Consider the following 55,817-nt stretch of genomic DNA (forward strand, 5'->3'; position numbering starts at 1 on the left):
ATGAAGGCAAAGGGGAGCCGCTTGTACTGCTGCATGGATTTTGCGGCAGCAAAGATTACTGGGCAAGGGTCATTCCATTATTGGCAGAGGACTTTCGCGTGATTGCGGCCGATCTTCCGGGGCATGGAGAGTCAGGACTGCCGGATGGCGAACCCTCTATTGAGAGGATGGCTGAAGCAATCAAAGGGGCTATAGATGAGCTGGAACTTGAACAAGTATCTCTTTTCGGCCATTCATTGGGCGGCTATGTAACCCTTGCATTTGCTGAAGTGTATGAGGACAAGCTGAAGTCCTTTTCCCTTATCCATTCAACAGCCAGCCCGGATTCTGAAGAAGGGAAGAAGGGAAGGGATGTCGCTGCCGGTAAAATTGATAAAGAGGGAATGGAATCCTTTATAGATGGACTGGTGCCGAAGCTGTTTGCACCAGGGGAGAAACTTCCCGAAGAAATTCAACTGGCAAAAGAAATTGGCTATCGTACAAGTGCTGAAGGGGCAAAGGCTGCCCTAAAAGCAATGAAACAGCGCGGTGATCGCAGTCATGTTTTAAAAAAGACAGAGCTGCCGGTATTAATTGTTGCTGGAGAACAGGACGAGATTGTCCCTCCTGAGAAATCATTTGCAGTCAAAGAATCTAACATCAAGCAGGTGACCATTGATGATGCGGGGCACATGAGCATGTACGAAGCACCGGAAGAACTTGCTGAGGTTATCCGCGGGTTTTTGAAAGAGTAAGCAGTCTTTGTTTTGGAGCGCACATAAGATTTTTTTTCTGCACATGAAAAATCTTATGTGCACATAAATTGGCGTTATGCGCACAGAAAGGTTCCTGTGCGGCCAAATTAATCATTTTGCGATTGAAATATAAAAAAAAGCTCCTTTTCAAGCCGAAAAGGAGCTTTTGCTTATTTAAAAATTACCGAAATGATTTCGTCCGTCGTCATTCCGCTTTCAATTTCAAACGTGCCGGGGCGCAGATCATTCTCAAGACCGCGTTTTTCTACATCTTTATAGAATTGGATGCCGCTTTCAATTATGTGGGCTTTTTCAAGCGCGTTCCCCACATCAATGCTGGTCATGCCCATGGATACGGTTAAAATAGTCCGGTAAACAACTTTTTCGCCGGTTTTGTCATCGGTCTTCTTGTCTGCTTTATCCTCTTTTTTCTCGCTGGACTTTGCGGCAGCAGCAAGCTGCTTGCTCCATTCATCTTCCGTGTTGATGACGTAGCCTTTGGATGCCAGCAGGTCAATCATTTCTTCATCTGACAGCTTTTCCGCTTTCACTGTTTTATCCGCTGGTTTTTCAGTACTCTTGGCTTCAGAAGGTCCAAATAGGTAAACGCTTCCTGTCAAAATGGCAGCCGCTAAAAGGCCCGCTGCAAAACTGCGCAAGGAATTTGGTGTCATTGGGCAACCATGCTCCTTTCACCCTTGTTCGCTGAATAAGGCAAGAGCATCAGATCAACCTCGTTAGGCGTAAGCTGTTTTTTTAATGCAATGCTTTCATTGGAATATCCGCGTTTATGCATATCCAGTACTTCGCGAAGCAGCAATCTTTCATCTGATGGCCCGCTCATAGCTCCTGATTGCTTAGCCGTAATCTCCGCGTCCAATTCAATATTTCTAATTTGCTGCTGAAGCTCATGAATTTCATTTTTTAGTGTAAAAGTAACCTGATCAATTTGCTGCTCAATATTTGATTTCGACTGCGCCGTTTTAAAAAACGATAAAATGAGCAGCACGACTGCTGAACCAAATAATATGGCAATTACCCATCCCATCCTAAAATCCTCCCTTATGTAAACACTTTTTTTCTCGGTATCTATTTTTTTACCAAACTAAATTATACCTTTATTGCGGGGGGATTTCGAATGATAACCTCAAAATAACACGATAGTCCTGTTTTTATCGCAGTTTAACGGGCAGTAAGACCCCTTTTTCAAGACTCAGAGGAATCAAAGGAGGATAAGTGGGGGTCTAACTGCCCGTAAAAGCCCGATTAGTTCAACTAACAATCAGTGGGGGATAAAGAACCCCCCACTGATTGAAGTTTCACTTTATGTCAGAAAAAGGTGCGGATGGTAAATCTTATTTCTTATAAAAACCCGGACCATTCAGGACCGGGCTTTCATTTGTTTAGTTTTCCTTCTGCAGCTGTGCGCGTTTGGCGGCATGCAGAATATCCTCGATAGGAGAGACTCTCCCGAATTTATCTTTATGGACAATATGTTTTCTTTCAAACTGGGTGGGGTTATCAATTCCTGCCGCTGCCGCCAGATTGTAAAGCCCTTCTCTGAGCGAAATGACATAGTTGCAGACACGGTAATGCTTTTCCTCAACAATTAATCCATCCTGAAGCTTTTTGTCGGTTGTCGCCACCCCTGCCGGGCAGTGATTGGTATGGCAGACACCGGCCATAATGCAGCCGACGCTGATCATAAAACCGCGGGCGATATTGACCAGATCCGCTCCCATCGCAAGCGCAATGGCAATTTTATCAGGAGTGATTAATTTACCGGAAGCGATGATTTTCACACGATCCCGTACCCCATACTCCCTCAGCATTTCATCGACAACTGTCAAGGCGGATTGGATAGGGAGCCCCACACTGTCTGCAAGCTCCTGATAAGTCGCCCCTGTTCCGCCTTCGCCGCCATCCACTGTGATGAAATCAGGGCCTTTGCCGCTCTCCTTCATATAGGAAATCATGTTTTCGAGAGCATCCAGGTCACCTACTACAATTTTCATACCGACAGGCTTTCCGCCAACACTTCTGAGCTCCTCTATAAAATCGAACATGGAAGGGACATTATCAAATTCATAGAAACGGTTTGGACTATTAATGGTTTTGCCGACTTCGACAAGCCGGATACTGGCGATTTCTTCGGTTACTTTTTGGCCTTCCACATGGCCGCCGCGGGTTTTTGCACCCTGTGCAAGCTTGAGTTCAAAGGCCTTGACCTCAGGTATTTCACTTTTCTTTTTAAATTCTTCCCATGAGAATTCCCCATTGGCCTTTCGGACACCGAACATATCAGGACCGATTTGCATAATGATGTCGGGACTGCCGGCTAAATGATATTGAGAAAGGCCGCCTTCACCGGTATTCATCCAGGTTCCTCCTGCAAGGCCAAGCCCTTTGGAAAGGGCCGTGATGGCTTTTTCACCGAGAGATCCATAGCTCATGGCCGATTGTCCCACAAGTCCCTTGACCCTGAATGGCTGCCGGCAGCTGTTTTCTCCCAGTACGACCGCATCCTCATCCCGAAGATAGTAAGGATCAGCCAATTTTTCTTCGCTGTGCTCCTTTCTTGAAAAAAGATTATCCCCATCGACCTTATAAACACGTGTGTTTATTTTCCTTGTATTATCCACCTTCATTTCATCAACCAGTTTTGGAAACAGGGTGTTTCGTATATAAAAGCCTTCTTCGTCAAAATTCCTTATCGATCCGAAGCCTATTAATCTTTCTTTGTATTTGCCGGCTTTCACAACATCCTGGTATTCCTTTCTGGAAAAAGGCTTGCCTTCTGTATCATTATTGAACAGGTACTGTCTTAGCTCAGGCCCCACATTTTCTGCGAAATAGCGCACCTTTCCGATTACCGGGAAGTTCCTCAGTATGGAGTGCTGCTTCTGCCTGTCATCTTTTATATACCAATATATAAATAGAATGACAGGGACGAAAATAACCAATGAGATAAATACGAATAATGCAATGACAAGGTAATCTGTTAAACTCATTTTATCCTCCTTCTATTAAAACTGGCTTAGGGCTTCACTGATAGGGGTGTCTCCCGAGGCTGCTTCAATGGTTGAATGAAAGATCGCTTCCTGGTCAAGGGACTCGACCAGAACTTCAGCAGCATCCTCTCGCGGTATCTCAGCCTTTCGGTCATGGATTTTCTTCGACAGGGTAATGGTTCCATTCCCGGGATTGTCCGTCAATTGGCCAATCCGAATCACTGTGTATACTAGATTGGCAGCTTTAAGCATATCCTCCGGTAGATCCTTCGCCGCAATTTTGCGTGAAGGGTCTGTTTCGCTTTCCTCCGCTTTAACTGCACTCAGCATCACAAATCGCCTGACATTTGATTTTTGTGCCAATTGGATGATGTCGGATATAGATTGGTGATCGACCATAACGGTTTTGCCCGTATGTTTTTTAGGATTGACGCCTGTTAAATAAATCACGGCATCTGATGCCTGAAGATAGGGGATCAGCTTCTCCTCGTCATAAACAATTGCCTGTGCTGCTCCCAGCTTGATCAGATCTTCCAATTGGTTTTCATTTGCCGCAACGGCAAGAGCTTCATGCTTCCTGTCAGCGAGCTTCCTGATTACATGCTCACCGACATCTCCATTGGCACCGATTACAATCACCTTCATGCTAACGCCTCCTTTTTTACCTTTTTTCCACAAGGGGTTTATTTAAAACCAAAATCAGGCAAACAAAAAAGCGGCCCATTAGGAGGACCGCGCTGATTTCACTATAAATCGATACATGACTGAGGAGTTTCACTGTATATAAAATAAAGCTCCATCCTTTGCGGATGGAGCTTTGCCGTTTAGGCCAGCCGTTTAAAATTCTGTCCGAGTATTTCATTCATCGTGTGTACTGTGATAAATGCTTTATTGTCAACCTGGGTAATATAGCCTTTCAGCTTAGTAAAATCTTTTCTGCCCAGGATGGTTGTAATGACTTCTTTCTTATCTGAAGTGAAGGCACCGGTTGCCGTGTGAATGGTTGCACCTTTCCCCAGTCCATGAACAATATAGGTTTTAATTTCATCACTGTGGTGGCTGATAATTACAATTTCCTTGTTTGAATTGAATTGCTGAAGTGCATAATCAATCACAAATCCATTAATAATGACTCCAAAAAAGGCATACATGCCGACTTGCGGCCCAAATAGAACGGCGGAAGACAGGGCAATGGCTAAATCAGCCAGAAGCACGCCTCTGCCAACTTCAATATTTAAATATTTATTAAAAATCATAGCGATGATATCTGTACCGCCAGTGGAGGCCTGCTGGTTAAACACAATCGCCATGCCGGTTGCGGCGATGCATTGCCCAATGATCAGCTGAATAAGCAAGTCATCACTAAGCGGCTGAGCCATCGGGGCGAACTTCTCAAGCGCCCACACATAAAAGGACAAAGCAAAGCTTGCATAAATGGTTTTTGCCCCAAAACCAGATCCAAGAAAAACAAACCCAACTGCAAACAATATCAAATTGACAAGAATCATGAAGGTACCGATTGAGAAATCTGGAAATAAATCATTCATGATAATCGACAATCCGCTGACCCCTCCAGTTGCTAAATTATTGGGGGACAAGAAAAAATGGACATTTATAGAAACCAGGAGAGCTCCCAGGTTGATCATCATAAAAGAAAACAGTTTTTGCCGCATCGCCGCAACCTCCTTTTTTATAGTATTTTTTCGGGTTCCGTAAAAAGTGGAACAACGGGATTATAAAGCCCATCAAGACCCTTTGTAAAGGGAATGAGAGGAAAAAAATAAGGTTTAATAATTATGAATATTGGAAGGGATTTCACCAGGGGGGTGCTAATATCTATTTTTGTATAATTCTTATATAATAGATATGACTAGCACGAGCACGAAAGGATGTAAGAAATCTTGAAAAATAGAAAGCTTATTGTCATTCCCATTATGATACTTGTAGCCGGGGCTGCCATGTGGATGCTGAATAAGGATTATCAGCAGATAGACCTGATGATCCGCTTGATGATAGCAGCCGGTGCAGCACTATTATCAGGTGTTATCTCCTATTTTTTATTCAAGCCGGAAAAAGAAGAACAATAAAGTGAAACTTCAATCAGTGGGGGTTTTCCTTATCCCCCACTGATTGTTAGTTGAACCAATCGGGCCTTTACGGGCAGTTTGACCCCCGCTTATCCTCCTTTGATTCCTTTGAGTCTTGAAGTGGGGGTCTTACTGCTCGTTAGACTGCGATAAAATGCCTGCTCCCTGGAAAGGGGACAGGCATTTCATTTTTGGGGAACTTTTACAATTCTGATGCGTATATAAGCTGAAGGGAGCTGATAAAGGTGAACCATGTTAAAGAATGCCCGAGATGCAATGGGACAGAATTTGCAGAAGGCACTGACTATGTGGCAGTCAGGCCATTGAATAAAAAACTCTCAGTCGGATCTCAAAAAATCTATCGCTTTTGTTTAAGCTGCGGGGAGATTGTTTCTATCAGAGTTGAAAATCCAGGCAAGTTTAGAAGCAAGTGACGGAAAAAGAGGCGGGATGAAGCGGAAAGGCAGGGAGCAGCTAGGAAACCGGTCGCCAAGAGCGCTCCATGAATCATCCTATGTGCATTTCATCCTCCACCACAGCCTCTCCTATTTCCTCCGCTTAAGCAGCTGTAAATCAATGTACAGCTGGCATCTGGTGTTAAAGTCGTCAAAGTCAATTGAGGTCAGGTCAGTAATTTGCTTCATCCGGTATTTTAATGTATTGGTATGGATGAAAAGCTGTTCCGCTGTCGGCTTGAGGCGGCAGTTGTTCAGTAAATAGACTTCAAGCGTCTTCAGCAGGCTGGTTTGGCTCTCCAGGTCTTTTTTCTGCAGCTTCATAAGATCTTCATTTACATAGTTAGTCTTGTTGTTATGCTGGGCGATCGGTTCCAGGTAACGGAACACCCACAGTTTTTTATACTCATAAGGCAGCTCTTCAGGAGAGCCGATGAATTTGGCGGCTTTGATGACCTCCAGGGCCTCTCTATAGCTTTTGCGAAGTTTGAGGATGGAGGAGTATTCTCCTCCGATTCCCGCATACACAGTCTGCTGCCTGAATTGGCTTAGAACGGTATTGGTTAATTCGTGTGCGTCTTCTGAAAGGCTGCCGGGTGCAGGAGAGCTGCTGCCGATCATAACGATGATCTCATGCTGATTCGTAAAGATGTGAGCGGGGTGGCTGAGAGCATTAGCAAACAGACGAACGGTTTCATTTAATTCCGCCAATATCTCTTCATCTCCCTGTACGACCGTAAATACATTGATGATAAAGGCCTCGGGGAGAATGATTTTTACATTGGCTGCTTCCCACTTAATCTGATCTTCCGTCTGATACGTACGATCAATAATTTTTTGATAAAATTGATGTTTTTCTTCTTCTTTGCGGAGCTTCTTCAGGTTTTTCTGATATAAAAGCTTTCCAATATGGAAGGAAACGTCATGAAGAAACTTCATTTCGCTTTCTGACAGAATGCCGTCCAATTCCTGAACCCAGATAAATCCAAGTATCTGCTCTTTATATTTAGCGCTTACAACTACACGCTGGTTAAGGCCGATTTCTTCCATCTTCTTAATTCTGAAAGGCTCGGGGATTGTCTTTAACTGATCAACAATGCCTTCATCCATAAATTTCTCCAAAATGGGTATCGGCCATCTCTTCGAAAATATGGTCTGCTGGTTCGCCAAATCAAAATGCTCTATATAATAGGAGCTATAAGCCAGCAGCGAGAATTGCTCATCCTCGATAACAACAGGCTTCTTCAAAAAAGTGCTGACCATTTCTGTAATCTCATCAATTTCAGTCAAAGTAAGGATTTTCTCCAGCGGCTGGCTCATTAAGCTCCCTCCTCATTATTGCTGTTCTTATTATAGTGAAAAAAGGGGACAGGCACCACCCGGATTTTGCCGAAAGAAAAAGGACCGGGCATTTTCTTAGCCCAGTCCTGATAAGTCTAGTTTATTTTAAGGATTTTTCAAAGTCTGCAAACTGTTTTTCAACTTCAATAGATGGCTTCTCAGTCAGAAGACTCACCACGATGACGGCAATTAAGCTGGCAGCAAAGCCTGGAATCATTTCATAAAGGAAGTCGGATAAGCCGGCTTGAGACCAAATGATGACAGTGCTTGCTCCAATAATCATCCCTGCTAATGCTCCCCATCTTGTCATGCGCTTCCAGTATAAGCTGAGAATGATAAGCGGACCGAAAGCGGATCCGAAACCAGCCCATGCATAACCCACAAGGTCGAGAATCGTTTCATTTTTCTCCCATGAGATAAATAATGCAATGACAGAAACCAGCAATACAGAAAATCTTCCTATTGTAACCAATTCTTTATCTGTAGCAGAGCGGCGGAAGAATGTCTTATATAAATCTTCCGTTAATGAGCTTGATGTTACTAGCAGCTGTGATGAGATGGTACTCATGATAGCCGCAAGGATTGCCGAGATTAAAAAACCGGTAATGATCGGGTGGAATAAGACCTCGCCAAGGAGGATGAAGATCGTTTCGGGATCTTCGATGCTAATCCCTGTATCCGCCACATAAGCAATTCCCACAAAACCAGTCAGCATAGCGCCAATACTCGAGAAAATCATCCAGCCCATCCCAATGCGGGTGGCTTTCTTGATTTCTTTAACAGAACTGATAGCCATAAAGCGGACGATAATATGAGGCTGCCCAAAATAGCCAAGGCCCCATGCAAAAAGGGATACGATGCCTAATAGACTTGTCCCTTTAAAGATATCAAGGAAAGCCGGATTGATTGTTCTGGCAGTATCAATTGCCGGCCCAAATCCTCCTACATGAAAAAGGGTTACGATTGGTACAAGAATGAGGGCAAGAAACATAATCAAACCCTGAACAAAGTCTGTCCAGCTAACCGCAAGAAATCCTCCAAAAAGTGTATACGCAACCACAACACCTGTAATGATCCATAAACCTGTGTGGTAGTCCAGCCCGAAAGTGCTCTGGAATAAAACTCCCCCGGAAACCATGCCTGATGATACATAAAAGGTAAAGAAAATTAAGATAACTAATCCCGAAATCAGGCGAAGGATTTTGGAAGTATCCCCGAATCGGTTTTCTAAATAACCGGGAATCGTAATAGAATCATTGGCTACCTCAGTATACGTGCGGAGCCTTGGTGCCACATAGATCCAGTTTGCCCATGCTCCAAGAGTCAAGCCGATGACAATCCAGGAAGCGCTTAGGCCAGTGGCATACATGGCTCCAGGAAGACCCATCAAAAGCCATCCGCTCATATCGGAAGCTCCCGCACTTAAAGCGGTTACCGCAGGACCCAATGTTCGTCCTCCGAGCATGTAATCTGATAGATTGGAAGTCCGTTTATACGCATAATAGCCAATCCAAAGCATTCCAATCATATACACAGTAATGGATATAATTAATGCATAATCCATTTTGTCAGCCTCCTTTTTGTTGGTTTAACAAAATATTTAGATAAAATAAGCGATGAGAAAGCAGTGGTTTGCTTTCTCATTACCTAGAAATCAAGAATGGTTTCTTTTATTATAGTTATTATTTAATATTTTGGAAGAAAAATATTATTTTTTGAAAATGCCCTTAAAAGCAAATGCAATATTAGCCGGCCGTTCAGCAAGCCTTCTCATGAAATAGCCATACCAGTCCATGCCGTATGGTACATAGACACGCATCTTATAGCCTTGCTTTGCCAGTTCCAGCTGTGTTTTATTCCTCATGCCATATAGCATTTGGAATTCAAAGCGATTGTTTGGAATGTTATGCTTCTTTGCTAATTTTTTTGTGTACTCGATGATCTGATCATCGTGGGAAGCTATCGCTGTATAGTTTCCGTTTAAGAGACTCTGTTCTATTAATTTCTTATAGTTTTCATCAACATCTGTCTTCTCAGGAAATGCATGCTCCGGTGCTTCTTTATAAGCGCCTTTTACCAGTCTTAAGAAGGGCTGATATTTCCCCAGATCCTCCAGGTCGTTTTCAGTCCGGTACAGGTACGCCTGCAGAACGGTACTCACACAGCTGTACTTTTCTTTAAACTGTTTAAACAAATCGATCGTTGCCTGGCAGCGAGGCACATCCTCCATATCAATTGTCACCATAATCTTATGCTTCTCGGCAGTATCAAGAATTCTTGTCATGTTTTTCACAACGAGGTCATGATCAATATCCAGGCCAAGAGAGGTCATCTTCAGAGATACTTGTGAATCCAGTCCTTCTTTGCTGATCATTTCAATGGTTGAAATGCATTCCTCTGTCCGTTCATTTGCCACTTCTACGGAGTCAACAAATTCGCCCAAATGGTCCACTGTTACAGAAAGGCCCTGGTTATTCAGGTCTCTGATAAAACGGACGCTGCTTTTGAAATCAACTCCGCCTATTAATTTACCTGCGGCAAAACTTCCGCCTCTGTTTTGGGCAATTTTATTCAGTAAGCTATTTTTTGATAAATATAGAAAAAAGTCTCTTGTAATCGCTTCCATTTTAACAAGCACCTCCAATGGTTTTATCTTTAGATTAATCTTACAATTCTGTGACAAGTTACGACAATGTTCATAAAAAACAAAGATTCTATAATTCTATTGTTGACAGCAGACAATGAAAGGCTGCATTTTCCATATTCCCATGCCCATTAATATGTAAGAAAAGTTTCCATATTATTGTTTACAATGACAAGCATTTGTATTTAAATAGTAATATAGTTTTGAATATTAACTTATTTCTGAAAACGGGGGTTAGAGAAAATGAGAAAGCAGTTAAAGAAATTTGCTCAATTTACAGCATTGTCCAGTTTGCTTGTCCTCTCTGCATGCGGCGGCAATCAGGCTGCAGGGGATGAGGAAGGGGAGAGCAGCGGAGGAGCTGTGAAAGCGGATATTGGAGTTATTTCTTATATCAGCGGACCTGGTGCAGCTTATGGTGAAGCTATCACAAATGGCTTAAAGCTCGCACAGGAAGAAATCAATGGCAAGGGAGAAGTCAAGATTAACCTTGTTATAGAGGATTCCGCCGGGAAGCAGGATCAGGCATTGACAGCAGCGCAAAAGCTTATGAATTCAGAGAATGTGACTGCCATTATCGGACCTACATTAAGTACAGAAATGAATGTAGTTGGTCCGGAAGCCGACCTCAACGGAGTGCCGATCATGGGGACTTCCACAACGGCAGAAGGGATTCCGCAAATTGGGGACTATGTCTTCCGCAACTCACTGCCTGAAGCATTGGCGATTCCGGCTGCAATAGATAAAGCCATTGAAAAATATGATGCTAAAAAAGTAGCAATTCTATATGGAAATGATGATGTTTTTACAAAATCAGGCTTTGACACAATGAAAAAAGCAGCGGAAGAGAAGGGCCTGGAAATCTTAACGATTGAAACGTTCCAAAAAGGCCAATCAGATTATAATGCTCAGCTGACAAAAATTAAAGGTTTAAAGCCGGACCTGATTCTGGCTTCGGCTCTATACAATGAAGGTGCGGTCATCATGGATCAGGCCAGGAAAATGGGCATTGATGTTCCGTTTGTCGGAGGAAACGGCTTCAATTCTCCTGAGGTCATCAATATTGCAGGGGATGCAGCGGATGGCCTGATTGTGGCAACTCCATGGTACGGTGAAAAAGAAGATGATAAGGTCAAGGAATTTGTAAGTAAATATGAAAAAGAATACGGCAAAAAACCGGATCAGTTTGCAGCACAGGCATACGATGCACTTTACATAATGGCAGAGGCATTGAAGAATGCAGGCGAAGCTGATCGTGATGCCCTACGGGATGCTCTGGCAGAGGTCAAGGGCTTTAATGGAATCCTTGGAGAGTTCTCTTTCGATGAAGAAGGAGATGTTGTGATGGATCCGACCGTTTTAGTTATTGAAGAAGGAGCATTTAAGGAATTTAATTAAAAAGCTGCGAAAGTGAAGCTCTGGCGCCTTCAGTGCCAGAGCTTACTTTTAAGAAAATTACGAGTAAGCAGGTGAATGCCGTGTTAATCGAACAATTAATAAACGGAATTACCCTAGGCAGCATTTATGCCATCGTTGCACTTGGGTTTACATTGGTTTTCGGGGTGCTTGGGATTATCAATATGGCACACGGAGAAATTTTTATGTTCGGAGCCTTCATTGGGGTTGTTGTTACTTCCACTTTTAAAGGGCCGCTTTGGCTGGCTTTTCTGGCAGCGATTGCGTTAACTGCTGCAATGGGATATCTGCTTGAGCGATTTGCCCTGAGGCCGCTCCGGAATAAACAGGGTGTATCCCATCTGGCGCCATTGATCAGCACCATTGGTGTATCGATACTGCTGGAAAACCTTTCCCACCATATTTTTGGACCGGGCAACCATCCTTTCCGTGCTTCTTTTGCGGAAATCAGCTTCCAGATCGGTTCGATAACTGTATATCTTGTGCAGATTGTTATCTTTGTCATTTCTGTTCTTCTCATGTACGCCCTTTCTTTTTGGCTGGGAAAAACAAAGGCAGGAAAAGCCTTAAGAGCAACTGCTGAAAATCTGGAAACGGCAAGCCTTCTTGGTGTTGATGTCAAAAGAACAATTACAATGACGGTTATTATCGCATCGGCAATGGGCGGGATTGCCGGTATCCTTGTCGGAATGGCCTTTAACTCTGTAACGCCGCAGATGGGTTTATCCATTGGGCTAAAAGGACTTGCCATCATCATTCTTGGCGGCATGGGGAATGTCAAGGGAGCGATGGCCGGGGGGCTTATCCTTGGTCTGGCCGAAACCTTTGTCGTTGTCTACGGCGATTCAGGATACAAGGATGCCATCGCTTTTGCGGCCATCATCATCATACTTCTCATCAGGCCGCAGGGATTGTTTGGCCAAAAAATTTCAGCGTAAGAAGGTGAACTCATGCTTGCAGAATTAATAAATCCATATTATTTACAGGTAGCTTCTTTTATATTAATCAACATTATATTAGGGGTTAGTATTTATATTACTCTATCAACTGGACAGCTTTCACTCGCCAACGCAGGATTTATGGGGATCGGTGCCTACACATCTGCACTATTGACGCTGAATTTTGACCTTCCGATTATTGTGGGCATACTGGCAGGTACTTTATTGGCAGGTGTTTTCGGAATCCTGATCGGGATACCGACATTAAGGCTTCAGGGTGTTTATCTCGCCATTGTTACCCTCGGGTTTGGAGAGGTTATCCGCGTTATTTTTGTAAACTGGGAGTCAATGACAAAGGGAGCTGTCGGTCTATCAGGCATACCGCATATGGGCCGTGAGCTGCTGAATACATTAAAAGACTTAGGCTTTGATCCGAAAATACTTGGACTTCAAAATAACCAGTTTGTATTTCTGGCTATCTTCCTCATTTTATTAGGGGTGACAATCAGCATCATCGCATTTTTCAGAAGGCAGAACCGCTCAAGAGTAGGACGGGCTTTCGCAGCGATTAAGCTGGATGAAAAAGCTGCAGAATCAATGGGCATCAATATCACGTATTATAAGGTCCTGGCATTTGCACAGGGTGCACTGGTAGCGGGATTTGCAGGTGCACTATTTGCACATGTTCTTGCATACATAAGTCCTGCCGATTTTGCCTATCACCGTGCAGTTGAGATTCTGATTTTCGCCGTTTTCGGGGGAAGTGAAGTAATCTGGGGACCGGTGTTTGGGGCGCTCTTTTTAACTGTAATGCCGGAAGTGCTACGATTTATCAGCGAATACCGCTACATGATTTACGGTCTGATCATTATTATTATGATGGCAGTCAGGCCGCAGGGATTAATTGATGTAAATATTTTAAACTGGGTCAAGCTTAAAACATCAAAGAGGAGGCAAAAGCATGGTACTTCAAGTCAAAAAAGCATGTAAAAACTTTGGCGGGCTGAGTGCCCTGTCTGATGTCTCGTTCTCTATAAATCAAGGTGAGATCTTTGGGCTGATTGGTCCAAATGGAGCCGGGAAGACAACGATGTTCAATCTGATAACATCGATGTTTACTCCTACCTCAGGCGAGATCATTTTTAATGAAGATAATATCAATGGCTTAAAGCCGCACCTGATCACGAAAAAAGGCATCTGCAGGACATTCCAGAATATTCGCCTGTTTCCGCAGATGACAGCAGAAGAAAACGTGATGGTTGGGGAGCATTGCCGAAGCAAATCAGGGGTTTTCAGCAGTGTATTCAGGACAAAATCACAGCGGCAGGAAGAAGAGAGAATCCGCAGCAAAGCGAATGAACTATTAGAGTTTGTGGGGCTGGGCGGGTTCGCGGAAACGGTATCAGACAGCCTCGCATACGGCCAGCAAAGAAGGCTAGAGATTGCCCGTGCGCTGGCCAGCTCTCCTAAGCTTCTGCTGCTCGATGAACCGGCAGCCGGAATGAATGAAACTGAAACAAGCGAATTATTTCAGCTCATCAAAAAAATTCAGGAACAGGGCGTCACGGTCCTGCTGATTGAGCATGATATGCCGCTTGTCATGAAATTATGCGACCGTATTGCCGTCCTTAATTTCGGCAAGAAGATTGCTGAAGGCACACCTGCTGAAATCCAGAATAATCCTGATGTCATCGAAGCCTATCTCGGCAGTGAGGAGGAGGATATGTATGCTTAAAGTAAATGGGATTAACGCTTTTTACGGGAAAATCCAGGTTCTTAAAAACATCAGCCTCGAAGTGGAAGAAGGCAGTATTGTTACGATCCTTGGCGCAAATGGTGCAGGGAAGACAACGACCATGAAGTCTATTTCAGGAATGCTTAAGCCTCAAGCCGGCAGCATTCAATTTCAGGGGCAGGATGTAACGGGACTCAGGCCGGACCAGCTGCTGCGCAAAGGGATTGCCCTTGTTCCGGAGGGCCGCCAGATTCTTGCCGGAATGACAGTGCTTGAAAACTTGGAAATGGGGGCATACCACCGGAAGGATAATGAAATTGACCGGGATATTAAGAACGTTATGGAGCGTTTTCCCATCCTCGAAGAAAGGCAGAAACAGCTTGGCGGAACATTATCCGGCGGACAGCAGCAGATGCTGGCCATTGCGCGGGCCATCCTCAGCAAACCAAAGCTGCTTCTTCTGGATGAACCGTCAATGGGGCTGGCCCCGCTGATCGTGGCTGACATCTTTAAAATTATAAAAGAAATTAATGAAGCGGGCACGACTGTTTTATTGGTAGAACAGAATGCAAGGCAGGCCCTGAAAATATCACATTATGGGTACGTCCTGGAAACAGGCAAAATGGTTGCTGAGGGAAGTTCAGAGAAGCTGCTGAATGATCCGCGTATCATGGAAGCCTATCTGGGGCGTAAATCAAGTTAAAGATAAAAGGCCGAATCTTTTGATTTGGCCTTTTATCTTTTTTTCTATTGCATTATGATAATAACAGAAATCAACAAGCGAAAACCGGAGGACAAATGAACAAGAGAAAGAAAATCTTTAAAAGGATAATGATAACTTTATTAATTCTCGGCGTATTTCTATTTTTAAACAACAGCTCCATGCTTACAAAAGAAAGAAACGATAAGCCGCTGCTTCTCGCTCATAGAGGAATGGCACAGACCTTTCATATGGAAGGGATCACAGGGGAGACGTGTACGGCTGAAAGAATTTACGAGCCTGAGCATAACTTTCTTGAGAATACGATTCCTTCCATGGAAGCAGCTTTTGAGGCCGGGGCAGACGTAGTCGAACTGGATATTCAGCTTACAAAGGATGGACAATTTGCGGTGTTCCATGATTGGATGCTGGAATGCAGGACAAATGCAAAGGGAAATACGAGAGATTATACAATGGGGGAATTAAAAAAACTGGACATTGGATACGGCTATACAGCCGATCACGGAAAAACCCATCCGTTTCGCGGTAAGGGAATCGGAATGATGCCAAGCCTGGATGAAGTCTTGAAAGAGTTCACGGAAGGAGAGCTCTTAATCCATATTAAAAGCAATGACTCCCAGGAAGGAGTAAAGCTTGCTGAATACCTTTCCTTGTTTCCAGCGGAGAGATTGGAGAAGATATCTGTATATGGAGGAGACAATCCAATTGCAGCTCTGAAGGAAGAAATGCCTGGAATGCGGGTGATGTCTAAGGCTACATTGAAAGATTGCCTCCTGCCATATATAGGTGCGGGATGGACAGGTTATGTGCCAAATGCCTGCAAAAACACACAGGTTCATATTCCTGAATCGTATACAAAGCTGATGTGGGGCTGGCCAAATAAGTTCTTGAACCGAATGGATGATGCTGGTACAAGAGTTATAGTGGTTGCAGGGGACGGCAGCTGGTCGGAAGGATTTGACAAACCGGAAGACCTGAAACGGTTGCCTGCTGGCTATTCAGGTGGCATCTGGACAAACAGGATTGAGCTGATTGCCCCATTATATAAGAAAGAATAGACGTCTGGTCTGATCCAGGCGTTTTTAAATTTTTTCTATGGAATTATTTAAAAATTTCGTAAAAAGGATTATGATATGGATAGGATTATTTAGTTTTTCGAAGGATTTTAAGAGTATTATTATACATATATTAACTGCAATTACAGCTTGGGGGACTATAAATGGCGAAAGTTTTAGCATTTCTTAAGCCTTACCGGATAGCGGTGGCTATAGCTCTGTCATTAATGCTGACGGAGCTTGCTGTTGAGCTTATTCAGCCATTATTAATGGCAAAAATCATAGATGAAGGCATCCTGCAGAATGATCTTCAGGAGATCCTGAAGTGGGGAGGGATCATGCTGGCTGCTTCTTTTGCGGCTTTTGCGGCTGGAGTCATTAATTCCTTTTATGCTGCACATGTCAGCCAGAGCTTCGGTTTTGATGTAAGGAAAGGCTTATATGACAAGGTTCAATCCTTCTCCTTTGCCAACTTTAATCTTTTTCCGACCTCTTCATTAATTACCCGTATGACGAATGATATTACGCAGCTTCAGAATACTGTTTTTATGAGCCTTCGAATCATGATGAGAGCGCCATTATTAATCATCGGCGGTCTGATCATGGCTTTTGTGGTAGATGTGAAGCTTGCTCTTATCTTATCAGCTGTGGCCCCATTCCTTTTTCTATTTCTGTTTTGGGTCATGGGAAAAGGCGGCGCGCTTTTTAAGGCAGTCCAGGAAAAGCTAGATTCTGTGAATAGCGTCATGCAGGAGAACCTGACGGGAATCCGGCTAATTAAAGCGTTTGTCCGCAGAAATCATGAAGTGAAACGCTTCACACGCACAAATGAGGATCTCAGAGATGGAACCGTTAAAGCTTTGCGTCTGATGGAAGTGACCATGCCTGTTCTGCTTTTCATTATGAATCTTAGTATTCTTGGAGTCCTTTGGTTTGGCAGCATACAGGTAAATGCAGGGGATGTAAAGGTAGGCGAGGTAGTTGCGATAGTGAACTATGCAACCAGAATAACGGCCGCCTTCTCCATTTTTTCCTGGATTATCATGGCTTTTTCAAGGGCGAGGGCATCTGCAAACCGTGTAACAGAGGTACTGGACACTGAAGTGGATTTGACTGACCGTCAAGAATCTCATGATAGGAAGGGCTTAACAGTGAGCCGGGGGGAAATTCACTTTAAAGATGTATCTTTTAAATATCCCGGCACTTCAGAGAAGGTACTTGATGGCATCAGCTTTATCATCCATCCCGGGGAAACAGTTGCAATAATGGGTGCAACAGGCTCCGGGAAAACCTCTTTATTCCAGCTGATCCCCCGGCTTTATGATGTGACCGGAGGGAGAGTTGAAGTTGACGGGAGGGATGTCAGGGAATTGAAAATGGAGAACCTCCGCAGGAAAATCGGCTTTGTTCCTCAGGAAGCCCTGCTCTTTACAGGCAGTGTGAAAGAGAATATTTCATGGGGCAAGGAACATGTAGCGATGGATGAAATTACTGAAGCAGCTGTCAATGCGCAAATACACGAAACCATCATGAAGCTTCCGCAGGGTTATGAAACAAGAGTGGGGCAAAAGGGTGTTAACTTATCCGGCGGGCAAAAACAGCGTCTTTCCATTGCCCGGGCGCTTGTACGAAAGCCAAAAATCCTCCTTCTTGATGACAGCACAAGTGCACTGGATATGAAAACAGAAGCAAAACTTCTTAGTTCATTGAAACAATACACCTGTACAACCATGATTATTACGCAGAAAATCAGCACAGCAATGGAAGCAGACAGAATCCTGTTGCTTGAGGATGGAGTGCTTCTTGCTGAGGGAGACCACGAGACTCTTCTTAAAACATCCGGATTGTATAAACGGATTTTTCAATCCCAGTCTGGAGAGGAGAACAGAAACTATGCTTAAACACTTTAAAGAACCTTTCCAGCATAAAAGAATTCCTCTTGAGCTGAATGGCGAATTTTCAAAAGGGAAAAAGCCTAAGTCTGAAAACATGGGGGCCACACTAAGGAGAATCTGGTCCTATTTAGCCTATAATAAGGGATTGTTATATCTCGTTTTACTAATGGTGGTCATCAGCTCGGCGATGGGGCTGCTTGGCCCCTATTTAGTAGGAATGGCTATTGACGATTATATTGTCACAAAGAACAGCGATGGATTTATCGCTTTACTGATCTGGCTTGGAGTCATTTATGTGATGAACTCGCTTGCCCTCTGGTTTCAGAATTATTGGATGATCGGCATCGCACAGGAAACGGTTTTTACGATGAGAACGAAGCTTTTCGGCCACTTGCACAGGCTACCTATTCCGTTCTTTGACAAGCGGCAGCAGGGCGAACTGATGAGCAGGGTCACAAACGATATTGAAAATGTCAGCTCGACTCTGAACAGTTCAGTGATCCAGGTCTTTTCCAGCCTGCTGACCTTGATTGGCACTGTCTCCGTTATGCTTTGGCTAAGTCCTTTGCTGACGCTCATTACCCTGATCATTGTGCCACTGATGTTCTTTGGAATGAAATGGATTACAGCACGGACAGGAAGGCTGTTCAAAGAGCAGCAGAAGATTCTTGGAGAGCTGAACGGTTTTATTGAAGAAACCATATCCGGACAGAGGATCATCAAGACCTTTTCTCAGGAAAAGAAAGTAATGGATGAGTTTCGGGAAAAAGGGGAAAAACTTAAGCTGGCAGGGTTTTGGGCTCAAACCTATTCCGGGTTTATCCCTAAGCTAATGAATGTCCTGAACAACTTAAGCTTTGCCATAATCGCCGGGGTAGGGGGCATTTTTGCCCTGAATGGCATGATCTCAATCGGTGTCATTGTCGTGTTCACTGAGTATTCCCGCCAATTTACACGTCCGCTTAATGATCTGGCAAACCAATTTAACACCCTTCTATCTGCGCTTGCAGGAGCAGAGCGGGTTTTTGACATCATGGATGAGGATGAAGAATTCCGGAATGAAGAGCAGCTGAAAGAGCTTGCCGAAGTGAAAGGCGAGGTCGAATTTCGAGATGTATCTTTTTCGTATGAAGAAGACGGAAATACGGTAAGAAACGTAAGCCTCCATGTCAAAGCAGGCCAGACCGCTGCTTTCGTTGGTCCGACAGGTGCAGGAAAGACTACTATGATCAATTTGCTCTCCCGCTTTTATGAACGGGAATCAGGCCGTATTTTAATTGACGGTGAGGATATCGCAAATGTGAAAAAAGAAAGCCTTAGAAAGCATATGGGATTTGTCCTGCAGGATTCATTTCTATTCCGCGGCACTGTGCGCGAAAATATCCGCTACGGCAGGCTGGAAGCTTCAGATGAAGAAGTGGTGGAGGCGGCTAAGCTTGCCAATGCCCATTCATTTATCATGAAACTTCCTCAGCAGTATGATACAGTGCTGAGTCAGGACGGAAATGGCATCAGCCAGGGGCAAAAGCAGCTTCTTTCCATTGCACGTGCATTTCTGGCCAACCCGGACATCTTAATTCTGGATGAAGCAACAAGCAGCATTGATACCGTGACAGAGCTGAAAATTCAGGATGCCCTTCAGGAGCTGATGAAAGGAAGGACCAGCTTTGTCATTGCCCACCGTTTGAACACCATTCAAAATGCGGATAAAATTTTTGTTCTGGAAGAGGGCAGGATTATTGAGGAAGGAACACATGAATCACTGCTTGAACAGGAGGGCTTTTATTACCGGCTGCATGGTAAAGCGGCAGCAGGGGCAAATGCTTGAAGTCAATGGCTATCCCAACACAAAAGGCGGACTTGATTACGATCAAATCCGCCTTTTCGCTATCGCTCAAATGACATTTTTTTCTCTTGCTTCTTTTAGCCAGTCCGGGAATTCGTTCAGCAGGAGGTCATATAGTTCGCTATCAGAAATGGCCTCTACATCTTTAATGTGGAAAAAATTTGCGTTATCAATATAGCGGCCATCCATTTCATCCAGCTTTTCCAATACCTCAAAGTTTGAATCGCCTATCCCGACAAACTGCCAGAACAAGGGTTTATCGGATGATGAAACAACAGGTTTTTTGATGGTTCTTTTGCAGCCGCCATCATTAATGAAAACAATGAAGGCAGGATCTTTGCTCGGATCTTCAGAGGTATATTTCTGAATGACATCCTCCATTACCGGAGGTTCATCATTTCTTCCGAATTTGTGTATCAGATCATTATTTAAAATATACTGATCCACATATCCTTCAAAGTCATGTTCGGTTACCGGCTTCAGCCTGGAAAATTCATTATCATAGACCCAGACATCCAATGCGCCATCATCATCAAATTGGCTGGCAACAGCTAAGATTCTCTCCACAACCCTCTGGACGGTCCCGTTTTTATATAACTTGCGCATGGAGCCGGAAATGTCCAGCACCAGACCGACTCTGGCAGTGACATTTGTCAGGTTCTTTTTCTCCAGTACAATGCCTGCTGATTTTTTTAATAAACTAATAGAGCTCATTTTTTTGGAATCCCCCTTTAATCATATATTCTGATTTTTACCATATCGGGAGACTATCCGCATTAAAAAAGCCTTCTAATTTGAAAATTTCATAGCAAAGTCGATAAGCATTTTTACATATAAATGGATGGAATGCGGCAGAACGTATTCCTTATCACCGTGCCAGTTCATGCCGGTTGGGCCAAATTCGATAGCTGGAATCCCGTAATTGGCAAAGAACACAGTATCCGCAGAACCATGCTGTCCAAAGAAAACCGCTTTATCTTCTGTGTGTTTTTCCACAATAGGTTCAAGCATCAGGATGAAAGGATTATCTCTGGCTGTCACAAGCGGCTTTGAGAACATATTCATGATAATTTCCCCATCTGTGATATTTTCAATTTGTTTAATGATTTCTTCATGGTTCTGCTGGGGCAAATAGCGGATATCATACGACATAACACATTTTTCAGGCACCTTATTATAAACATCCCCTCCGGTTATTTTTGCAAGATTAATCGAAGGGTATGGGTAAAATTCCGATGATTCCTTTGCAAAAGGCAATTCTAATAGTTTTTGATGTACTTCAAAAGCCTTTTCGATAGCATTGACTCCTTCCCATGGACGGCTGCCGTGTGCAGGATCTCCTTCTATCTCGATGTCCAGCCTGATAACCCCTTTTGCTTCGAGCGCAATTCCAAGCTGAGTGGGTTCAGAGCAAATGACAAAGTCGCCGCGATATCCCTGTTCTGCTAAATATCCGGAACAGTTAAAGCCGCCGATTTCTTCATCTGAAACAATTTGAAGCTGTATTTTTACGCCTATGGGCATATTTTTGAGCTCTTTTACCGCGCACATCATGGCGGCAACCCCGGCCTTCATATCCGCAGCTCCACGCCCATAGATCTTATCGCGGACTTCTACAGGAATGAACTGTTCATCCTTTCCTGAAACAACATCCACATGTCCGTTAAAAATAATGGTCTGATCCCCGCTTCCAATTTCACAGACAGCCATTTTATAGCCATTATTTTCGATGACTCTGGAAGGGAGGTCATGTCCTGACAGCCATTGATGGCAATATTCAATGGCCTGGTTTGCTCCCTCCTTTGAAGAGCTGTCAATGGAAATGAGATCTTTCAGTAAGTTTTCAAGCATATGTCAAAGGTCCTCCTTTATTACAGCAATAAATTTACACAGTCCCCTTTTACTATTCCCGCTTTGGGAGGATGAAAACAGCCTATTTTATGATGGCCCAATAATTGTGAAGAATTGGTGAAGTGTATTGCGAAAAGGGGAGGGATGGAGTATATTATAAGTGAGGAAAGTTAGTGAAGTATTTCACAAAATACTTCAAAAAAACATTACTGCATCATCCTTTCCTCCTAAGAGCTGGCCGGCTTTTTAAATGCCCAAGAGGGAAAAAATTTTAAAAAACTATGTGAAGTTGTTCACAATAATAACATGGAGATGATTATGATGAAATGGTGGAAAACTCCTCAGGCAGCAGTTGTGTGGACCGTATTAAGGGTTTGGCTGGGTATTCAGTGGCTTGAAGCAGGATGGCATAAGGTAGCAGACGGATTCGATGCAGGCGGATTCATGCAGGGGGCCATTGCCAAAGCAGCTGGCGATCATCCGGCAGTGCAGGGCTGGTATGCGGGATTCCTGGAAAATGTAGCACTTCCAAACGCGGACTTATTCAGCACTCTAGTGGCATGGGGCGAAGTACTTGTCGGGATTGGCCTTATACTTGGAGCTGCGACCATACCGGCTTTGATTGCAGCAGCTTTCATGAATCTAAACTTCTTATTAGCAGGAACAACAAGCACTAACCCAATACTATATACAGCAGCAATCATCCTTCTATTTACAGGCGCAGGTGCTTACTACTGGGGAATTGACAGATTCGCTTATCCCTATATCAAGACAATGATGAAAGGCGGACACGGCATAGGCAAAAGAGAGGCACACACTCACTAAGCAAAAATAGGAAGAAGCAGGAACATGAAGTTCCTGCTTCTCTTTTACCTTTGAGCTAGCGTTTTTTTCTGCTTTTCGCCCGCTGATCGGCAGCCTTGGAACGTGCCATTGCCTCGAGATCATCTTGATCGGCGAGTTCGCGGTTAAATTCTACGTCAATGCCGTCAGATTTCATGTTTTTCGGTACTTGTGGAAGTGATGCTTTGTTTTTATCACGAGTTTTATGTCCATGTGCACGGCCCATTGTAAATAACCCCTTTCAGCAATAAAGGTACGGAAACTCAGGTGTTTCCGTACCTTTATCATGTACCATCGATCAGGGCGGTATGAGTGGAAATTAATGTTTGGACTGTCTGCCTGCAAATCCGCCGGCTTTGTCAGCCCGTTTGAATTCTCTTGAATAATTTACTTCCTGCATGCTTGATAACGTGCTTTTGGATTTGTCTCTTTTCTTTTTATCCACTTTGCATCATCCTTTCAGAATAAGGGTACACACTTACCTTATTTTTGCCTTATTTGACATAAATGATACAAATCTCATTGATAAATATTCCTGAGAGCTGACCGTAAATCCGGATATAAGAAGTCATAGCCGAATGTCTGCAATTTTTCAGGAAGCACCTTTTGCCCTTCCAAAACCAAAGTACTCATCTCCCCGAGAGCTATTTTTAAAGCAAAACCGGGAGCGGGCAGCCAGTGGGGACGATTAAGGACTTCACCGAGTATTTTTCCGAATTCTTTCATTGTCAGGGGGGTTGGTGATGTAAAGTTAACAGGCCCCTGCAGCTGCTCGAGTTCCATGCAAAAAAGAATTCCGTTTACAACATCATCTAAATGAATCCAGGAAACCCATTGATCACCTGTTCCGACAGGCCCTCCGGCAAATAGCTTGTAGGGAAGTGCCATTCGCGGAAGAGCTCCATCGTTTTTTTCGAGAATGATTCCAAATCTGCAGAAAACGGTCCGGACTTCAAACTCTTCTGCTTTGGAGGCCTCTTCTTCCCAGCGTCTTACTGTTTCAGCTAAAAAATCAGTGCCGCTTTTCCTGTTGGCTTCTGTAAAGGTTTCATTCCGGAATGTGCCATAGTAACCGACCGCACTGGCATTGATTAATGTATACGGCTTTTCTTCAAGGCGGCTAATAATGCGGAGAACTTCCCTTGTGGCTGTAATGCGGCTGTTTAATATACGCTTTTTACGTTCATCTGTCCATCTCCCGCTGTTAATGGACTCACCAGCCAGGTTAATAAACACGTCAATGCTTTCCAGGGCATCCTCAGGTGAGTCATCATCGTTCAGCCATTGTACATAATTTAAATTTTTAGAAGAGTGTTTATCAGCTGTATTCCTTGTAAGAATGAACAGTTCATGATTTTTATCCAGTAATTTTTTAACCAAGGCGCTTCCAACAAAACCAGTTCCGCCGGCGATGGCTATTCTCATGGGAAATTCCCCTTTCAAGTGTCATATCCTTTGGTACATTTTACGACGTTTTCTTTCAAAATCCTTTTTTGGATGTGTTACATTTAAGATAAGAGGTGGAGAAAATGCCGACTATTACGAAAATCACAGTTCAGAAAAAAAACACAGACCGCTACAATATATATATGGATTATGGGAAAGGTGAAGAATATGCATTTAGTGTGGATGAAGATGTTTTAATTAAGCATCAGCTCAAAAAGGGAATGGAGCTTGATGAATTCTCTTTAAATGAAATTGGCTATCAGGATGATATCCGGAAAGCTTATAACAGGGCTATTCATTATTTATCCAGAAGAATGCGCTCAGAAACCGAAGTCCGCAAACATTTAGCTGAAAAAGAAGTGGAAGAACCGGTTATTCAGGAAGTTATCCACAAATTGTATAATTACCATTTTTTAAACGATGAAGAATTTGCAGCTGCTTTTGTGCGTACACAAATGAACACATCCGATAAAGGAAAGAGTCTGATCCGCACAGAACTGAAGGAGAAAGGGATTTCCCCTCAATTGATCGAAGTGGCATTGGAGGAATATCCAAGGGATGCTGAAGTAGCTGCGGCCATAAGGCTGTGTGAGAAGTATTCCAAGAAATATGATCGTGATTCATCAAAAATCCTTAAACAAAAGCTGGAACAGATGTTAATGCGCAAAGGCTTTAATTTCGACATCATTCAAGAAGCCGTATCTGAAACAGAGATTGATAAAGAAGAGGATGAAGAACTGGCTGCCCTGAGGTTCCAGGCGGAAAAAGCGAAGAAGAAATATGCGAACCTTCCTGAGTTCGAATATACGCAGAAAATGAAGCAAGCCTTGTTCAGAAAAGGTTTTTCTTTTGATTTAATAGAGCAATTTTTAAGTGAAGAAGAATAACACATGGAAGCCCATGTGTTATTTTTTTGACTCGATGACAATTGAGTCTTCCTCCATATGATCCAGAATCATTTCTGCCACTTCTTTAGGAGAACGAAGCCTCGATTTGTCCTTGATATGATCGCTTTCATCCCAGAAAGGGGTGTCCATGCCGCCCATATAAACCGCTTTCACTTTAATATTTGTATTCTCCAGTTCCTTCTGAAGGCTCTCCGTAAACCCTCTTACAGCGAATTTGCTAGCCACATACACGGATTCATTTACTTTCCCTTTTAATCCCGCAGTCGAAATGATATTCATCAGCAAACCTTCGTTTTTTTCCTTTAAAAAGGGAAGCAGGGCCTGTGTCATATAAATAGTGCCCAGCGTGTTAGTGTCGAACATGTCCTGGATGTTTTGCTCTGTAAGGCTGTTAACTGGCCCGAAATGCCCAACCCCGGCATTGTTAATCAGGCCATGGAGTTCATGATTTTGGATTTGCGTCATCAATTTGCTGATGTCTTTGGTTTGTGTGATATCTAAAGTATAGGATTGAGCACTTCCGCCGGCTTCATGAATTTCCTGTTCCACGCTCTGCAGCTTGTCCAATGTCCTGCCTGTTAAAATAATATGAAATCCCTGTCCCGCAAACAATAAAGCAAGCTCTTTTCCCAAGCCCGACCCTGCGCCGGTAATGATGACTGACTTCATCTGAATCCTCCTTTAGAACGTCTTATAATCACCATCTTAGCAAAAAAGTCCAACACATGCGAAATGCATCAAAAACAAAAAGCAGGAGCCTTTTCTAAACGGGCATTTTCTCATATACTTAGCTATGGAAGCCTTAACAGTAAATGTAACTATCTGAAGAAAGTAAGAGGATATTAATATGCAGGAAAAAAGATACAGTACAATGACTACGTATGAGCTTCAGCAGGAAATTGCCAGTTTAAATGAAAAAGCAAAGAAAGCGGAACAGATGGGGATGGTAAATGAGTTTGCCGTGCTTGAACGCAAAGTCATAATGGCGAAATCCTACCTGCTCAATCCAGATGATTTTTTACCCGGTGAAATTTATGAAATCGACGGGGATCCGGGAGTTTACTTTAAAATTGACTATATGAATGGTGTATTTGCCTGGGGATTCCGGCTGAACGGAAGCAAAGGCGAAGAAGCTCTGCCCATTTCCATGCTGAAAAAGTTAGAGAAAAAAGGATGACCTGACGGGCAATAAGAAACAATCAGAGGGGGAAAGCCCCCCTGATTGATGTTTCACCTTAAGAATTTTTGCGAATCTGCCGCTTTAAAATAATGAGGTCTTGAGTTTGCTGGGTCTCGCCATTTACTTGTGAATGTGCACGTTTTGGCCTAAAGTGCGGTGAAGTAAATGGACTGGAATACGGATTATCACCAAAAAAGTTTTTGCTGTTTCCCATAACCAAGCCTCCCTGTATTTTAAAATTCAGGTGTGTCACTTTCGCGGTCTGTTGAAGCTTTCATTCGTTCCTGAGGGTGTGTGTTAATGGTGCCATCAGCCCGGCGTGAAGCATACTCTGCTTTTGCCCGCGGCTCCCCCTCCAATTTTATATTGTTCTGATTTGGGAAATTTCTCGCTTTATTGCGCATAATAAGCCTCCTAAACCGGAATAAGAGAGTGACCGGCAAATAGCTAATCACGTAATACTATTATTTGTATTTTACGGAAGGCTATGAAGGATTAAAGGGATTAATAATTGGAAAAGAGGTGATTTTTATGAATGAGTACCAGCAAAAGCTTTATGAGCTTTTATTGGAAAAGAATAACCTGCTTTCTGCAAGTCAGGCCCAGACATGGATTGAGCTGCTTTGGGAGGATTTCGAAGCAACATATGCCAAGGCTGGCAGAGAATATAAGGGTGCCGAAATGACAGAAAGAATTGTAAGGCAATGGATAGAAAACTATGGCAGCAGGCTCCATGAATTTGTTGCCAATAATCCTAAATACAAGCATTTGCTTGAGCAGGATAAGAATACCCTAAATTAAAAACAGGCTGCCCAATCGTAGCAGCCTGTTTTTTATTAAAGGATAAGAAAGTATGAACGTCGATAACTGTCTAGCTCCAGCGCCTACCCCCTCGAGGTCACAAGCCAATCCTCCCAAAAAGGCAAAGAACGCCTTTCCGGGAGGCTCGTCTTGTGCTTGTCGGGGGTGGGCAAGGCGCTTGCGCTTTTCTTATCCCGGAAGAATATCCAGTTTTTTTCGAAGCTTTTCCTCGCTGAAAATCCAGCCTGTATAGGATGATTGAATGTTAAACTCCCGATCGAGCTGGACCACGGCTACAAATGGATAATGTCCATTGCTCCGGTAGCGGAGGTCAATAAAGCGAACTTCATAATAATCATCATATTCATCCACTTCCCAGCGGTAAACCGGTGAGAAGGAAAGGAATGCAGATAGATTTTTATCTTTCTTCGCAGCTTCTATAACAGGTGTCTCGGGAACGGGAACGCGATTAAATTGATCGAGAATCCTCACGTGGTTTTTAACAGCACGCCCGACAAAAAATTGCTGCCTGCTCATAACCGCCACACGCCACTGATTAAATCTCATCGTTGGGGCAATGATGATTTCAGTTGCATCCGGTATCATAACCTTTACGGCATTTAAAACACTTCTCTGGGCCGCAAACCGCAGAAGATAATAAACGAAAATAATGCCATAAATGATTAGAAATGTATAACCTGGATGAGCCCCAAATGCCCAAATGAATAATCCGGCGACATGAATCCCGAAAATGAATGGGTCAAATGTGTTAATAATCCCCAGTGCTACCCATTTGGATGAAAAGGGCCGGAGTGCCTGTGTTCCATATGCATTGAATATGTCTACAAAAACATGCAGGAATACAGCCAAAAAAGTCCATAGCCATAAGTGCAGCAGATCCGCTGACGGAAAAAACGGATAAATCACAGCAAGTATGGCAAGCGGCCAAAGCAGGACGGCCGGAATGGAGTGAGTAATTCCCCTGTGATTGCGAATGTAAACGGCATTATTTCTTAGTTTTAAGACAGTGTCGATATCAGGTATTTGCGAACCGATGATGGCTCCAATCATGACACTTGTTGCTGTAGCAGAACTCTCAGCAACAACGGGATCAAGAGTGGCTATGCCGCCAAGCGCCAGCCCCATCACTACATGTGTGCCGGTATCCAAGAGGAAAATACCTCCTTCCCTGGTAATAAATCTTATGTGGAGTGCCTAATTTACTAAAAGTGTAACAGCAAAATTCTTGTATTAACAGCTGATTATGGGTACCTTTAAAGGTGTCGCAGAAGTTGATGTTCAATTATGAATAAGCAGCAACTGTACTAATATATTCCCATATTTTCCGATTGTTTAACATCAGGAGGATTAAAAAATTGAAAGAAGTTAGTCAAAATACAATCGAATCAACCGATATAAAAGGTTTTCAAGATGATTTGCTCAGCTGGTTCGAAGCCGAGCAAAGGGATTTGCCCTGGAGAAAGGATCAGGATCCGTACAAAGTCTGGGTTTCTGAAATTATGCTTCAGCAGACGCGGGTGGACACCGTAATCCCCTATTTTCACCGTTTTATTGAACAGTTTCCGACCATCAAGGATCTTTCTGAAGCAGATGAAGAAAAGGTATTAAAAGCCTGGGAGGGTCTAGGGTATTATTCACGGGCTAGAAATCTTCAGGCTGCCGTCCGGGAGGTACATGAAAAATATGGCGGGAAAGTTCCGGATACGCCAAAAGAGATCTCCTCCCTAAAAGGAGTGGGACCCTATACAGCAGGGGCCATTCTCAGTATTGCGTATGGCATACCCGAACCGGCTGTGGATGGCAATGTAATGCGTGTCCTGTCGCGAATCCTCTCCATCTGGGAAGATATCGCCAAGCCTTCTTCCAGGAAAATCTTTGAGTCTTCCGTTCGAACATTAATTTCACATGAAAACCCGTCCCATTTCAACCAGGCGCTTATGGAGCTTGGCGCATTAATATGTACACCAACGTCGCCTTCCTGCTTATTATGCCCGGTGAGAGAACATTGTACTGCTTTTTATGAAGGGACTCAGCAGGAGCTGCCCGTAAAAACGAAAACCAAAAAGCAGAAAAATGTGCAATTGGCTGCAGCTGTCCTTATAGATGATCAGGACAGAGTGCTAATTCACAAAAGACCCGGCAAAGGCCTGCTTGCTAATCTCTGGGAATTTCCTATGGCAGAGATCAATATTGCTTATGTAAGCGACAAAGAGCAGATGAAGGATGCGTTCAGCACACAATATGGCGCCGATGTGGATATACAGGAAATGACGGGTCAGATCGAACACATTTTTTCCCATTTAACATGGAACATAAATGTTTATAAAGGAAAATTATTAGAACTTAAAGAGGAAAAAAGTGATTTGAAATTAGTCACCCTTGAAGAAATGAAGGAATTTCCTTTTCCGGTTTCCCATCAGAAAATCTGGAAGCAATATTTGGAAAGCTGAACATAGAAAAAAAGGGGAATAATCCCCTTTTTCCTTCACTCATAGCTAACCCTGGTCCCATGAGTATAATCGGCTTCCTGCCTTTTCAGGCCGCCGCGGTTTTCTATTTCTTCAACAATCTCCCTATGAATCGTCTGGCCCTCAGAATTTAAATAAGGCATGATCTGCTGAAATGAATGATGGTAAAAAGCAAGCTCACTGTCCTTCCAGTCCGATTTCGACATCATGGATAGCTCAGTCATATCACGACCCACAAACATATGCCATCTTCCTTTCCTCAATTGGATTACAGATAGTGTTTTAATTCGAATTGCCATATATACATGGAAAAAGCTAAAATGAAATCGGTAAGGTGTTTTGTTTATAAATTCCCTTGATAAAAATCCTTAAACAACAGAAATACATAACAGAAAGGAAATTGAATCATGACACAAAAAGTAGCACTGGTAACAGGAAGCAGCAGAGGAATTGGAAAGGCGACAGCCATCAGGCTTGCCAAAGAAGGCTATGACATTGTCATCAATTACGCACGCAGCAAATCAGCTGCAAATGAAACAGCAGCTGAAATTGAGGCGCTCGGCAGAAAAGCCCTGGTTGTAAAAGCAAACGTTGGGGATGTAGAGAAAATTAAAGGACTGTTCGCTGAGATTGACCGTGAATTCGGAAGACTCGATGTGTTTGTCAACAATGCAGCTTCCGGGGTTCTGCGTCCGGTTATGGAACTGGAAGAATCTCATTGGGACTGGACGATGAATATTAACAGCAAAGCCCTGCTTTTCTGCGGTCAGGAAGCTGCAAAGCTAATGGAGAAAAGTGGCGGCGGAAAAATTGTAAGCATCAGCTCACTGGGATCGATTCGCTACCTGGAAAACTATACGACTGTAGGGGTTTCCAAGGCAGCATTGGAAGCATTGACACGTTACCTGGCTGTTGAACTGGCTCCTAAAAATATCACTGTAAACGCTGTTTCAGGCGGTGCAGTGGATACAGAGGCTTTAAAACATTTCCCTAACCGTGCAGAGCTTCTCGAAGAAGCAAAAACAAAAACACCTGCAGGACGAATGGTTGAAATTGACGATATGGTGAATACGGTTATGTTTTTGTTAGGTGAGGAATCCAGCATGATCCGCGGTCAGACGATTATTGTAGATGGCGGCATTTCTCTGCTTGTTTAATTAAATATGGATATTTTTGGTTTGCAAAAAAGTTGGATAGTTTCCTCCACTCCCGGTTAAATTAATGAGCGTGGAGGTGATTATAATGGCTAAACAACCAAACCAATCTCAAGCTGGAACTAACGTTCAAGAAGTGAGACAACAAAACGCACAATCTGCTGGCCAAGGCCAATACGGTACTGAATTTGCCAGCGAAACAAATGCTGCTGAAGTAAGACAGCAAAACCAGCAAGCTGAAGCTCGCAAAGGTCAAAATGCAGGCAAACAAAGCCGCTAATTACATCTAAAGAAAGAAGCCGCCTTTTAAATGGAAAGGGCGGCTTCTTTTTTTGTGCTGCTCTGCTCCTTCGACAAAACTTCCATAAAGTCAACATAACTAGTCAAAGGGTTAAAAAAAGGTACAGCGAAATTATAGAAATAGGAAAAATAATGGGGACGGTGGAACAAACATGGAGAACTTTAACAGTTTAGTTTCAGAACAGATGAAAACGATGGAAAAACTTCTTTATCTGCAGAGTGAGCTGGAGCGCTGCCAGGAGATTGAAGAGGAATTAAAAGCCATTCAGCAGGAAACAGAGCTTGAAAGTGTTCAGTATGAAATTGCCAGAATGAAAGAAGAGCTCAAACAAATTCATCGTATATTTGAGGAACAGACCGAAGAGGTCATCCGCTCCTATCAGAAAGTAAATGTAACCGTTTAAAGATAAACTCTCTATAATCTTTCGTTGTCTTCAATACCTATAAAATAAGCTATTATATCCTTTTTTTACAGCCGTTGATACATTTCAATGGCTCTTTGTTTTAAAAATTTCCTTTTACCGTTATAATAGTAGAAAACAGGAATCGTACTTTGTTGCCTTTTTCTTTTGATATTATTGAGTCATGCTGTGCAGTATATGCTAAGCATGAAGGGGAGGAAGCCTATTAAAGGCGCCAAAAAAGTATTATCAGGTTGCAAAGCTTCCGGAAGGAAAGTAGGGGAAAAAGAATGGCGGTACCCATCGAAGGCGAACCAATGCAAATACACAGCTATAAACATAATGGGCATATCCACCGCGTCTGGGAGGAAACAACCGTATTAAAAGGGACTCAAAATCTTGTGATTGGCGGAAATGACCGGACAATCGTAACAGAATCTGACGGAAGAACATGGGTGACGAGAGAGCCAGCCATTTGTTATTTTCATTCTCAGCACTGGTTTAATGTGATTGGAATGATTCGGGAAGATGGTGTTTATTATTACTGTAATATTAGTTCACCATTTATTTTTGATGGAGAAGCGTTAAAGTATATTGACTATGATCTCGATATTAAAGTATATCCGGACATGACATTCAATTTGCTTGACGAAGACGAGTATGAACGGCACCGTCAGGAAATGAATTATCCCGATGTGATTGACAGCATCCTTAAATCAAATGTGGACAACCTCATCCATTGGATCCGTCAGAGAAAAGGTCCTTTTGCACCCGACTTTATTGATATATGGTATGAACGTTATCTTACTTACAGACGCTAAAAAAGGGCTGAATGCCGAAAAAAACGCCTGTTGGACCTTGAGTCAGCAGGTTTTTATTTTTGTCCAGCGCAAGCAGTCTGCCCCTCGGGGTCACAAGCTTGCCGAGGGGGGGCAAGGCGCTTGCGCTTTTCGCCATGAATCTGCATGATTGCCGGGTTTAGGGGTAAGTTTAAGAAAATAACAGGGAATGAGACAGAGAGGGGGAGCGATCCGGTTGGACAGTATAAAAAGATATTTGAAGTTCGTTAAGCCGTATCGGCTTCAGATTATCGGAACCATTATCATAGGCATCATTAAATTTGCCATACCGCTTTTGATTCCGCTTCTGATTAAGTATGTAATAGATGATATTATTGGCAATGATGCTTTGAGTCAGAGCGATAAGAACAGCACACTGTTAATGGTTATGGCTGTGATGATTGCTTTATTTGTCATCGCCCGTCCGCCAATTGAGTATTACCGGCAATACTTTGCCCAGTGGGTGGCAAGCAAAATTCTGTATGATATCAGGGATAAGCTTTTTACCCACATTCAAAAGTTAAGCTTCCGATTCTATGCAAATACCAGAACAGGGGAAGTGATCTCCAGGGTCATAAATGATGTTGAGCAAACCAAAACATTCGTCGTGACCGGTTTAATGAATTTATGGCTTGATGTGGCAACCATATTAATTGCAGTTGTCATTATGCTGAATATGGACGTTACGCTGACGATTGTGTCGCTGCTGTTATTTCCATTTTATGCTTTCTCAGTCAAGTACTTTTTTGGAAACCTCAGAAAGCTGACAAGGGCCCGTTCACAGGCTCTTGCAGAGGTGCAGGGCTACCTGCATGAACGTGTTCAGGGAATGGCAGTTGTTAAAAGCTTTGCCATTGAGGATTATGAGCAAACCCAATTTGATGCGCAAAATAAGAATTTCCTGACAAAAGCGATCGACCATACAAAGTGGAATGCAAAGGCATTTGCAGTAGTGAACACCATTACAGACATATCACCGCTTTTAGTCATTGGATATTCAGGATATCAGGTTATCCAGGGAGATATTTCCCTCGGAGTCATGATGGCATTTGTCGCTTATATAGATAGATTGTACGGACCGCTCAGAAGACTTGTTAATTCTTCAACCACCTTAACCCAATCAATCGCATCCATGGACCGGGTCTTTGAGTTAATAGATGAGAAATACGATATTGACGATTCACCTGATGCCATTCAATGCCGTGATGTTAAAGGGCATATCCAATTTGAAGGAGTGAGCTTTTCCTACAATGAGACTGAGCCTCCGGTATTAAAGGAAATAAATCTCGATGTATCAGCAGGGGAAACGATTGCCCTTGTAGGGATGAGCGGAGGAGGAAAATCCTCACTGGTAGGGCTGATTCCGCGTTTTTACGATGTGAATGAAGGCCGAATTCTTCTTGACGGCACTGATATCCGTTCGTTTAAAGTAAGGAGCCTTCGCGATAAAATCGGGATGGTGCTTCAGGATAATATCCTGTTCAGTGAATCGGTCAAAACTAACATTCTGCTCGGCAAACCCGATGCCACTGAAGAGGAAGTAATCGATGCTGCCAAGGCTGCAAATGCCCACGAATTTATTATGAATTTGCCTGAAGGCTATGATACCAAGGTTGGCGAGCGCGGTGTGAAACTGTCGGGAGGGCAGAAGCAGCGAATTGCCATTGCGAGAATCTTTTTGAAAAATCCGCCGATCCTTGTGCTGGATGAAGCCACTTCAGCCCTTGATCTGGAGAGTGAACATCTGATACAGGAAGCACTGGAAAAATTGGCTAAAGACCGCACGACTTTTATCGTGGCCCATCGACTTTCCACCATCACACATGCAGATAGAATTATTCTGATAGAGCATGGTGAAATTTCTGAAGCGGGAAGCCATGACGAATTAATGAAAAAACAAGGGAATTATTATAAGCTTTTTCAAGTTCAGCAGCTTGAAAATTAGGTATAAAAGCCGGCTCTATTACAGGGCCGGCTTTATTTGTGTGCTTTTTTATAGCAATGCGTTAAATTACTATAGTGTTAAAACAGCTTCCGGCAATTAACGGTCATTAATCTCCATCTTTTTCATAATTATTAGTAGGATATTACTTACAAATCCATATTTAAAAATATATAATGTTTACTATATTTAAATAATTTAGAAAAATGAGTAGACTTAACCAATCTTTTTTTATAGAATGAAAAAAAGATAGTGACCTAAGGTCCAAAATTGTTAAAAATGTCCCATTTCATAGAAAAGGACGATCAGGAAAGGAGTATCCGTGTGACTCAAGCTCCAGTTTTAGATGTAAAACAGCTAAGGACATCCTTTTTCTCTTCAGATGGAGAAGTTCCGGCTGTGGATGATATCAGCTTTTCGGTCAACAAGGGTGAAATTCTGGGGATAGTAGGAGAATCAGGCTGCGGGAAGAGTGTTACATCTCTATCCATTATGAAGCTGATTCCACAGCCCCCGGGAAAAATTGTTGGCGGTGAAATTCTTTTAGATGGAGAAGATCTCGTTAAAGCATCAGAAAAAAGAATGCGTGAATTAAGGGGAAATGAAGTGGCTATGATTTTTCAGGAGCCGATGACTTCATTGAATCCGTTATTTACAATAGGAGATCAGCTGACAGAAGGAATCAAATTACATAAAAAATTAAATAAGAAGGCTGCAATCCAGCAGGCGGTTGAAATGCTTAAGCTTGTTGGTCTGCCAAGGGCAGAGCAGATAGTAAAGGAATATCCCCACCAGCTGTCAGGGGGAATGAGGCAGAGGGTAATGATTGCCATGGCCTTGTCCTGCCATCCTCGGCTTCTGATTGCAGATGAGCCGACAACTGCTTTAGACGTGACCATCCAGGCCCAGATATTAGCCCTTATGAAGGATCTTAATGAAAAGCTCGACACAGCCATAGTCATGATTACGCATGATCTCGGCGTAGTAGCGGAAGTATGTGAGAGGGTAATTGTCATGTATGCCGGGAAAATAGTGGAGGAAGCTCCAGTAGAAGAGATATTCAAAAATCCAAAGCATCCTTATACCCAGGGGCTTCTGCAATCAGTGCCTGATGTAAGAGAGAAAAAGGAGCGATTATATTCCATTCCGGGAAATGTCCCAAAACCGGGCTCCATCAAGACTGGATGCCGTTTTGCAGCGCGCTGTGAATTTGTCCATGACCGATGCATGACGGAAAGTCCTCCGCTTTATAACGCCAATAATGCTGAACAGCATACAGTGCGCTGTTTCCTGCATGAGTCTGGGGGTGTCATTGATGACCGAAGTGCTGTTGGAAGTTAATCAGTTAAAGAAATACTTTCCCGTAACAGGGGGTCTGTTTGGAAGAAAACAGGGTGACGTGAAAGCGGTTGATGATATCAGCTTCTTCGTTAACAAAGGAGAAACGCTTGGCCTTGTAGGTGAATCTGGCTGCGGCAAATCAACCACAGGAAGAATGCTGATGCGTCTGATTGAACCAACAGAGGGGAAAGTAGTTTTTGATGGCAAGGACCTGACTTCCCTAAACTCATCGGAAATGCGCAAGATGAGAAAGGAAATGCAGATGGTGTTCCAGGATCCGTTTGCGTCATTAAATCCCCGCCATACTGTTGAGCAAATTTTGGAAGAGCCTCTCATTGTCCACGGTATTGGGAACAAAGAAGAACGTAAACAGCGGGTAAGAGAGATGCTTGAGGTTGTCGGCCTCAGCAGCTACCATGCCAAACGCTATCCGCACCAATTCAGCGGAGGCCAAAGGCAGAGGATTGGAATCGCAAGAGCATTGATGACCAAGCCTAAGCTGATCATTGCAGATGAGCCTGTTTCAGCACTTGATGTATCCATTCAATCACAGGTGCTCAACCTGCTGGAAGATCTTCAAAAAGAATTTCAGCTGACGTATATATTCATTGCCCATGATCTCGGGGTAGTTAAACATATCAGTGATAGAGTTGGTGTTATGTATCTTGGAAGATTAGTAGAGATCACAACCTCTGACCAGCTCTACGATAAGCCGCTGCATCCTTACACAAAGGCATTGCTTGGTGCAGTTCCCATCCCTGACCCGACTTTAAAGAAAGACAGGGAGCTATTAACTGGGGACATTCCAAGTCCGCAGAATCCGCCAGCCGGATGTGCCTTCCATACGAGATGTAAAGAATGCATGGAAATCTGCAAAACAGATAGGCCGCAGCTGAAGGAAATTGAACCGGGTCACTTTGCAGCCTGCCATCTTTATAGCTGAGCTATATAGGGCAGAACTGCATGGATGATAAATATGTAAATAGCCGATACCGGCAAAAGAAAAAAAGGGGGAAAACAATGAAGAAGCGCAATGGCATTTGGTTCCTGGTTGCAGCTTTGTTACTGTCGCTGGCTCTTGCCGGCTGCAGCAGCAACTCAAGCAGCGGAACGAAAGACGAAAAGGATAAAGAGAAAGGTACAGATACAGAAGAAGCGTCATCAGGCGGTACATTAGTATTTGGCCGCGGCGGTGATTCTACTTCACTTGATCCCGCTATTACAACAGAAGGCGAATCTTTTAAAGTTACAAAAAACATCTATGAAACTCTGATCGAATTTGGTGAGCAGGATACAGAAATTCAGGCTGGCCTTGCTACTAAATGGGAAATGAGCGAAGACGGGCTAAAGCATACATTGAAGCTTCGTGAAGGCATAAAGTTCCACGATGGAACTGATTTCAATGCTGAAGCAGTTGTCTTCAACTTTGAAAGATGGAAAGCTGGAAGCGCTGAGCAGTTCTATTACTATAACTCTCAGTTTGGGGATAAAATCTCTGAAGTAAAAGCTGTAGATGATTACACAGTTGAGTTTACTTTAAACAAGCCAATTGCACCATTCTTAAAGAACCTTGCAATGTCTCCATTTGGAATTGCAAGCCCGGCTGCGATTGAAAAGCACGGTGAAAAATTCCTTCACAACCCGGTGGGAACAGGTCCATTTGTATTTAAGGAATACAAAGCAAACGACCGCATCACTCTTGTGAAAAATGAAGAATACTGGCAGGAAGGCCTTCCAAAGCTTGATGAAGTTATCTTCCGTGTCATTCCTGAAAACTCTGCTCGTCTGAACGCCCTGGCTACAGGCGAAGTCGACTTAATCGATGGTGTTAACTTCAGTGATGTTGGCCAAATCGAAGGAAATCCGGATCTTCAAACGTTTGAACGTCCATCATTAAACGTAGCTTACCTTGGATTGACAAGCACACGTGGACCATTAAAAGATAAAAAAGTCCGCCAGGCATTGAACTATGCAGTTGATAAGCAAGCTCTTATTGATGCTTTCTATGCCGGTGCAGCTGAACCTGCGAAAAACCCAATGCCTTCAGTTGTAGCAGGTTACAATGATGACGTTAAGGATTATGAGTATGACCCTGAGAAGGCTAAGGAACTTTTAAAAGAAGCAGGATATGAAGATGGTTTTGAAATGGAGCTATGGGCAATGCCGGTTCCTAGACCATATATGCCGGATGGACAAAAAGTGGCTGAAGCACTTCAAGCCAACTTTGATGCAATCGGCGTAAAAGCAAAGATTGTAACGTATGAGTGGGGTACTTACCTGGATAAAGCCAAGAATGGTGAAGCTGATACATTCCTATTAGGATGGACGGGCGATAATGGGGATGCTGATAACTTCCTGTATGTTCTTCTAGATCAGGACAGCATTGGTTCCAACAACTACTCTTATTACAAAAACCCTGAAGTGCATGAACTGCTTGTAAAAGCTCAGGCAAGTGCAGACCAGGCAGAGCGTGAAAAACTTTACAAAGAGGCTCAGCTTCTGATCAAAGAAGATGCTCCGTGGATTCCGCTTGTTCACTCAAGACCAATCCTTGCGGGTAAAGCTGATATCACTGGCTTCAAACCGCATCCAACAGGTTCTGATTTACTGGCAACTGTAGAATTTAAATAAGCTGTAGTACAAGTGACATAAGTATACTTCTTATATTCAAGGAAAAGGGAGTACAGTTCTGTAGCTCCCTTTTCTATTCCAAAATATTTTAACCCTTCAAGAGAGGTGAGATGGCAATGCTGTCCTACACACTTAAACGTCTGTTTTCCCTAATTCCCGTTCTGTTGGGGCTTTCGCTGATCGTCTTTTTTATGATCCGGGCAATACCAGGTAATCCGGCACAGATTATCCTGGGACAATTGGCAACAAAAGAAGCAGTAGAGGAATTAACGAAGCAGCTGGGGCTGGATCAGCCTTGGTACCTTCAATATTTTACATATCTGGGCGGGCTTATTACGGGAGATCTTGGAGAATCACTCCGGACTAAAACGGAAATAAGCCAGGAAATTTGGCCGTATCTGGCTGCAACAATTGAACTTACATTCGTTGCCATGTTAATTGCTGTTTTTATCGGTGTGAATGCCGGAATCATCAGTGCCTGGTATCAGAATTCATGGTTTGATTATGTGGCAATGGTGCTGGCGCTTATTGGCGTTTCCATGCCAATCTTCTGGCTCGGCTTGATGGAGCAGTGGGCATTTGCCATTAAGCTGGACTGGCTGCCTACATCGGGAAGGGAAGAAGTAAGAAATCCGATTGAAGCCATAACGAACATATATATGATCGATACTCTCCTGCAGGGAAGAATCGATCAATTCTGGGATGTCATCAGACACCTGATTCTGCCGGCATTTGCCCTGGCGACCATCCCAATGGCGATCATTGCGAGAATTACCCGTTCTACGATGCTTGAGGTAATGAGATCCGATTTTGTCAGAACAGCGAGGGCCAAAGGCTTGAGAATGTTCTGGGTTGTTTATAAGCACTCATTAAAGAATGCCATCATTCCAGTTCTTACGATTATCGGCCTTCAAATGGGATTATTGCTGGGAGGCGCCATTTTAACGGAAACGATCTTCAGCTGGCCGGGAATCGGACGGTATATTTATGAGGCTATCAACTATCGGGACTATCCTGTTATCCAGTCAGGCATACTTATCATTGCATTTATCTTTGTCATGATCAATCTGGTGGTGGACTTGCTGTATGCAGCAATTGATCCGCGGATTAAATATAATTAAGGAGGGGGAACAGACTTGGAACTTTCAACACAAAAAGACCTTCAGCCGCCTATTATGCCAGCTGAAGAAAAAGCGGTTTCCCCCTGGGTGGAAGCATGGAGGAGCTTTAGAAAAAATAAACTGGCTTTAATCGGCACCATTATTGTATTGTTTTTCGTTCTTCTTGCTGTATTTGCACCGCTTATTGCACCGCAGGGGATTAATGAACAGATGCTCTCAAAAAGGCTTCAGGCTCCATCCAGCCAGCATTGGTTTGGAACAGATGACTTCGGCCGGGATATCTTTTCCAGGGTTGTTTATGGGGCAAGGATCTCATTATGGGTAGGTTTTTTGGCCGTAATCGGATCTATTGTGGTTGGATGCCTTTTAGGTGTAGTAGCAGGGTATTATGGCAAATGGGTTGATACCATCATCTCCCGTATTTTTGATATCATGCTTGCTTTCCCAAGCATATTGCTGGCTATTGCGATTGTGGCTGTACTTGGTCCATCATTAAGAAATGCCCTGATTGCCATTGCGGTTATCAATATTCCCAATTTTGGCAGACTGATCCGTTCAAGGGTGCTGAGTGTCAAACAGGAGGAATATATTATGGCTGCAAAAGCGATTGGGATGAGCAACAGCCGTATTCTCTTCAGGCATGTTCTGCCAAATAGTATGGCGCCAATCATTGTACAGGGAACACTTGCGATTGCAACAGCGATTATTGAGTGTGCTGCCCTTGGATTCCTTGGCCTTGGTGCAGAAGCGCCAAATCCTGAATGGGGGAAAATGCTCTCTGATGCGAAGGCATATTTGATACAGGCTCCATGGACGATGATCTTCCCGGGACTTGCGATCATGCTTACAGTTCTCGGATTTAATTTAATGGGTGATGGATTAAGGGATGCACTTGATCCGCGTATGAAGAATTAACAAAAAGCAGCTGAACATCAGCTGCTTTTTCCTATGAATTAAGTTGAAAATAGACCACAGTCTACTCGGCATTCTCCGGTATGGAAACCTCATTTTCTTCCTTATGATATGACTGAAAGCTTGATATAAGCTTATCCAGGTGCTCCACATGTTCATCGTAATCAACAATAGCTGATACTATCTGCATGATATGCGGGAGAATGGATTCTTCATCATGTTCATGTTCTTTTTGCTGAGCCAGGAAAAGGTTCACCAGTTCCTTTCTGCTCAGACTGAAGTCGCCTTCCTCAAACACTACATTCGGACGAACTTTCCCGATGAATTTAAGCATGACGTGTTCGTGATAATGAATAAGAATATCAAGCTGCTGCTGCACAGCATGCTGGAATTCCTCTGGCATTTGCTGCAGATCATTTTCAAAGCGATGAAGCTTTTTTAATGTTTCCAGTGACCGTTTAACAGTGGAAATCATTTGGCGGTAAATAACGAGTTTCCTGGATTTAACCAGATCATTTCGTTTAAAATAATTTCTTTCCTCTTTATACATTAGATACAGCTGTTCAAGCTTAACATTGCTGTCTTTCATTTTATCAATATCGTTTTTCAGAAGTCTGTGTTCAGATGCATGGCGTATGGTAAGCCTGATCCATTTGGTAATTTCCTCTGTGTTATTGGATATTTTAAAATATAGCTTGTTTTCGTATTTAGGAGGCAGAAATACAAGATTAACGATAAAAGCTGACAATACCCCGAGCATTACGGTTGAGAATCGAATAAGAGCAAATTGCAGAAAGGTATCGCCCGGTGTCTCCATGATGACAATCAGGGTTACAAGTGAAAGTCCAATTGTGTTTTCTATTTTAAGCTTAAGATTAATCGTGATAACAATAATAGCTGCCAGGCCTATGATGAAGACATGGTTGCCGAATAAAAGCACAAAAATCACGGCAATTAATGCGCCAATTGCGTTCCCCTGGATCTGTTCCACAATAGAAAGATAAGATCTGTAAATGGTCGGCTGAACGGCAAAAATAGCGGCAATTCCTGCAAAAATAGGAGCAGGAAGCTGAAAGAGTTCTGATAATAATAGAGCTAGAATGATTGCGATTCCCGTCTTAAGTATGCGGGCGCCAAGTTTCATACAATGTATGTCCTTTCTTTCGTAAAAATTGGGTTCATTGAAAAGCGATTTAACGTAAAAGCAGTAATTATACCTACTTTAAACGATTTTGCTCATTGTTAAACAATATTGTACTATACAGGGATATGGAAAGAAGTTCAAGGGGCATTTTTATGAAATTATTATTAAAAGTTAGTAAAAAAGTTAAGGGTGCCTTAAAGAAGACAAAAAGCCCCATCCGCAGAAACGGGTGGGGCTTGATTGTGCAGATGCAGATAATCACTCTGTGGAAACAGACGGGTCTGCCTGCTCTTTGACCGGAATAACTTGAACAAAGTGGTCTTCCGGATGATTAAGAAGGGAAGCAAGCTCTGAAGCTTCTTCTGTCTGTCCTTGATCATTCAGCATGGCAATGTATTGGCCAAGCAGTTCATTAACATCTTCCTTTCCTTTATCAGAAAGAGAAGTAACGGAGACTTTAGCTCCTTTGGCAATTCTGCGCTGGATGGCTTCTTTTGTTAAGCCCATTTCCGGCTGGTGTCTTAAGTAAACAACACCGCCTGTCATACCTGCGCAGATCCATGGACCGGCATCGCCCAGCACAAGGCCTCGGCCATTCGTCATATACTCAAAGGCAAACCCTTTAATGTTGGCATTTGAACCGATATTGCCGTATTCCTTTTCAGGAAGCGGCTTTCTTACCTGGCCGCCGATAATCATATCCGCTCCGGATAATCTGATTCCGGCACGGGCGTCAGCATTTCCTTGAGCTACAAGCAAGCCTTCCTGTGCTCCATAGCCGAAGCCTTTACCAACAGAGCCATTATAGAACTTGCCATTTTTGCCTTTTGCTTTAAAGATTTTAATTTGTCCGCCGAAAGAAGTTTTTCCGATGCCATCCTGTGCTCCTCCGGCAACTTCGATGTTGATGCCGAAGCTGTTGTAAGCTCCAAGGCCATTGCCCGGGATGGAACCGCCTTTGTATTTCAAATCAACTTGCGGAAGCGTTTTGTAAGAACCGTCGAGTCTGTTTCTTACACGGTGGCAGGAAACCCGGCTACCCAGTACACGCTGCTCGGAAGTGACGCTATGGAATTCACGTGACTGATCCAGTTCTTCTACACTTGCGTCGAGATACTCTGCTCCAACAGCTACCTGCAGCTGTGCTTCCTGCAGGGCTTCAGGTGCTTCCTGGGCAGAAAATTGGCCGATTTCAAGTGTTTTCAGCAGGTGAGTCAGGTCCAGCTGATCCTGTCCTTTAATCTGTACAAGCAGATCAGAACGGCCTACTGCATCCTGCAGATTTTTTATGCCAACAGAAGCTGCCAATGCTTTCAGTTCTTCGCCAAAAGCAGTAAACAGGTTCATGATGCCTTTAACAGCAAGGTCGAATTGGCGCGGAACAAATCTTCTTAAGCCATGTTCTTTCGCCTGTGCCTCTGAATCTATTTGTGTGGCAATCCCAACATGGCAAGTATCAAGATGGCAGCCGCGGCATGTCGTACAGCCGATGGCAAGCATGGAAAGTGTACCAAAGCCTACACGGTTAGCACCCAGCAGCATAACCTTCAACACGTCTGCAGCACTCTTGATGCCGCCATCAGCCCAAAGCTCCACATTATCGCGGATGCCTGCTTCCAGCAGTGCGTTGTGAGCTGCCTTTACACCAATCTCAACTGGAAGGCCTACATGCTGAAGGGCGTGAATTCTCGCTGCCCCTGTACCTCCGTCGAAACCGCTCAAAGTGATGATATCAGCACCAGCTTTTGCAATCCCGACTGCAATGGTTCCGATATTCGGTACAACCGGCACTTTAACAGCAACCTTGGCTTTGTCATTGGCTGTCTTAAGCTCGTGAATCATCTGTGCCAAATCTTCAATCGAGTAGATGTCATGATTGTTGGAAGGTGAAATCAAATCCGATCCAATTGTTGCATTACGCGCCTCTGCAATTTTTGCCGTTACCTTGGATCCAGGAAGGTGACCCCCTTCACCAGGCTTTGCACCCTGCCCAATTTTTATTTCCAGCAGGTTGGATGAATTCAGGAGCTCGGCATTAACACCAAAGCGTCCTGATGCTACCTGCTGTCCGCGGGTTCTCGGATATTTTCCAAGCATATCCTTGATTTCTCCGCCTTCACCATTCAGGCTGACCATGTTCAAGCGGTCAGCACCTTCAGCATAGGCTCTGAAGGCTGTTTCATTTTGTGATCCAAAGGACATGGATGAGATGACAAATGGCAGGTCATGCTCGCCCACATGCAAGCTGATATCTTCCGGCTTCAGATGAGAAGCCGTTTCCTTAAATCCGGTTAAATGGCGGATTGTTGTAGGGTTCTGGTCTTCCTGTTCAGTGATTTTTTCCTTGTAAACACTATAGTCACCAGTCGATGCCACTTCGCCGATCGCTTTCCAGATGCGCGGGAAAAGGCTGAACGTTTTTCCGATCCGTTCCTTTTCATTCTGGTAATCTTCCGCTCTGGCAAAAGCGTCTTCCTTTAAAACGCTGAAGCTGAATGAAAGTTCTTTAGATCCGAAGAAGTTGACGATATTCAGATATCCGGCTACTTCCTCATGAAGACCGATGGCAGAGAACAACCTGCCATAGCCCCTTAATTCATGAATCCCGATAGTGGAAATGACTTTTTCAAGTCCTTTAGTCAGTGCTGAGTATAAATTCTTCAGCGGTGTATCAGATTCGCCAAGGACCGTCATAAACATATAGTAAGGGCTTATAATATCAGCGCCTAAACCGAATGCGGTAATGATATCATGAAGCGATCTGATTGAAGCTGACCGGAGCAGCAGGGAACATTCACGGCGCAATGCTTCTTTGACAAGAGCCTGATCGATCGCAGAGACGGCCAGGTGCGGATCAATCCAGTAAGCGTCCTCCTGATGAGCATTGGCATCATCCAGGACAAGCAGGGTTTTGCCATTTTTGACCGCATCAACCGCTTCTGCTGCTAAACGGTCTAAAGCTTCTTTTACCGTTTCATCTTTCGTAAATGTGGAAGATAAATAAGATATCAGCTTTTGTTCCTGATAGAAGCCGGTTACCTGGTCATAGCTCGGCTGATTGAGCTCATCGGAACATTCAAAGCCTGCTTTGCCTTCTAGTAAAATAGGAGTCTGCAATTCAATAACGGCCCCTTGCTCCTGTTTCTCAAATAAAGAAGGACGCTGGCCGATAATCGTGCGGGTTGAGAAATGCTCGGTTTCCCGGTCACGGTCAATGGCAGGGTTTGTAACGACAGCAACACTTTCCTTAATAAAATCTGCGATGTTTTTCCGCTGAGGATTCAGTGCTGCTAAAGGTGAGTCGTGTCCGAGAGAACGGATTGGCTCTGCTCCTTTTTCTGCCATCTGCTCGACAAGCTGGACATGGTCTCTCTCCCAGCCGAACGCTTTATACTGCCCGTTATGAATCTTATCCGGGTAATTTACAGTAATGGTTTTTTCCAATTTTGGTGACTGCAGGCGAACCCTGTAGTTTTCAGCGTTCACTCTCATTGAAAATCGGTTGAAAACTTCAGCCTGATAATGGCTGTGCTCGTAAACAGCCAGGGTATCACCGTCCCATTTCAGCCCCACCTTTTCACCTGGTGACAGCTGCTTTGGCTCATTAACATATTCACTGGATGAGATGATTCCTGGTTCTGATGAGAACAGGTAGGAGCTTTCGGTTTCCAGCATCCACAGCGGGCGAAGGCCCAATGCATCGACACTGAACACTGCCTCATCGGCAAATCTGGAAATAATTCCTGCAGGCCCCTGGGCAAAATGTCCCCATGCTTCCCGGATATAGGCGTACATATCCTGAAGATGCTCAGGGTATGACTTGATTTCATTCACGATAGGAGGGAACATGACGTCCATTGCTTCAAAGAGAGTATAGCCGTCACGGCAAATAAACGTTTCAAGCGTTCTGCTCAGATCCTGTGAGTCACTGCCGTCTTTTACTAGCGGAACGCCGACCATTTTGGCTTCATCCCTAAGCTTGGCAATGGTGTTGATTTCCCCGTTGTGTCCCAGCACGCTAAAAGGCTGCACACGGAAGAAGCTTGATAATGTGTTAGTTGAATAGCGATTATGCCCAAGCGTCATGGTTGAGGCAACAAGGGGGCTTGCCAGGTCGTGATAATATTTCGGAAGAATATCTCCGGCTCCCATAACTTTGTACACAGCATGATGCTGGCTAAGGGAGGCGACATGGACATGTTCGTTCTCTTCAAAATCAACAATTAATTCAAACAGTTTTTTGGAAAGCTCTGCACTATTCGATTCTGCTAAACAGGCAAACTGCCAGAATACCGGATTTTCCTGGATGGCAATCGGTCCTAAAGCTGAAGATTCGGTTACTTCGTCAGATGCATAAATAACCGTCAGATTTGCGTCAGCGAGTTTTTGCAGCAAGATTGTCTTCAGTAATTCAGTATCCTGTTTCCTGGACATAAATACATGTCCAACTACAAATCCATCTTTTTCTGATGCGTTAGAATCGGCTCCCGCTTCCTTTAACTTTTCTTTCCACAGCTCTCTCGGGATATCAATATGGATCCCTACACCGTCGCCTTCTCCATTAATAAAACCGGCACGGTGATTCATCGTAACAAGTGCATTGATGCAGCTGAAAATATTTTCGCGGGTTGGGACTTTCTTTTTCTCCATAGCAGAAACGATGCCGCATGCATCGTGCTCCTGGCGGTGAAACTCTTTAAAAAGTGAAGGACTCCATTGCTGTAATGTCATAAAATTCGGCTGAAAATAAGGCTGCGCCTTAAAGCCGTTCACCTCCTGAAAAATAGTAATCTATAAGTTTTTTTGTTTACGGGTTTTAAATGAGGGTATTGCAAAATTATCTTTGGTTTGAAAGGTAAATGCATGTAGCATTTATTGAATGAATAGTTGGATAATTCGGGATATGCTGCAAGGACATAATGTTCTTTATGTCAGCGTAATCCGCTCTTACACAAAAGATTTCTCCCATCATATCATATGAATTTTCAGAAATCAATTATTTATACAAAAAGTTGGATATTGTTTGTAGGAGGAAATAGGCAATTGTATAAAAAAACTCTACTGTTGTAAACGTTTTCATTGTTGGGGATAAAGAAAACGGAAGCATTTCTGCTCCCGTCGGTGTATAAAATAGTGAATATTTATTCGTCTTTTAATTGCTGAAATGCGTTTTGCACCGCATGAATGGTGGCTTGAATATCATCCTCTGTATGCGCGATTGTCATAAACCAGGCTTCGTATTTTGAAGGAGCCAGGTTTATACCCTGATTGAGCATCAGCTTGAAGAACTTTGCAAACATTTCTCCATCTGTATTTTCCGCCTGCTCATAATTCACTACTTTTTCTTCCGTGAAGTAGATGGTCAGGGCACCTTTTAATCGATTAATGGTAATGGGGATGTTATGTTCTTCAGCTGCCTCGCTAATCCCTTTTTCAAGCATTTCTCCCAGTCTGTCCAGATATTCATAGACACCAGGCTGCTTTAAAACTTCGAGACAGGCAATGCCTGATAGAATCGATGCCGGATTTCCAGCCATTGTGCCAGCTTGATAAGCTGGACCTAAAGGAGCTACTGTTTCCATAATCTCTTTCTTTCCGCCATAAGCACCGATTGGAAGGCCGCCTCCAATGATTTTCCCCATGGCTGTCAAGTCCGGTTTTACACCAAGCAGATCCTGAGCGCCGCCATACATAAAACGGAAAGCTGTGATGACTTCATCATAAATGACAAGCGCACCGGCTGCATGTGTTAATTCGTTAACCTGCTCCAGGAACCCCGGTTTTGGTTCAACAATTCCAAAGTTGCCGACAATCGGCTCCACCAGCACAGCAGCGATCTGGTCACCCCATTTTTCCAGCGCTTCCTTATATGGTTCGATTTCATTGAAAGGAACCGTGATCACTTCCTGGGCAATGCTCTTTGGAACTCCGGCAGAGTCAGGCGTTCCAAGTGTTGAAGGCCCTGAGCCTGCAGCAACCAGGACAAGATCGGAATGGCCGTGATAGCAGCCGGCAAACTTAATGATTTTGTCCCTTCCCGTATAGGCCCTTGCCACACGGATCGTTGTCATAACGGCTTCAGTACCTGAATTCACAAAACGGACTTTGTCCAAATTAGGCATTGCTTCCTTAAGCATCTCGGCGAACTTCACTTCATGTGGTGTCGGAGTTCCATATAATACTCCGCGCTCAGCAGCTGTTTTTATGGCTTCTGTAATATGCGGATGGGCATGCCCGGTAATGATGGGGCCGTATGCAGCCAGGTAATCAATATATTGATTGCCGTCCACATCCCAGAAATAAGCGCCATGTGCCCGTTCCATTGCGACCGGTGAGCCGCCGCCAACTGCTTTATAGGAGCGGGAAGGGCTGTTTACTCCTCCAACAATATGTTCTATAGCTTGTTTATGCAGCCGTTCAGAATTAGTAAATTGCATGTTAATCCTCCTGAAAAAATCCATTTATATTTCCGTCATTATTTTAACATGTTTGGAAGGGGCTTCGTCCAATCCTAAGGGAAGGCGGATTATTCTGTATTTTAAAAATAGGATTTGAAGCAATCTAGTTGTGAAGAAGGCGCTGTTTGTCTAAACTATTTCATTAGGGCATTAATTGGCAGGAGGAATAAAAATGAATGATGCAATAACAGTCCGGAACTTAAAAAAGGAATTTAAAGCTTATTCGAGCCGTGCCGGATTAAAGGGTGCTTTCCGTGACTTGCTTACAAGAAATTATAAGATTGTGCCAGCGGTAAACAATATCAGTTTTAATGTAAAGCAGGGCGAGATGGTTGGCTATATAGGTGAAAATGGAGCGGGGAAGTCAACGACCATAAAAATGCTGACAGGAATCCTGACCCCGACAAGCGGCGAAGTGATCGTAAATGGAATGAATCCTCATAAAGACCGAGAAAAATTCGTCAGCACAATTGGAGTTGTCTTCGGCCAGAGATCCCAGCTTTGGTGGGATATTGCTGTTCAGGAATCCTTCAGGCTGCTCAAGAAGGTGTACAAAGTTACTGATGAGCAATACGACAGCCATATGGGTCATGTAATCAAAACCCTGGATATTGAGCCTCTGCTCGATAAGCCGGTCCGGAAGCTTTCACTCGGACAGAGAATGAGGTGTGAACTGGCAGCAGCACTCATCCACAATCCGCCGCTCTTGTTCCTGGATGAGCCGACTATTGGGCTTGATGTGCTTGTTAAATTGAAGATCAGGGAGTTTTTAAAAGAAATTAATGAAAAATATAATACAACCATTCTGCTGACTACTCATGACCTGTCTGATATCGAGGCGCTGTGCGAACGCGTAGTGATGCTGGATGAGGGGAAAATCATTTATGATGGAGCCTTAAAAAGCCTTAAGGAAAAATGGGGGGAAGGGAAGGAAATAGAATTCCAGTTCCTTGAAGATGTAACCCTAAACGACTTAAACCGAATAACGGCTTCATCGGAAGTGAAATGGGAAAAAGATGAAAAAGAAGCGATCTTTACAGCCTTTACAGAGGATAATGATGAACTGATTTCCCTGCTGATTGCCAAGGTGGTTGCGGATTTGAAAGTGAAAGACATCAATATTAAAGAAACTTCAACAGAGGAAATCATAAGAAATATTTATGACCGGGGGATATCTTAATGAAAGAATTTACTTTTACCCGGGGGTGTTCCTGTGGATAAGTATATCGAAATGATTCGGATCCGTTTTTTGATGATGCTTGCCTACAGGACCAATTATTATACAGGCATTCTGATCTACAGCATTAATATTGGCGCTTACTATTTCTTGTGGAGTGCCATTTATGGAGAAAAAGATGCTATTGAGGGCATGTCTGTGATCCAGATGTCGACATATGTGGCGGTAGCCTGGATGGCCAGAGCGTTTTACTTTAATAATATAGACCGGGAAATGGCTGCTGAAATTAAAGAAGGAAAAGTAGCGGTGGAGCTGATCCGCCCATATAATTATCTGGGGATGAAAACGATGCAGGGACTGGGGGAAGGAATATTCCGTTTCTTCTTTTTCTCCGTTCCGGGCATGGTTATCGTCTCGTTCATTTTTCCGCTTCAATTTTCTGCGGATTGGACGACCTGGATTTTCTTTGCGGTATCGATTGTATTAAGTTTTTTTATTAATACGCAAATTAATTTGCTGACAGGTATTACCACTTTCTTCTTATTTAATAACACCGGGCTTATCCGGGCAAAAAGAGTAGTGATTGATCTCTTTTCCGGCCTTCTGATTCCTATCAGCTTTTTTCCGGTATGGGCACAGGATGTATTAAAATTTCTGCCCTTTCAAGGTATCAGCTATGTGCCGAGCATGATTTTTACAAATAGTTTTTCGAATAATGAAACCATCCAGGCGATTATTATGCAGGGGATCTGGGTTCTTATTCTGATCATACCCATTCAGGTTCTGTGGATCATAGCGAAAAAACAGCTCATTATTCAAGGAGGGTGACGCATGTTTTATATAGCCATTTTCTTTCAATATGTCGCCCAATATATGAAAACAAGAATGCAGTACCGTGCAGATTTATTTGTAGAAATCTTTTCTGATCTTCTTTTTCAGGCAGTTAATTTAATTTTTATCTTAGTCGTATTTGGGCATACCAATTTGCTTGGCGGCTGGACGAGGGATGAAATTATCTTTATTTACGGGTTTTTCCTTGTGCCTTATGCGCTGTTTTCATCGTTCTTTAATATTTGGGATTTTAATGAGAGATATATAGTAAAAGGAGAACTAGACAGGATATTAACCAGGCCGATTCATAGTTTGTTTCAAATCGTATTGGAACGGATGGAGCTTGAATCCCTGTTTGGGGCCGTAACAGGCATTGGTGTTATGATCTACGCCGGAAACAGCCTTGGTTTAGGGATTTCCTGGACTGACCCGTTCTTGTTTTTCTTATTTGTGATAGGCGGAATGCTTGTGTATGGAGGCATCTTTGTCCTGATTGCCTGTATCAGCTTTTGGGCAGATGCCAGAACATCTATCATGCCGATGATGTATAACATCGGGAATTATGGAAGGTATCCGGTTGATATTTACAATAGTGTTATACGCTTTGTCCTCACCTGGGTTCTTCCGTTTGCCTTTGTCGGTGTATATCCGGCTTCCTACTTTCTGGGGAAAGAAGAATGGTTTTTGTACTCCTTTTTAACACCTGTAATCGGAATCGTATTTTTCGGCATCTCGATCCTCACCTGGAATTCAGGTGTTAAGCGATATCGGGGAGCGGGCAATTAAAACTGGGATAAAATCCCGGTTTTTTTTTGGGGGCGAACAGAAAGAGTTTCCGAGACAGGCTGTCATATGGGAAAGGCCATGAGCGTATAAATGAATTGGAAGGCATTTCGAAATGAGGTGCAGTATGGCTTTTTATTTATCGCTGATTTTAATCGTGCTGTGCATGATCATGAGTCTGCAGACTCTTTTTTCATCCGCCAAGATCAAGGGAAGATGGGTGTCTGTGGAGAATTTCCTTTATCTCATAAGTTTATATGCAACGATTCTGATTGGATTTGGGCTGATATATATTTGGCTTGATTTACATGGGCTGGTGGTTTTGATGGACGGCACTGAGTATATGGAAACCGGTTTCCTCGAGAGGCTGGAAACGGGTTTTTATTTTAGTGCGGTAACTCTTTTTTCTGTTGGGTATGGAGATGTCAGTCCTGTTGGAATAGGCAGGCTTATTGCCGTACTGGAAGCGTTAATCGGCTATGTCATCCCGGCCGCATTCGTAGCCAGGGTAGTATTTGATGCAGGTGACCGTGCTTTATAATGATATCAGTTGTTTTTGACGGAAAAGTTGGATAGGCTTAGAGTAAGAAACCTATTCAACAGGAGGAATGAAAATGGCAATTGAAATAGGTAAACCGGCTCCGGAGTTTGAGCTTGAGGCAAGCAATGGTGAAAGAGTGAGATTATCAGATTACCGCGGGAAAAATGTTGTTCTGTATTTTTACCCGAAAGACATGACACCTGGCTGCACGACTCAGGCATGTGATTTCAGGGACCAGCATCAGAATTTTGCAGAGGTGAACGCAGTCGTTTTAGGAGTAAGCCCTGATCCGCTTAGCCGGCATGAGAAATTCATTGAAAAACACGGACTGCCTTTCCTGCTGCTTGCAGATGAAGACCATCATGCGGCAGAGGCGTACGGTGTGTGGAAATTAAAAAAGAACTTTGGGAAAGAATATATGGGGATTGAGCGTTCAACCTTTATTATTGACCAGGAAGGCAAGCTCGTGAAAGAATGGCGCAAGGTAAAGGTCAAGGATCATGTTGAGGAGGCACTGGAGTATATTAAGGAGAATTTGACCCAGCCTTAAATGGGTTGCCTATTTTTTACAGGAACAAGGCTTTTGTCCATTCCGAAGAACAAGTTTTGCATATCATTTTATTAGGGCATACCTCCTCAGATACTTTTTCGAAACGGACCTGAACAGGTTCGTTTTTTTTATAAAGATAAGAAAGTATATAATTTTTGAACGTCGATAACTGTCTAGCGCAAGCAGCCTACCCCCACGAGGTCACAAGCTTGGCTTGTTGCGGCTCCTAGGGACTCGAGACATAAGCCAATCCCTTCCAGAAGGAAAGAACACCTTCTTGCAGGGCTAGTCTTATGCTTGTTGTCCCTGAGCAGTCGCCTCCACATTTCGGGCAATCCTCCCAAAAAGGCAAAGAACGCCTTTCAGGGAGGCTCGTCTTGTGCTAGTCGGGGGTGGGCAAGGCGCTTGCGCTTTTCTTATTACCATTCAGCAATGGATGGTATGATGAATAAAACTACGTTGGAGTGGAGTTTATGAAAATTGTGTCTTCCATTTTGCCTCATGAAGAGCTGCGCCAGGAAGTAATTCGGGATTTTCCTGAAGGAGATTTCCTGTTTTTCGATGGAATAGAAGCTGCAGGGGAATCCTTTTATAATGCTGAAGTATTTATTACCTATGGAGAAGATTTGACAGAGGAATATATTCATAAAGCGACAAAACTAAAGTGGATTATGGTGATGTCAGCGGGAATGGATGAAATGCCCTTGAAAGCCTGCAAGGAGAAAGGCATCTTAATTACAAATGCAAGAGGAATCCATAAAATCCCTATGGCTGAATTTGCACTTGGAACTATGTTAGGGCATGTTAAACAAAGAGCATTGCTGGCTGAAAATGAAAAGGCAGAAGTTTGGAATCGAAATCTGCCAATGGAAGAGCTGCATGGAAAAACCTTATTAATTATCGGTGTTGGTGCAATAGGGGTAGAGATTGCAAGGCTCGCCAAATGCTTTGGAATGAAAGTGGCTGGAGTGAATAGGAGCGGACGGGAAAATGTGTGGACAGATCGTATTTTTCCACTCAGCAGGCTCACCGTGATCCTTCCTGAAGCTGATTTTATCGTTTCTGTCCTTCCCAGCACGACTGAAACTAAATTTCTGTTAAAAGAAAAGCATTTCGCTGCTATGAAGAATTCTGCTGTGTTTATGAATATAGGAAGAGGGGATCTTGTCGAGGAAAAGGTGCTTCTATCTGCACTCGAAAAACACCAGATTTCACATGCGTATCTGGATGTTTTTGAAAATGAGCCTCTGCCTGAAGGACATCCTTTCTGGAGGATGGAGAATGTAACCGTCACACCTCACCTTTCAAGCCGAACAAAAAACTATTTACCAAGATCTTTTGAAATTTTTAAGCATAACCTTCATACATATATAAAAAATAACAAAGATTATATGAATGTGGTCGATGTTGAAAGAGGGTATTGATATGAGAATTTATACCAAAACGGGGGATAAGGGGACAACATCACTGATGTATGGACAGAGAGTCAGTAAGAATGACATTCGTGTAGAGGCCTACGGTTCATGTGATGAGGCGAATTCCATGATTGGATTGGCCTTAAGCCATTTAAGAAGCGAGTATTTCAGCGGTAAAGAAAAAACGGAGCAGGTATTCCATAAAGTGCAGACTGACTTGTTCCATGCAGGAGCAGAGATGGCAACGCCCTCAGGAAAAGAAGTTAAATGGACGATAAAGGAAGAGGATATCACCTTCATGGAAACGCAAATTGATGAGTGGGAAGCTGATCTTACTGTGCTTAATAACTTTATTTTGCCTGGCGGTCATCCTTCAGGAGCGGCATTCCACGTAGCGAGAACTGTTGTGAGAAGAGCGGAAAGATGTGCGGTGTCACTCGGTGAAGAAGTGAATCCGCTCGTTCTAATCTATCTGAACAGACTGTCAGATCTGCTGTTCGTTGCTGCGCGATTTGTGAATCACCATTTGGGCACTGGTGAGCAGTCGCTTCATGATGAAGAGAGCTGATTCCCTCTATTAAGGTGTTTGTAATATTGACAAATGTGGTAAAAAATTAGTACACTATTTATAAAGATTATAAAGTAAGAATATTTGTTAGAAAAGAGGTGCATGGCGGTGGCGCATATGGAATTAAAAGAGGCGCTGGATACTTTAAAAGACACTGGAGTGCGTATCACTCCGCAGCGTCATGCGATACTTGAATATTTAATAAACTCCATGTCACACCCGACTGCTGACGATATATACAAAGCATTAGAGGGGAAATTCCCAAATATGAGTGTGGCAACAGTTTACAATAATTTACGAGTATTCCGTGAGGTTGGCCTGGTAAAGGAACTGACATATGGTGACGCATCTAGCCGCTTCGATTTTGTTACCACTCATCATTATCATGTCATTTGTGAAAGCTGCGGCAAGATTGTAGACTTCCACTATCCTGGCCTGGATGAAGTAGAGCACCTTGCTTCGCATGTTACAGGTTTTAAAATCAGCCATCATAGAATGGAGATTTACGGAACATGTCCGGATTGTGCAAGTAAAGAAGCTCACTAATAAAATTTTAAAGCTGCCGGCGCAATGCTGTCAGCTTTTTATTTTTAATCCAATAAAAAACCGGCTGTTGGAGAGCCGGTCATTTTAGAACTTGAATATGGAAGCAGGAGATAAATCAGCTCTGCTTCGTATTTTTTTTGTTGTATTTTTCATCAAATTCAGCGCCCTCAAGATTTGGATCAAGCGTCAAAGGTTCATTGCAGTACATGCACATATCAACGCGGCCAAGCATCTTTGTGTGTTTTCCGCAATTCGGGCAAACCACCTGCACGGTTTTTGTTGAAAGCATGCCGATCCAAAAATAAACACCGGTGCTGGCAAGAATGCAGAGCATTCCGAGAAGCATAAATATTGTCATGAGAAGAGCGGAATTTCTGAAGAATATTCCGAGATACATAACGATAAATCCGATGAAAATTAAACTAAGGGCAAATGTACGAATCTTATTGATTTTATTTGAGTACTTAGCCATACTGCTCCCTCCTAAAAACTAACTATACCACATTCCTTTTGCTTAAATAAATATTAATATAGAATGGTGTCGAAAAATGTCTCACCTTTAGGAAGGATTTCATTTATAATTGTCGAAGATATACGCTATCAATAAAATGGAGGAATTATGATGGAAGATATTCTCCGTCCTATATACCAGGAACGGGCAAGCCAGACAAACACTCTAGGCGTGATTATGACCGAAAAAATGCAAAAGGCTATTCCTGCTACTGATACATTTGATGCTGTACTGCTGATCCTTGTTGAGGAAGCAGATGAACCTGTATTTGTTAAACATTACACATATAAAGATAAAAAAGCGGCTCTGCATATCGTGACAGATAAGCAGCTTCGCGAATGGATCCTGCTGGGGTCGAACCGGAAAATCTTTGATTGGCTCTATAATGGAAAAGTTTTATTTGATCGAAACGAATATATTCATAACCTGAAGGTGGAATTAAGAGAGTTTCCTTTCTATGGGCGAAAATTAAAAATGGGTCTTGAGTTTGCCAAGCTGATCAGACGATATATGGATGGCAAAGCCTTCTTTGAAAACCGCCATTATTTTGATGCCTATAACCATATTGTTCATTCCCTTCATCATCTGGCCAGGCTTGCTGTTATCGAAAATGGATTCCATCCGGAAGTAACTGTCTGGAATCAGGTAAAGCAAATTGAGCCTGAAATCATGAAGCTGTATGAAGAATTGGTGAATAGCCAGGAGCCGCTTGAAAAAAGGCTGGAGCTGCTGTTTCTTGCAAGTGAATTCTTAATCCATTCGAGAACGAAACAAGGAATCAGTCATCTTGCCGACGTGCTTGCTGAGAAAGAAGAATGGTCCATCCACGATATTATGAACCATGATGAACTTCATCTTTATGCGGTTGACTTAAGCATGCTTCTTGAGTATTTGATTGATAAGCATTTCATAGAAGTAGTAAACATAGAAACAAAAGGTCAGGGAATTTATCACAGGTATTACAAACTCAAAAAAAAATTATCGTAAAAAAACTTTAAAAGCTATTGACCTTTATTTAAATCCTTGTTATATTTATATCCGTCGCTGCGATATGAACGAAAAACATTTTCACAGACGGCGGATAACTTGTAAAAAAAGTGTTGACAGATAAAAACAACACATGTTATATTAATAAAGTCGCCTCTGAGCGATTAGGTAAAATATAACAAGAGAAATTGATCTTTGAAAACTGAACGAACAATACGTCAACGTTTAAATCATTAGTCTTTTTTGAAAAGACAACTCGAGCTTAATCA

57 protein-coding genes (1 of these 57 running past the window's edge) are annotated in these 55,817 nt (G+C 43.2%); 35 read left to right on the top strand and 22 right to left on the bottom strand.

From position 1 onward, the window contains the following. A protein-coding gene (locus tag BK139_RS14985) for an alpha/beta fold hydrolase (RefSeq protein WP_076260270.1) crosses the window boundary here: on the top strand, positions 1-734 show its 3' portion. It extends 49 nt beyond the left edge of the window; 734 of the gene's 783 nt are visible here — the last part of the coding sequence; the start codon falls outside the window, past its left edge; the stop codon is at positions 732-734. A gap of 170 nt (positions 735-904) precedes the next feature. Here BK139_RS14985 and BK139_RS14990 read toward each other — a convergent pair whose 3' ends face one another. From BK139_RS14990 to BK139_RS15010, 5 genes are all read right to left on the bottom strand, one after another. Continuing rightward, positions 905-1,408, bottom strand: coding sequence for a hypothetical protein (locus tag BK139_RS14990; protein WP_076260272.1), 504 nt, complete (start codon positions 1,406-1,408; stop codon positions 905-907). After that, entirely contained in the window at positions 1,405-1,782 is a 378-nt protein-coding gene (locus tag BK139_RS14995; protein WP_076260274.1) for a hypothetical protein, read from the bottom strand. The genes BK139_RS14990 and BK139_RS14995 overlap by 4 nt, the downstream gene beginning before the upstream one ends. Positions 1,783-2,137: 355 nt before the next feature. After that, positions 2,138-3,745, bottom strand: coding sequence for an FMN-binding glutamate synthase family protein (locus BK139_RS15000; protein WP_076260276.1), 1,608 nt, complete (start codon positions 3,743-3,745; stop codon positions 2,138-2,140). A 15-nt stretch (positions 3,746-3,760) separates the two neighbouring features. Then, entirely contained in the window at positions 3,761-4,390 is a 630-nt protein-coding gene (locus BK139_RS15005; protein WP_076260278.1) for an NAD(P)H-binding protein, read from the bottom strand. Between the two features lie 179 nt (positions 4,391-4,569). Further along, positions 4,570-5,418, bottom strand: coding sequence for a YitT family protein (locus BK139_RS15010; protein ID WP_076260280.1), 849 nt, complete (start codon positions 5,416-5,418; stop codon positions 4,570-4,572). 228 nt (positions 5,419-5,646) lie between these two features. Between BK139_RS15010 and BK139_RS15015 the strand changes: the two genes are divergently transcribed. Continuing rightward, entirely contained in the window at positions 5,647-5,832 is a 186-nt protein-coding gene (locus BK139_RS15015; protein ID WP_035326541.1) for a hypothetical protein, read from the top strand. 245 nt (positions 5,833-6,077) lie between these two features. Then, on the top strand, positions 6,078-6,266 hold the full coding sequence (locus BK139_RS15020) for a hypothetical protein (protein ID WP_083675391.1): 189 nt from the start codon (positions 6,078-6,080) through the stop codon (positions 6,264-6,266). A gap of 111 nt (positions 6,267-6,377) precedes the next feature. Here the strand turns inward: BK139_RS15020 and BK139_RS15025 are convergent, their stop codons facing one another. From BK139_RS15025 to BK139_RS15035, 3 genes are all read right to left on the bottom strand, one after another. Continuing rightward, complete coding sequence (locus BK139_RS15025) at positions 6,378-7,607, bottom strand: PucR family transcriptional regulator (RefSeq protein WP_076260285.1); 1,230 nt, start codon at positions 7,605-7,607, stop codon at positions 6,378-6,380. A 121-nt stretch (positions 7,608-7,728) separates the two neighbouring features. After that, on the bottom strand, positions 7,729-9,192 hold the full coding sequence (gene putP, locus BK139_RS15030; RefSeq protein ID WP_076260287.1) for a sodium/proline symporter PutP: 1,464 nt from the start codon (positions 9,190-9,192) through the stop codon (positions 7,729-7,731). Between the two features lie 144 nt (positions 9,193-9,336). Beyond that, positions 9,337-10,254, bottom strand: coding sequence for a proline dehydrogenase family protein (locus tag BK139_RS15035; protein ID WP_076260290.1), 918 nt, complete (start codon positions 10,252-10,254; stop codon positions 9,337-9,339). 261 nt (positions 10,255-10,515) lie between these two features. On the opposite strand from BK139_RS15035, the gene BK139_RS15040 reads away from it, so the two are divergent. The 8 genes from BK139_RS15040 (at position 10,516) to BK139_RS15075 (ending at position 19,860) form a co-directional block, all read left to right on the top strand. Further along, positions 10,516-11,670 carry an ABC transporter substrate-binding protein gene (locus tag BK139_RS15040; protein WP_076260293.1) on the top strand — a complete coding sequence of 385 codons (1,155 nt, stop codon included), beginning with the start codon at positions 10,516-10,518 and terminating at the stop codon, positions 11,668-11,670. Positions 11,671-11,750: 80 nt separating this feature from the next. Then, positions 11,751-12,626: a branched-chain amino acid ABC transporter permease gene (locus BK139_RS15045; protein WP_076260296.1), complete on the top strand. Its 876-nt coding sequence runs from the start codon at positions 11,751-11,753 to the stop codon at positions 12,624-12,626. Positions 12,627-12,638: 12 nt separating this feature from the next. Continuing rightward, on the top strand, positions 12,639-13,616 hold the full coding sequence (locus BK139_RS15050; protein WP_048011759.1) for a branched-chain amino acid ABC transporter permease: 978 nt from the start codon (positions 12,639-12,641) through the stop codon (positions 13,614-13,616). Then, entirely contained in the window at positions 13,588-14,361 is a 774-nt protein-coding gene (locus BK139_RS15055) for an ABC transporter ATP-binding protein (RefSeq protein ID WP_076260299.1), read from the top strand. Before BK139_RS15050 ends, BK139_RS15055 begins: the two co-directional genes overlap by 29 nt. Then, positions 14,354-15,064 (top strand): ABC transporter ATP-binding protein, encoded by a 711-nt coding sequence (locus tag BK139_RS15060; protein ID WP_076260301.1) that lies wholly within the window; start codon positions 14,354-14,356, stop codon positions 15,062-15,064. The genes BK139_RS15055 and BK139_RS15060 overlap by 8 nt, the downstream gene beginning before the upstream one ends. A 95-nt stretch (positions 15,065-15,159) precedes the next feature. Then, positions 15,160-16,140, top strand: a complete 981-nt coding sequence (locus BK139_RS15065; protein ID WP_076260304.1) for a glycerophosphodiester phosphodiesterase family protein — start codon at positions 15,160-15,162, stop codon at positions 16,138-16,140. Between the two features lie 161 nt (positions 16,141-16,301). Further along, positions 16,302-18,038: an ABC transporter ATP-binding protein gene (locus tag BK139_RS15070; RefSeq protein ID WP_076260307.1), complete on the top strand. Its 1,737-nt coding sequence runs from the start codon at positions 16,302-16,304 to the stop codon at positions 18,036-18,038. Beyond that, positions 18,031-19,860 carry an ABC transporter ATP-binding protein gene (locus tag BK139_RS15075; protein WP_076260310.1) on the top strand — a complete coding sequence of 610 codons (1,830 nt, stop codon included), beginning with the start codon at positions 18,031-18,033 and terminating at the stop codon, positions 19,858-19,860. Before BK139_RS15070 ends, BK139_RS15075 begins: the two co-directional genes overlap by 8 nt. 66 nt (positions 19,861-19,926) lie before the next feature. Here the strand turns inward: BK139_RS15075 and BK139_RS15080 are convergent, their stop codons facing one another. Beyond that, the gene (locus BK139_RS15080) at positions 19,927-20,592 is read right to left on the bottom strand and encodes a vWA domain-containing protein (protein ID WP_076260313.1); all 666 of its coding nucleotides are present in this window, start codon (positions 20,590-20,592) and stop codon (positions 19,927-19,929) included. Positions 20,593-20,667: 75 nt separating this feature from the next. Continuing rightward, complete coding sequence (locus BK139_RS15085; RefSeq protein WP_076260315.1) at positions 20,668-21,729, bottom strand: M20 family metallopeptidase; 1,062 nt, start codon at positions 21,727-21,729, stop codon at positions 20,668-20,670. A 321-nt stretch (positions 21,730-22,050) separates the two neighbouring features. Here BK139_RS15085 and BK139_RS15090 point away from each other — a divergent pair, with 321 nt between their 5' ends. Then, positions 22,051-22,554 (top strand): DoxX family protein, encoded by a 504-nt coding sequence (locus BK139_RS15090; RefSeq protein ID WP_076260318.1) that lies wholly within the window; start codon positions 22,051-22,053, stop codon positions 22,552-22,554. A gap of 55 nt (positions 22,555-22,609) precedes the next feature. Here the strand turns inward: BK139_RS15090 and BK139_RS15095 are convergent, their stop codons facing one another. The 3 genes from BK139_RS15095 to BK139_RS15105 all read right to left on the bottom strand — a co-directional run bounded on the left by BK139_RS15095 (position 22,610) and on the right by BK139_RS15105 (position 23,997). Then, positions 22,610-22,798: a YfhD family protein gene (locus BK139_RS15095; RefSeq protein WP_061793375.1), complete on the bottom strand. Its 189-nt coding sequence runs from the start codon at positions 22,796-22,798 to the stop codon at positions 22,610-22,612. Positions 22,799-22,891: 93 nt separating this feature from the next. Next, positions 22,892-23,017, bottom strand: a complete 126-nt coding sequence (locus BK139_RS15100) for a YfhE family protein (protein ID WP_076260320.1) — start codon at positions 23,015-23,017, stop codon at positions 22,892-22,894. A 74-nt stretch (positions 23,018-23,091) separates the two neighbouring features. Next, positions 23,092-23,997: a TIGR01777 family oxidoreductase gene (locus BK139_RS15105; protein ID WP_076260323.1), complete on the bottom strand. Its 906-nt coding sequence runs from the start codon at positions 23,995-23,997 to the stop codon at positions 23,092-23,094. A 104-nt stretch (positions 23,998-24,101) separates the two neighbouring features. Between BK139_RS15105 and recX the strand changes: the two genes are divergently transcribed. Further along, positions 24,102-24,905, top strand: a complete 804-nt coding sequence (gene recX, locus BK139_RS15110; protein WP_076260326.1) for a recombination regulator RecX — start codon at positions 24,102-24,104, stop codon at positions 24,903-24,905. An 18-nt stretch (positions 24,906-24,923) separates the two neighbouring features. Here the strand turns inward: recX and BK139_RS15115 are convergent, their stop codons facing one another. Then, positions 24,924-25,595: an SDR family NAD(P)-dependent oxidoreductase gene (locus tag BK139_RS15115; RefSeq protein ID WP_076260328.1), complete on the bottom strand. Its 672-nt coding sequence runs from the start codon at positions 25,593-25,595 to the stop codon at positions 24,924-24,926. A 178-nt stretch (positions 25,596-25,773) separates the two neighbouring features. Between BK139_RS15115 and BK139_RS15120 the strand changes: the two genes are divergently transcribed. Continuing rightward, entirely contained in the window at positions 25,774-26,103 is a 330-nt protein-coding gene (locus tag BK139_RS15120; RefSeq protein ID WP_076260331.1) for a YfhH family protein, read from the top strand. A gap of 58 nt (positions 26,104-26,161) precedes the next feature. On the opposite strand, the gene BK139_RS15125 is transcribed toward BK139_RS15120, so the two are convergent. Together BK139_RS15125 and BK139_RS15130 are read right to left on the bottom strand one after the other, a co-directional pair. Then, the gene (locus BK139_RS15125; protein ID WP_009335831.1) at positions 26,162-26,320 is read right to left on the bottom strand and encodes a YpzG family protein; all 159 of its coding nucleotides are present in this window, start codon (positions 26,318-26,320) and stop codon (positions 26,162-26,164) included. 19 nt (positions 26,321-26,339) lie between these two features. Beyond that, on the bottom strand, positions 26,340-26,510 hold the full coding sequence (locus BK139_RS15130) for a small, acid-soluble spore protein K (protein WP_048011772.1): 171 nt from the start codon (positions 26,508-26,510) through the stop codon (positions 26,340-26,342). 127 nt (positions 26,511-26,637) lie between these two features. Between BK139_RS15130 and BK139_RS15135 the strand changes: the two genes are divergently transcribed. Then, entirely contained in the window at positions 26,638-26,907 is a 270-nt protein-coding gene (locus tag BK139_RS15135) for a YfhJ family protein (protein ID WP_048011773.1), read from the top strand. A gap of 189 nt (positions 26,908-27,096) precedes the next feature. On the opposite strand, the gene BK139_RS15140 is transcribed toward BK139_RS15135, so the two are convergent. After that, entirely contained in the window at positions 27,097-28,077 is a 981-nt protein-coding gene (locus BK139_RS15140) for a metal-dependent hydrolase (protein ID WP_076260333.1), read from the bottom strand. Between the two features lie 206 nt (positions 28,078-28,283). Here BK139_RS15140 and mutY point away from each other — a divergent pair, with 206 nt between their 5' ends. Beyond that, positions 28,284-29,378 (top strand): A/G-specific adenine glycosylase, encoded by a 1,095-nt coding sequence (mutY, locus tag BK139_RS15145; RefSeq protein WP_076260336.1) that lies wholly within the window; start codon positions 28,284-28,286, stop codon positions 29,376-29,378. 35 nt (positions 29,379-29,413) lie between these two features. Here mutY and BK139_RS15150 read toward each other — a convergent pair whose 3' ends face one another. After that, positions 29,414-29,638: a hypothetical protein gene (locus BK139_RS15150; protein WP_076260338.1), complete on the bottom strand. Its 225-nt coding sequence runs from the start codon at positions 29,636-29,638 to the stop codon at positions 29,414-29,416. Between the two features lie 165 nt (positions 29,639-29,803). Here BK139_RS15150 and fabL point away from each other — a divergent pair, with 165 nt between their 5' ends. The 10 genes from fabL to nikC all read left to right on the top strand — a co-directional run bounded on the left by fabL (position 29,804) and on the right by nikC (position 40,040). Beyond that, a complete protein-coding gene (fabL, locus tag BK139_RS15155; protein ID WP_076260341.1) occupies positions 29,804-30,553 on the top strand; it encodes an enoyl-[acyl-carrier-protein] reductase FabL in 750 nt (249 codons plus the stop codon). 85 nt (positions 30,554-30,638) lie between these two features. Beyond that, positions 30,639-30,830 (top strand): gamma-type small acid-soluble spore protein, encoded by a 192-nt coding sequence (locus BK139_RS15160; RefSeq protein ID WP_048011778.1) that lies wholly within the window; start codon positions 30,639-30,641, stop codon positions 30,828-30,830. Between the two features lie 172 nt (positions 30,831-31,002). Beyond that, positions 31,003-31,254 (top strand): YgaB family protein, encoded by a 252-nt coding sequence (locus tag BK139_RS15165; RefSeq protein WP_035333110.1) that lies wholly within the window; start codon positions 31,003-31,005, stop codon positions 31,252-31,254. A 287-nt stretch (positions 31,255-31,541) separates the two neighbouring features. Next, positions 31,542-32,072: a nucleoside tri-diphosphate phosphatase gene (ntdP, locus tag BK139_RS15170; RefSeq protein WP_009335840.1), complete on the top strand. Its 531-nt coding sequence runs from the start codon at positions 31,542-31,544 to the stop codon at positions 32,070-32,072. A gap of 214 nt (positions 32,073-32,286) precedes the next feature. After that, the gene (locus BK139_RS15175; protein ID WP_076260345.1) at positions 32,287-34,035 is read left to right on the top strand and encodes an ABC transporter ATP-binding protein; all 1,749 of its coding nucleotides are present in this window, start codon (positions 32,287-32,289) and stop codon (positions 34,033-34,035) included. Positions 34,036-34,356: 321 nt separating this feature from the next. Next, the gene (locus BK139_RS15180) at positions 34,357-35,373 is read left to right on the top strand and encodes an ABC transporter ATP-binding protein (protein ID WP_076260348.1); all 1,017 of its coding nucleotides are present in this window, start codon (positions 34,357-34,359) and stop codon (positions 35,371-35,373) included. After that, entirely contained in the window at positions 35,348-36,316 is a 969-nt protein-coding gene (locus BK139_RS15185) for an ABC transporter ATP-binding protein (protein WP_076260350.1), read from the top strand. The genes BK139_RS15180 and BK139_RS15185 overlap by 26 nt, the downstream gene beginning before the upstream one ends. A gap of 77 nt (positions 36,317-36,393) precedes the next feature. Then, on the top strand, positions 36,394-38,004 hold the full coding sequence (locus BK139_RS15190) for an ABC transporter substrate-binding protein (RefSeq protein WP_076260352.1): 1,611 nt from the start codon (positions 36,394-36,396) through the stop codon (positions 38,002-38,004). A gap of 116 nt (positions 38,005-38,120) precedes the next feature. After that, on the top strand, positions 38,121-39,125 hold the full coding sequence (locus tag BK139_RS15195) for an ABC transporter permease (protein WP_048010462.1): 1,005 nt from the start codon (positions 38,121-38,123) through the stop codon (positions 39,123-39,125). Positions 39,126-39,179: 54 nt separating this feature from the next. Beyond that, complete coding sequence (gene nikC / locus BK139_RS15200) at positions 39,180-40,040, top strand: nickel transporter permease (protein ID WP_076260380.1); 861 nt, start codon at positions 39,180-39,182, stop codon at positions 40,038-40,040. A gap of 61 nt (positions 40,041-40,101) precedes the next feature. On the opposite strand, the gene BK139_RS15205 is transcribed toward nikC, so the two are convergent. The 3 genes from BK139_RS15205 to BK139_RS15215 form a co-directional block, all read right to left on the bottom strand. Then, a complete protein-coding gene (locus BK139_RS15205) occupies positions 40,102-41,181 on the bottom strand; it encodes an FUSC family protein (protein WP_076260354.1) in 1,080 nt (359 codons plus the stop codon). A 258-nt stretch (positions 41,182-41,439) separates the two neighbouring features. Continuing rightward, positions 41,440-45,912: a glutamate synthase-related protein gene (locus tag BK139_RS15210; protein WP_076260382.1), complete on the bottom strand. Its 4,473-nt coding sequence runs from the start codon at positions 45,910-45,912 to the stop codon at positions 41,440-41,442. Positions 45,913-46,322: 410 nt separating this feature from the next. After that, positions 46,323-47,618 (bottom strand): glutamate-1-semialdehyde 2,1-aminomutase, encoded by a 1,296-nt coding sequence (locus BK139_RS15215; protein ID WP_076260356.1) that lies wholly within the window; start codon positions 47,616-47,618, stop codon positions 46,323-46,325. A 193-nt stretch (positions 47,619-47,811) separates the two neighbouring features. On the opposite strand from BK139_RS15215, the gene BK139_RS15220 reads away from it, so the two are divergent. The 8 genes from BK139_RS15220 to perR all read left to right on the top strand — a co-directional run bounded on the left by BK139_RS15220 (position 47,812) and on the right by perR (position 54,050). Beyond that, positions 47,812-48,819 (top strand): ABC transporter ATP-binding protein, encoded by a 1,008-nt coding sequence (locus BK139_RS15220; protein ID WP_076260358.1) that lies wholly within the window; start codon positions 47,812-47,814, stop codon positions 48,817-48,819. Positions 48,820-48,852: 33 nt separating this feature from the next. Further along, the gene (locus BK139_RS15225) at positions 48,853-49,644 is read left to right on the top strand and encodes an ABC transporter permease (RefSeq protein WP_076260360.1); all 792 of its coding nucleotides are present in this window, start codon (positions 48,853-48,855) and stop codon (positions 49,642-49,644) included. Between the two features lie 3 nt (positions 49,645-49,647). Further along, entirely contained in the window at positions 49,648-50,433 is a 786-nt protein-coding gene (locus tag BK139_RS15230; RefSeq protein ID WP_076260363.1) for an ABC transporter permease, read from the top strand. Between the two features lie 124 nt (positions 50,434-50,557). Beyond that, on the top strand, positions 50,558-50,971 hold the full coding sequence (locus BK139_RS15235; RefSeq protein ID WP_076260365.1) for a potassium channel family protein: 414 nt from the start codon (positions 50,558-50,560) through the stop codon (positions 50,969-50,971). A 73-nt stretch (positions 50,972-51,044) separates the two neighbouring features. After that, positions 51,045-51,521 carry a thioredoxin-dependent thiol peroxidase gene (gene bcp / locus BK139_RS15240; protein ID WP_076260368.1) on the top strand — a complete coding sequence of 159 codons (477 nt, stop codon included), beginning with the start codon at positions 51,045-51,047 and terminating at the stop codon, positions 51,519-51,521. Positions 51,522-51,994: 473 nt separating this feature from the next. Then, positions 51,995-52,945, top strand: a complete 951-nt coding sequence (locus tag BK139_RS15245) for a D-2-hydroxyacid dehydrogenase (RefSeq protein ID WP_076260370.1) — start codon at positions 51,995-51,997, stop codon at positions 52,943-52,945. Position 52,946: 1 nt separating this feature from the next. Then, the gene (locus tag BK139_RS15250; RefSeq protein WP_076260372.1) at positions 52,947-53,504 is read left to right on the top strand and encodes a cob(I)yrinic acid a,c-diamide adenosyltransferase; all 558 of its coding nucleotides are present in this window, start codon (positions 52,947-52,949) and stop codon (positions 53,502-53,504) included. A gap of 108 nt (positions 53,505-53,612) precedes the next feature. Continuing rightward, positions 53,613-54,050, top strand: a complete 438-nt coding sequence (perR, locus tag BK139_RS15255) for a peroxide-responsive transcriptional repressor PerR (protein WP_162272000.1) — start codon at positions 53,613-53,615, stop codon at positions 54,048-54,050. A gap of 115 nt (positions 54,051-54,165) precedes the next feature. Here perR and BK139_RS15260 read toward each other — a convergent pair whose 3' ends face one another. After that, on the bottom strand, positions 54,166-54,522 hold the full coding sequence (locus tag BK139_RS15260) for a YgzB family protein (protein WP_048010460.1): 357 nt from the start codon (positions 54,520-54,522) through the stop codon (positions 54,166-54,168). A 150-nt stretch (positions 54,523-54,672) separates the two neighbouring features. Between BK139_RS15260 and BK139_RS15265 the strand changes: the two genes are divergently transcribed. Continuing rightward, complete coding sequence (locus BK139_RS15265; RefSeq protein ID WP_076260375.1) at positions 54,673-55,548, top strand: nucleotidyltransferase-like protein; 876 nt, start codon at positions 54,673-54,675, stop codon at positions 55,546-55,548. Positions 55,549-55,817: the final 269 nt, after the last annotated feature.

The sequence above is a fragment of the Paenibacillus sp. FSL R5-0490 genome, from assembly GCF_001956215.1.
Taxonomy (GTDB): Bacteria; Bacillota; Bacilli; order Bacillales; family Cytobacillaceae; genus Cytobacillus.

What these genes read in the sequence shown, in the direction of transcription:
- ntdP (WP_009335840.1), top strand. Translation starts at nt 31,542, where the DNA reads ATGGCGGTACCCATCGAAGGCGAACCAATGCAAATACACAGCTATAAA.
- BK139_RS15050 (WP_048011759.1), top strand. Translation starts at nt 12,639, where the DNA reads ATGCTTGCAGAATTAATAAATCCATATTATTTACAGGTAGCTTCTTTT.
- BK139_RS15055 (WP_076260299.1), top strand. Translation starts at nt 13,588, where the DNA reads ATGGTACTTCAAGTCAAAAAAGCATGTAAAAACTTTGGCGGGCTGAGT.
- BK139_RS14995 (WP_076260274.1), bottom strand. Translation starts at nt 1,782, where the DNA reads ATGGGATGGGTAATTGCCATATTATTTGGTTCAGCAGTCGTGCTGCTC.
- BK139_RS15085 (WP_076260315.1), bottom strand. Translation starts at nt 21,729, where the DNA reads ATGCTTGAAAACTTACTGAAAGATCTCATTTCCATTGACAGCTCTTCA.
- BK139_RS15215 (WP_076260356.1), bottom strand. Translation starts at nt 47,618, where the DNA reads ATGCAATTTACTAATTCTGAACGGCTGCATAAACAAGCTATAGAACAT.
- BK139_RS15060 (WP_076260301.1), top strand. Translation starts at nt 14,354, where the DNA reads ATGCTTAAAGTAAATGGGATTAACGCTTTTTACGGGAAAATCCAGGTT.
- BK139_RS15185 (WP_076260350.1), top strand. Translation starts at nt 35,348, where the DNA reads ATGACCGAAGTGCTGTTGGAAGTTAATCAGTTAAAGAAATACTTTCCC.
- BK139_RS15205 (WP_076260354.1), bottom strand. Translation starts at nt 41,181, where the DNA reads ATGAAACTTGGCGCCCGCATACTTAAGACGGGAATCGCAATCATTCTA.
- recX (WP_076260326.1), top strand. Translation starts at nt 24,102, where the DNA reads ATGCCGACTATTACGAAAATCACAGTTCAGAAAAAAAACACAGACCGC.
- BK139_RS15210 (WP_076260382.1), bottom strand. Translation starts at nt 45,912, where the DNA reads ATGACATTACAGCAATGGAGTCCTTCACTTTTTAAAGAGTTTCACCGC.
- BK139_RS15120 (WP_076260331.1), top strand. Translation starts at nt 25,774, where the DNA reads ATGCAGGAAAAAAGATACAGTACAATGACTACGTATGAGCTTCAGCAG.
- fabL (WP_076260341.1), top strand. Translation starts at nt 29,804, where the DNA reads ATGACACAAAAAGTAGCACTGGTAACAGGAAGCAGCAGAGGAATTGGA.
- putP (WP_076260287.1), bottom strand. Translation starts at nt 9,192, where the DNA reads ATGGATTATGCATTAATTATATCCATTACTGTGTATATGATTGGAATG.
- BK139_RS15130 (WP_048011772.1), bottom strand. Translation starts at nt 26,510, where the DNA reads ATGCGCAATAAAGCGAGAAATTTCCCAAATCAGAACAATATAAAATTG.
- BK139_RS15250 (WP_076260372.1), top strand. Translation starts at nt 52,947, where the DNA reads ATGAGAATTTATACCAAAACGGGGGATAAGGGGACAACATCACTGATG.
- BK139_RS15125 (WP_009335831.1), bottom strand. Translation starts at nt 26,320, where the DNA reads ATGGGAAACAGCAAAAACTTTTTTGGTGATAATCCGTATTCCAGTCCA.
- BK139_RS15025 (WP_076260285.1), bottom strand. Translation starts at nt 7,607, where the DNA reads ATGAGCCAGCCGCTGGAGAAAATCCTTACTTTGACTGAAATTGATGAG.
- BK139_RS15040 (WP_076260293.1), top strand. Translation starts at nt 10,516, where the DNA reads ATGAGAAAGCAGTTAAAGAAATTTGCTCAATTTACAGCATTGTCCAGT.
- BK139_RS15005 (WP_076260278.1), bottom strand. Translation starts at nt 4,390, where the DNA reads ATGAAGGTGATTGTAATCGGTGCCAATGGAGATGTCGGTGAGCATGTA.
- BK139_RS15220 (WP_076260358.1), top strand. Translation starts at nt 47,812, where the DNA reads ATGAATGATGCAATAACAGTCCGGAACTTAAAAAAGGAATTTAAAGCT.
- BK139_RS15165 (WP_035333110.1), top strand. Translation starts at nt 31,003, where the DNA reads ATGGAGAACTTTAACAGTTTAGTTTCAGAACAGATGAAAACGATGGAA.
- BK139_RS15105 (WP_076260323.1), bottom strand. Translation starts at nt 23,997, where the DNA reads ATGAGAATAGCCATCGCCGGCGGAACTGGTTTTGTTGGAAGCGCCTTG.
- BK139_RS15190 (WP_076260352.1), top strand. Translation starts at nt 36,394, where the DNA reads ATGAAGAAGCGCAATGGCATTTGGTTCCTGGTTGCAGCTTTGTTACTG.
- BK139_RS15010 (WP_076260280.1), bottom strand. Translation starts at nt 5,418, where the DNA reads ATGCGGCAAAAACTGTTTTCTTTTATGATGATCAACCTGGGAGCTCTC.
- BK139_RS15160 (WP_048011778.1), top strand. Translation starts at nt 30,639, where the DNA reads ATGGCTAAACAACCAAACCAATCTCAAGCTGGAACTAACGTTCAAGAA.
- BK139_RS15230 (WP_076260363.1), top strand. Translation starts at nt 49,648, where the DNA reads ATGTTTTATATAGCCATTTTCTTTCAATATGTCGCCCAATATATGAAA.
- BK139_RS15080 (WP_076260313.1), bottom strand. Translation starts at nt 20,592, where the DNA reads ATGAGCTCTATTAGTTTATTAAAAAAATCAGCAGGCATTGTACTGGAG.
- BK139_RS15265 (WP_076260375.1), top strand. Translation starts at nt 54,673, where the DNA reads ATGGAAGATATTCTCCGTCCTATATACCAGGAACGGGCAAGCCAGACA.
- BK139_RS15095 (WP_061793375.1), bottom strand. Translation starts at nt 22,798, where the DNA reads ATGGGCCGTGCACATGGACATAAAACTCGTGATAAAAACAAAGCATCA.
- BK139_RS15035 (WP_076260290.1), bottom strand. Translation starts at nt 10,254, where the DNA reads ATGGAAGCGATTACAAGAGACTTTTTTCTATATTTATCAAAAAATAGC.
- BK139_RS15260 (WP_048010460.1), bottom strand. Translation starts at nt 54,522, where the DNA reads ATGGCTAAGTACTCAAATAAAATCAATAAGATTCGTACATTTGCCCTT.
- BK139_RS15075 (WP_076260310.1), top strand. Translation starts at nt 18,031, where the DNA reads ATGCTTAAACACTTTAAAGAACCTTTCCAGCATAAAAGAATTCCTCTT.
- bcp (WP_076260368.1), top strand. Translation starts at nt 51,045, where the DNA reads ATGGCAATTGAAATAGGTAAACCGGCTCCGGAGTTTGAGCTTGAGGCA.
- BK139_RS15245 (WP_076260370.1), top strand. Translation starts at nt 51,995, where the DNA reads ATGAAAATTGTGTCTTCCATTTTGCCTCATGAAGAGCTGCGCCAGGAA.
- BK139_RS15000 (WP_076260276.1), bottom strand. Translation starts at nt 3,745, where the DNA reads ATGAGTTTAACAGATTACCTTGTCATTGCATTATTCGTATTTATCTCA.
- BK139_RS15065 (WP_076260304.1), top strand. Translation starts at nt 15,160, where the DNA reads ATGAACAAGAGAAAGAAAATCTTTAAAAGGATAATGATAACTTTATTA.
- BK139_RS15115 (WP_076260328.1), bottom strand. Translation starts at nt 25,595, where the DNA reads ATGAAGTCAGTCATCATTACCGGCGCAGGGTCGGGCTTGGGAAAAGAG.
- BK139_RS15235 (WP_076260365.1), top strand. Translation starts at nt 50,558, where the DNA reads ATGGCTTTTTATTTATCGCTGATTTTAATCGTGCTGTGCATGATCATG.
- BK139_RS15090 (WP_076260318.1), top strand. Translation starts at nt 22,051, where the DNA reads ATGAAATGGTGGAAAACTCCTCAGGCAGCAGTTGTGTGGACCGTATTA.
- BK139_RS15195 (WP_048010462.1), top strand. Translation starts at nt 38,121, where the DNA reads ATGCTGTCCTACACACTTAAACGTCTGTTTTCCCTAATTCCCGTTCTG.
- BK139_RS15070 (WP_076260307.1), top strand. Translation starts at nt 16,302, where the DNA reads ATGGCGAAAGTTTTAGCATTTCTTAAGCCTTACCGGATAGCGGTGGCT.
- nikC (WP_076260380.1), top strand. Translation starts at nt 39,180, where the DNA reads ATGCCAGCTGAAGAAAAAGCGGTTTCCCCCTGGGTGGAAGCATGGAGG.
- BK139_RS14990 (WP_076260272.1), bottom strand. Translation starts at nt 1,408, where the DNA reads ATGACACCAAATTCCTTGCGCAGTTTTGCAGCGGGCCTTTTAGCGGCT.
- BK139_RS15135 (WP_048011773.1), top strand. Translation starts at nt 26,638, where the DNA reads ATGAATGAGTACCAGCAAAAGCTTTATGAGCTTTTATTGGAAAAGAAT.
- BK139_RS15150 (WP_076260338.1), bottom strand. Translation starts at nt 29,638, where the DNA reads ATGTTTGTGGGTCGTGATATGACTGAGCTATCCATGATGTCGAAATCG.